Annotated in this window: 47 protein-coding genes, 4 tRNA genes and 7 pseudogenes (1 of these 58 running past the window's edge); 30 read left to right on the top strand and 28 right to left on the bottom strand. The window is 50.7% G+C overall.

Annotation, left to right across the window (positions count from 1 at the left end):
* The 8 genes and pseudogenes from fecD to BZK41_RS09070 form a co-directional block, all read right to left on the bottom strand.
* Positions 1 to 93, bottom strand: the beginning of a protein-coding gene (fecD, locus tag BZK41_RS09105; protein ID WP_079937951.1) for a Fe(3+) dicitrate ABC transporter permease subunit FecD. The gene continues 864 nt to the left of window position 1, outside the view; only the first 93 of its 957 coding nucleotides appear in the window; the start codon lies at positions 91 to 93; its stop codon lies beyond the left edge, outside the window.
* Positions 90 to 1,087 (bottom strand): annotated as a pseudogene (fecC, locus tag BZK41_RS09100) (iron-dicitrate ABC transporter permease FecC). The gene fecD and the pseudogene fecC overlap by 4 nt, the downstream one beginning before the upstream one ends.
* Entirely contained in the window at positions 1,084 to 1,983 is a 900-nt protein-coding gene (locus BZK41_RS09095) for a Fe(3+) dicitrate ABC transporter substrate-binding protein FecB (RefSeq protein ID WP_079937950.1), read from the bottom strand. Before BZK41_RS09095 ends, fecC begins: the two are co-directional and overlap by 4 nt.
* A 74-nt stretch (positions 1,984 to 2,057) precedes the next feature.
* Positions 2,058 to 4,382 (bottom strand): TonB-dependent Fe(3+) dicitrate receptor FecA, encoded by a 2,325-nt coding sequence (gene fecA, locus BZK41_RS09090; protein ID WP_079937949.1) that lies wholly within the window; start codon positions 4,380 to 4,382, stop codon positions 2,058 to 2,060.
* Between the two features lie 86 nt (positions 4,383 to 4,468).
* Complete coding sequence (gene fecR / locus BZK41_RS09085; RefSeq protein WP_079937948.1) at positions 4,469 to 5,422, bottom strand: ferric citrate uptake sigma factor regulator FecR; 954 nt, start codon at positions 5,420 to 5,422, stop codon at positions 4,469 to 4,471.
* On the bottom strand, positions 5,419 to 5,940 hold the full coding sequence (gene fecI / locus BZK41_RS09080; protein WP_079937947.1) for a ferric citrate uptake sigma factor FecI: 522 nt from the start codon (positions 5,938 to 5,940) through the stop codon (positions 5,419 to 5,421). The genes fecR and fecI overlap by 4 nt, the downstream gene beginning before the upstream one ends.
* A 220-nt stretch (positions 5,941 to 6,160) precedes the next feature.
* Positions 6,161 to 7,144 (bottom strand): alpha/beta fold hydrolase, encoded by a 984-nt coding sequence (locus BZK41_RS09075; RefSeq protein WP_079937946.1) that lies wholly within the window; start codon positions 7,142 to 7,144, stop codon positions 6,161 to 6,163.
* Between the two features lie 240 nt (positions 7,145 to 7,384).
* Positions 7,385 to 8,062 (bottom strand): hypothetical protein, encoded by a 678-nt coding sequence (locus tag BZK41_RS09070; protein WP_079937945.1) that lies wholly within the window; start codon positions 8,060 to 8,062, stop codon positions 7,385 to 7,387.
* Between the two features lie 657 nt (positions 8,063 to 8,719).
* On the opposite strand from BZK41_RS09070, the gene BZK41_RS09060 reads away from it, so the two are divergent.
* Positions 8,720 to 9,949 carry a M23 family metallopeptidase gene (locus tag BZK41_RS09060; protein ID WP_079937943.1) on the top strand — a complete coding sequence of 410 codons (1,230 nt, stop codon included), beginning with the start codon at positions 8,720 to 8,722 and terminating at the stop codon, positions 9,947 to 9,949.
* 11 nt (positions 9,950 to 9,960) lie between these two features.
* Positions 9,961 to 10,758 (top strand): SUMF1/EgtB/PvdO family nonheme iron enzyme, encoded by a 798-nt coding sequence (locus tag BZK41_RS09055; protein ID WP_079937942.1) that lies wholly within the window; start codon positions 9,961 to 9,963, stop codon positions 10,756 to 10,758.
* Between the two features lie 189 nt (positions 10,759 to 10,947).
* Here the strand turns inward: BZK41_RS09055 and BZK41_RS09050 are convergent, their stop codons facing one another.
* The gene (locus tag BZK41_RS09050; protein WP_139762594.1) at positions 10,948 to 11,940 is read right to left on the bottom strand and encodes a hypothetical protein; all 993 of its coding nucleotides are present in this window, start codon (positions 11,938 to 11,940) and stop codon (positions 10,948 to 10,950) included.
* A gap of 99 nt (positions 11,941 to 12,039) precedes the next feature.
* Between BZK41_RS09050 and BZK41_RS27745 the strand changes: the two are divergent.
* Positions 12,040 to 12,916: pseudogene (locus tag BZK41_RS27745) on the top strand (LysR family transcriptional regulator).
* A 122-nt stretch (positions 12,917 to 13,038) separates the two neighbouring features.
* Positions 13,039 to 13,274, top strand: a pseudogene (locus tag BZK41_RS27510) (type II toxin-antitoxin system PemK/MazF family toxin); the annotation flags it as partial.
* Between the two features lie 72 nt (positions 13,275 to 13,346).
* Here the strand turns inward: BZK41_RS27510 and BZK41_RS09035 are convergent.
* Positions 13,347 to 13,422: transfer RNA gene (locus tag BZK41_RS09035), tRNA-Asn, on the bottom strand.
* A gap of 326 nt (positions 13,423 to 13,748) precedes the next feature.
* Between BZK41_RS09035 and nac the strand changes: the two genes are divergently transcribed.
* Together nac and cbl are read left to right on the top strand one after the other, a co-directional pair.
* The gene (gene nac / locus BZK41_RS09030; protein ID WP_079937940.1) at positions 13,749 to 14,666 is read left to right on the top strand and encodes a nitrogen assimilation transcriptional regulator NAC; all 918 of its coding nucleotides are present in this window, start codon (positions 13,749 to 13,751) and stop codon (positions 14,664 to 14,666) included.
* A 101-nt stretch (positions 14,667 to 14,767) separates the two neighbouring features.
* Entirely contained in the window at positions 14,768 to 15,718 is a 951-nt protein-coding gene (gene cbl / locus BZK41_RS09025; protein WP_079937939.1) for an HTH-type transcriptional regulator Cbl, read from the top strand.
* A gap of 618 nt (positions 15,719 to 16,336) precedes the next feature.
* On the opposite strand, the gene BZK41_RS09020 is transcribed toward cbl, so the two are convergent.
* The 3 genes from BZK41_RS09020 to BZK41_RS27740 all read right to left on the bottom strand — a co-directional run bounded on the left by BZK41_RS09020 (position 16,337) and on the right by BZK41_RS27740 (position 18,153).
* Positions 16,337 to 16,412: transfer RNA gene (locus BZK41_RS09020), tRNA-Asn, on the bottom strand.
* A 99-nt stretch (positions 16,413 to 16,511) separates the two neighbouring features.
* The gene (locus BZK41_RS09015; protein WP_123266936.1) at positions 16,512 to 17,999 is read right to left on the bottom strand and encodes an EmmdR/YeeO family multidrug/toxin efflux MATE transporter; all 1,488 of its coding nucleotides are present in this window, start codon (positions 17,997 to 17,999) and stop codon (positions 16,512 to 16,514) included.
* 46 nt (positions 18,000 to 18,045) lie between these two features.
* Positions 18,046 to 18,153, bottom strand: coding sequence for a DUF5951 family protein (locus BZK41_RS27740; RefSeq protein WP_223116619.1), 108 nt, complete (start codon positions 18,151 to 18,153; stop codon positions 18,046 to 18,048).
* A gap of 6 nt (positions 18,154 to 18,159) precedes the next feature.
* Between BZK41_RS27740 and BZK41_RS09010 the strand changes: the two genes are divergently transcribed.
* A tRNA-Asn gene (locus BZK41_RS09010) sits at positions 18,160 to 18,235 on the top strand.
* 96 nt (positions 18,236 to 18,331) lie between these two features.
* On the opposite strand, the gene fhuE is transcribed toward BZK41_RS09010, so the two are convergent.
* Entirely contained in the window at positions 18,332 to 20,518 is a 2,187-nt protein-coding gene (gene fhuE / locus BZK41_RS09005) for a ferric-rhodotorulic acid/ferric-coprogen receptor FhuE (protein ID WP_079937937.1), read from the bottom strand.
* 349 nt (positions 20,519 to 20,867) lie between these two features.
* Between fhuE and hinT the strand changes: the two genes are divergently transcribed.
* The 8 genes from hinT (at position 20,868) to BZK41_RS08960 (ending at position 27,407) form a co-directional block, all read left to right on the top strand.
* On the top strand, positions 20,868 to 21,227 hold the full coding sequence (gene hinT / locus BZK41_RS09000; protein WP_139762593.1) for a purine nucleoside phosphoramidase: 360 nt from the start codon (positions 20,868 to 20,870) through the stop codon (positions 21,225 to 21,227).
* A gap of 2 nt (positions 21,228 to 21,229) precedes the next feature.
* Entirely contained in the window at positions 21,230 to 21,604 is a 375-nt protein-coding gene (locus tag BZK41_RS08995; protein ID WP_079937935.1) for a YcfL family protein, read from the top strand.
* 13 nt (positions 21,605 to 21,617) lie between these two features.
* A complete protein-coding gene (gene lpoB, locus BZK41_RS08990) occupies positions 21,618 to 22,259 on the top strand; it encodes a penicillin-binding protein activator LpoB (RefSeq protein WP_003832255.1) in 642 nt (213 codons plus the stop codon).
* A complete protein-coding gene (gene thiK, locus BZK41_RS08985) occupies positions 22,240 to 23,064 on the top strand; it encodes a thiamine kinase (RefSeq protein WP_079937934.1) in 825 nt (274 codons plus the stop codon). Before lpoB ends, thiK begins: the two co-directional genes overlap by 20 nt.
* Positions 23,065 to 23,074: 10 nt before the next feature.
* Positions 23,075 to 24,100: a beta-N-acetylhexosaminidase gene (nagZ, locus tag BZK41_RS08980; protein WP_079937933.1), complete on the top strand. Its 1,026-nt coding sequence runs from the start codon at positions 23,075 to 23,077 to the stop codon at positions 24,098 to 24,100.
* A gap of 21 nt (positions 24,101 to 24,121) precedes the next feature.
* On the top strand, positions 24,122 to 24,664 hold the full coding sequence (gene ycfP, locus BZK41_RS08975) for an alpha/beta hydrolase YcfP (protein WP_003030817.1): 543 nt from the start codon (positions 24,122 to 24,124) through the stop codon (positions 24,662 to 24,664).
* Between the two features lie 730 nt (positions 24,665 to 25,394).
* Positions 25,395 to 26,699 (top strand): NADH-quinone dehydrogenase, encoded by a 1,305-nt coding sequence (gene ndh / locus BZK41_RS08965; protein ID WP_003832263.1) that lies wholly within the window; start codon positions 25,395 to 25,397, stop codon positions 26,697 to 26,699.
* A gap of 168 nt (positions 26,700 to 26,867) precedes the next feature.
* On the top strand, positions 26,868 to 27,407 hold the full coding sequence (locus BZK41_RS08960; protein WP_003030814.1) for a glycine zipper 2TM domain-containing protein: 540 nt from the start codon (positions 26,868 to 26,870) through the stop codon (positions 27,405 to 27,407).
* Between the two features lie 57 nt (positions 27,408 to 27,464).
* Here BZK41_RS08960 and BZK41_RS08955 read toward each other — a convergent pair whose 3' ends face one another.
* Both BZK41_RS08955 and comR read right to left on the bottom strand, forming a co-directional pair.
* Complete coding sequence (locus BZK41_RS08955) at positions 27,465 to 29,645, bottom strand: TonB-dependent siderophore receptor (protein WP_079937931.1); 2,181 nt, start codon at positions 29,643 to 29,645, stop codon at positions 27,465 to 27,467.
* Between the two features lie 255 nt (positions 29,646 to 29,900).
* Complete coding sequence (gene comR, locus BZK41_RS08950) at positions 29,901 to 30,536, bottom strand: TetR family copper-responsive transcriptional repressor ComR (protein ID WP_008784432.1); 636 nt, start codon at positions 30,534 to 30,536, stop codon at positions 29,901 to 29,903.
* A gap of 243 nt (positions 30,537 to 30,779) precedes the next feature.
* Here comR and bhsA point away from each other — a divergent pair, with 243 nt between their 5' ends.
* Positions 30,780 to 31,037: a multiple stress resistance protein BhsA gene (gene bhsA / locus BZK41_RS08945; RefSeq protein WP_003030810.1), complete on the top strand. Its 258-nt coding sequence runs from the start codon at positions 30,780 to 30,782 to the stop codon at positions 31,035 to 31,037.
* An 86-nt stretch (positions 31,038 to 31,123) separates the two neighbouring features.
* On the opposite strand, the gene BZK41_RS08940 is transcribed toward bhsA, so the two are convergent.
* The 3 genes from BZK41_RS08940 to BZK41_RS08930 all read right to left on the bottom strand — a co-directional run bounded on the left by BZK41_RS08940 (position 31,124) and on the right by BZK41_RS08930 (position 36,868).
* Positions 31,124 to 32,089: a L,D-transpeptidase family protein gene (locus BZK41_RS08940; protein ID WP_079937930.1), complete on the bottom strand. Its 966-nt coding sequence runs from the start codon at positions 32,087 to 32,089 to the stop codon at positions 31,124 to 31,126.
* Positions 32,090 to 32,238: 149 nt separating this feature from the next.
* Positions 32,239 to 35,685: a transcription-repair coupling factor gene (mfd, locus tag BZK41_RS08935; RefSeq protein ID WP_079937929.1), complete on the bottom strand. Its 3,447-nt coding sequence runs from the start codon at positions 35,683 to 35,685 to the stop codon at positions 32,239 to 32,241.
* 118 nt (positions 35,686 to 35,803) lie between these two features.
* On the bottom strand, positions 35,804 to 36,868 hold the full coding sequence (locus tag BZK41_RS08930) for an acyltransferase family protein (protein WP_079937928.1): 1,065 nt from the start codon (positions 36,866 to 36,868) through the stop codon (positions 35,804 to 35,806).
* Between the two features lie 261 nt (positions 36,869 to 37,129).
* Between BZK41_RS08930 and lolC the strand changes: the two genes are divergently transcribed.
* The 5 genes from lolC to cobB all read left to right on the top strand — a co-directional run bounded on the left by lolC (position 37,130) and on the right by cobB (position 42,105).
* Positions 37,130 to 38,329 (top strand): lipoprotein-releasing ABC transporter permease subunit LolC, encoded by a 1,200-nt coding sequence (gene lolC, locus BZK41_RS08920; RefSeq protein WP_032934420.1) that lies wholly within the window; start codon positions 37,130 to 37,132, stop codon positions 38,327 to 38,329.
* Positions 38,322 to 39,023, top strand: a complete 702-nt coding sequence (gene lolD, locus BZK41_RS08915; RefSeq protein ID WP_003832278.1) for a lipoprotein-releasing ABC transporter ATP-binding protein LolD — start codon at positions 38,322 to 38,324, stop codon at positions 39,021 to 39,023. The genes lolC and lolD overlap by 8 nt, the downstream gene beginning before the upstream one ends.
* The gene (gene lolE / locus BZK41_RS08910) at positions 39,023 to 40,267 is read left to right on the top strand and encodes a lipoprotein-releasing ABC transporter permease subunit LolE (RefSeq protein ID WP_079937927.1); all 1,245 of its coding nucleotides are present in this window, start codon (positions 39,023 to 39,025) and stop codon (positions 40,265 to 40,267) included. Before lolD ends, lolE begins: the two co-directional genes overlap by 1 nt.
* An 89-nt stretch (positions 40,268 to 40,356) precedes the next feature.
* Positions 40,357 to 41,268, top strand: coding sequence for an N-acetylglucosamine kinase (nagK, locus tag BZK41_RS08905; RefSeq protein WP_079937926.1), 912 nt, complete (start codon positions 40,357 to 40,359; stop codon positions 41,266 to 41,268).
* A 15-nt stretch (positions 41,269 to 41,283) separates the two neighbouring features.
* On the top strand, positions 41,284 to 42,105 hold the full coding sequence (gene cobB / locus BZK41_RS08900) for a Sir2 family NAD+-dependent deacetylase (protein WP_079937925.1): 822 nt from the start codon (positions 41,284 to 41,286) through the stop codon (positions 42,103 to 42,105).
* 21 nt (positions 42,106 to 42,126) lie between these two features.
* Here cobB and BZK41_RS08895 read toward each other — a convergent pair whose 3' ends face one another.
* The 5 genes from BZK41_RS08895 to potA form a co-directional block, all read right to left on the bottom strand.
* On the bottom strand, positions 42,127 to 42,633 hold the full coding sequence (locus BZK41_RS08895) for a methyltransferase (protein ID WP_079937924.1): 507 nt from the start codon (positions 42,631 to 42,633) through the stop codon (positions 42,127 to 42,129).
* Between the two features lie 137 nt (positions 42,634 to 42,770).
* The gene (gene potD, locus BZK41_RS08890; RefSeq protein ID WP_003030797.1) at positions 42,771 to 43,817 is read right to left on the bottom strand and encodes a spermidine/putrescine ABC transporter substrate-binding protein PotD; all 1,047 of its coding nucleotides are present in this window, start codon (positions 43,815 to 43,817) and stop codon (positions 42,771 to 42,773) included.
* A 27-nt stretch (positions 43,818 to 43,844) separates the two neighbouring features.
* A complete protein-coding gene (gene potC, locus BZK41_RS08885; RefSeq protein WP_003030794.1) occupies positions 43,845 to 44,624 on the bottom strand; it encodes a spermidine/putrescine ABC transporter permease PotC in 780 nt (259 codons plus the stop codon).
* A complete protein-coding gene (gene potB, locus BZK41_RS08880) occupies positions 44,621 to 45,478 on the bottom strand; it encodes a spermidine/putrescine ABC transporter permease PotB (RefSeq protein WP_079937923.1) in 858 nt (285 codons plus the stop codon). Before potB ends, potC begins: the two co-directional genes overlap by 4 nt.
* Complete coding sequence (gene potA / locus BZK41_RS08875) at positions 45,462 to 46,598, bottom strand: spermidine/putrescine ABC transporter ATP-binding protein PotA (RefSeq protein WP_003030791.1); 1,137 nt, start codon at positions 46,596 to 46,598, stop codon at positions 45,462 to 45,464. Before potA ends, potB begins: the two co-directional genes overlap by 17 nt.
* Positions 46,599 to 46,848: 250 nt before the next feature.
* Here potA and pepT point away from each other — a divergent pair, with 250 nt between their 5' ends.
* Positions 46,849 to 48,075, top strand: a complete 1,227-nt coding sequence (gene pepT, locus BZK41_RS08865; protein ID WP_020996480.1) for a peptidase T — start codon at positions 46,849 to 46,851, stop codon at positions 48,073 to 48,075.
* A gap of 102 nt (positions 48,076 to 48,177) precedes the next feature.
* On the opposite strand, the gene roxA is transcribed toward pepT, so the two are convergent.
* From roxA to BZK41_RS27505, 4 genes are all read right to left on the bottom strand, one after another.
* A complete protein-coding gene (gene roxA / locus BZK41_RS08860) occupies positions 48,178 to 49,299 on the bottom strand; it encodes a [50S ribosomal protein L16]-arginine 3-hydroxylase (protein WP_079937922.1) in 1,122 nt (373 codons plus the stop codon).
* Between the two features lie 92 nt (positions 49,300 to 49,391).
* On the bottom strand, positions 49,392 to 50,855 hold the full coding sequence (phoQ, locus tag BZK41_RS08855) for a two-component system sensor histidine kinase PhoQ (RefSeq protein WP_079937921.1): 1,464 nt from the start codon (positions 50,853 to 50,855) through the stop codon (positions 49,392 to 49,394).
* A complete protein-coding gene (gene phoP / locus BZK41_RS08850; protein WP_079938074.1) occupies positions 50,855 to 51,526 on the bottom strand; it encodes a two-component system response regulator PhoP in 672 nt (223 codons plus the stop codon). Before phoP ends, phoQ begins: the two co-directional genes overlap by 1 nt.
* Positions 51,527 to 51,612: 86 nt before the next feature.
* A complete protein-coding gene (locus tag BZK41_RS27505) occupies positions 51,613 to 51,888 on the bottom strand; it encodes a tyrosine-type recombinase/integrase (RefSeq protein ID WP_253193752.1) in 276 nt (91 codons plus the stop codon).
* A 144-nt stretch (positions 51,889 to 52,032) separates the two neighbouring features.
* On the opposite strand from BZK41_RS27505, the pseudogene BZK41_RS27500 reads away from it, so the two are divergent.
* The 8 genes and pseudogenes from BZK41_RS27500 to BZK41_RS08800 all read left to right on the top strand — a co-directional run.
* Positions 52,033 to 52,429 (top strand): annotated as a pseudogene (locus tag BZK41_RS27500) (hypothetical protein); the annotation flags it as partial.
* 954 nt (positions 52,430 to 53,383) lie between these two features.
* A tRNA-Thr gene (locus tag BZK41_RS08825) sits at positions 53,384 to 53,459 on the top strand.
* Between the two features lie 235 nt (positions 53,460 to 53,694).
* A complete protein-coding gene (locus BZK41_RS08820; RefSeq protein ID WP_139762591.1) occupies positions 53,695 to 54,180 on the top strand; it encodes a hypothetical protein in 486 nt (161 codons plus the stop codon).
* Between the two features lie 59 nt (positions 54,181 to 54,239).
* Positions 54,240 to 54,476, top strand: a complete 237-nt coding sequence (locus BZK41_RS27685) for a colicin Z C-terminal domain-related protein (protein WP_139762590.1) — start codon at positions 54,240 to 54,242, stop codon at positions 54,474 to 54,476.
* A 1,197-nt stretch (positions 54,477 to 55,673) separates the two neighbouring features.
* On the top strand, positions 55,674 to 56,483 hold the full coding sequence (locus BZK41_RS08815; RefSeq protein WP_079937919.1) for a class I SAM-dependent methyltransferase: 810 nt from the start codon (positions 55,674 to 55,676) through the stop codon (positions 56,481 to 56,483).
* Between the two features lie 173 nt (positions 56,484 to 56,656).
* Positions 56,657 to 56,935 (top strand): annotated as a pseudogene (locus BZK41_RS27735) (HP1 family phage holin).
* A pseudogene (locus BZK41_RS08805) lies at positions 56,913 to 57,311 on the top strand (lysozyme); the annotation flags it as partial. The pseudogenes BZK41_RS27735 and BZK41_RS08805, both read left to right, overlap by 23 nt.
* A gap of 84 nt (positions 57,312 to 57,395) precedes the next feature.
* Positions 57,396 to 57,560, top strand: a pseudogene (locus BZK41_RS08800) (phage tail protein); the annotation flags it as partial.
* Positions 57,561 to 57,671: the final 111 nt, after the last annotated feature.

The following is a 57,671-nucleotide window of genomic DNA, read 5'->3' as shown; positions in this document are numbered from 1 at the left end:
ACGCCAGGGAACGGCGATCACCCCCATTTGCAATGACAGAGTCGAAAATCCTGCCAGCGCGAGGGCGATGAAAATGACTATCGCAATTTTCATCCACGCCTCCTGACCAGCCAGACAAAACAGGGGGCACCAATCAGCGCCACTACTGCTCCTGCGGGCAATTCGCCAGGGAAGGCCAGCGCTCGGGCCAGAACATCAGCCAGCAGCAGCAGTGTGGCGCCCATAAGCATGCTCATTGGCAGGACCTTGCGCTGATCGAATCCCACCCAGAAGCGAGCCAGATGCGGCATCAGCAGACCGATAAACGCTACCGGGCCTGCCACGCTGACGCAGGTACCGACCAGAAGCAGCACCAGAATATTGATGATCAAACGTAGCTTCGGCAGATTCACCCCCAGCGTGCGGGCGGTGCTGTCACTGACGTTAAGCAGGTTCAGTTGATTAGCCAGCAGCAACACCACCGGTACAGCAACCGCCACCATCGGGAAAATCTGCCAGAACTCCTGCCAACGTGCGTGGGAAACGCCTCCCGCGAGCCAGTAAAAAATGCCGTAAGCGTGATCTTCCGTCAGCAGCAGAGTGATGCGGGTTAGGGCCATACAGAAAGCCGAGAACGCGATGCCCGCCAGGATCAGTTTGTTTCTGTCCTGGGTGTGGCGAAATCCACCGCCTGCGGTCATCACCAGCAGCCAGCTTACGCCGCCACCGCAGGCGGCGATAAAAGCGATAGAGTAACCCGCAACGGGCACAGGGCTGATGGCGCTGGTAAGCGCCATTGCCAGCGCCGCACCGCTGTTAATACCGAGCAGTGAAGGGGAGCCATTGAATTATGCGTCAGGGTCTGCAGCAGCGTTCCCGCGAGAGCCAGGCTTGCGCCGATCAAGATGGCGACCAGGCTTCGCGGCAGACGAAGGTTTTGCACCAGTGCTTTCGCAAGCGTTGGCGCATGGCCCGGTAGCAGGGCGTGAATAGCATCAACGCCAGAAACAGGAATGGCCGAGTAGCAAAACAGACTCAGCCAGAAGATAGCGATAAGCGCGACAAGGGGAAGCCCCCACTGTATCGCTGGATGTTTGAAAACTGTCATTTCACATCGGATAAAGGCTGGTGGTGAAAGATTTTTACCGTGTCTCTGGCAATGCGTTCGGCCGCGAAAATGCCGCGCATTCGCGCCCAGGCGTTACTGTTGACCGATGCCGCCTGCTGTTTTTGCGCCGCAGTTAACATCTGCCACAGCGGGTCTTGCTGCCAGCGTTTCACGATGCTCTCTTCGCGATAGTGCGCGACCAACAGCCATGCAGGATCGAGCGCCAGCAGCTGTTCCAGACCGATGGACGGCATAGACGCACCCGCCATCGCCGCAGGCACCGTCAGACCCAGAGCGGTCAGGACGCCCCCGGTCCATGTCTCCTGCGTATGCAGGTTGAACTGCTGCTCCCGGGAGGTACCAAACACCACCATCGCTCCTTTTGGCAGTTGGCTGGCCCACGCTGACATCTGTTGTTTATGTTGCGCCAGGCGTGACTGCATCTGTGTCTTTTTGCCAACAACTTCGCCAATGATGGCCGCAGACTGCAGATTTTCAGTGTAGGTTTCATTGCGGGACTTAAGCAGCAGCACCGGTGCGATTTGCTGTAAGGCGCTGTAAATACCCGCATGGCGGCTGCTGTCGGCAATGATCAGATCCGGTTTCAGCGCGCTGATGGCTTCTAAACTCGGCTGCGCGCGCGTGCCAACGGACTGCCACGGCTTCAGATGCGCACGAACCTCTGGAAGAATGCGCGTGGCATCGTTATCGTCGGCAATGCCGACCGGACTGACATCGACGGCGGCCAGTGCGTCCGCGAACGACAGTTCCAGCACCACTATCCGTTGTGGCGTTTTATCAAGCGTAAAGGTGCCATGTTCGTCCTGAACCGTGGCGGCAAAAGCATGGCCGGTAAGCAGCAGAGCGGCGAATAGCGTGCGTAGTTGTATGAACATATGAATTGCCTGTGTCGGGTGGCGCTTCGCTTATCCGACCTACAAAAACAGCATGCAGGCCGGGTAAACGGGGTTTAGAACTTCAACGAACCCTGCATATACAGCGTGCGCGGCTGGCCTGCGTAGATGCCTTTGTTGTTGTCGTCGTAAGAGCGGGTGAAATACTCTTGGTCGAAGATATTTTTCACGCCGAACGCCAGGTTCAGATCTGCCATCTGCGGGCCAAAGTCATAAGCTACGCGTGCCCCCCAGAGCATAAAGCCAGGAATTCGACCGGTACTGCCGTCAGTGCTCTCTTTAACGGTGTTGGCGTTATCCGCAAACTGGCTGGACTGGAAATCGCTGTTCAGGTTGAAGGTCCAGCTACCCGGCTTATAGTCCACGCCCAACGTGCCTTTGTGTTTCGGTGAGAACGGCACCTGATTGCCATAGGTATCGCCTTTCTCGCGAATCTCAGCGTTCACATACGCATAGCTTGCGTAGACTGAAACGTTGTCGAGCGTTGGCGTCAATGTGCCGAGATCATAGCGAGCCTGAGTTTCCAGTCCGGTATGGCGCGTTTTACCGCGTGCGGTAACGGTGTCGTTGGTTTGGTTAGAATCGTACTGATTATTAAAGTTAATCAGGAACAGCCCCATTTCCGCCGTCAGCGCGCCATCGTCGTATCGGGTTCCGAGCTCCCAGGTTCGCGCTTTTTCCGGTTCCACATTGCCGCTTTGCACAGCCTTGCCAATTTGGCTGTACTGTACGGTGCCGAATGAGCCTTCAGTGTTTGCATAAAGATTCCAGCTGTCAGTCAGGTGATAGAGCACGTTTATCGCCGGAAGTGGGGCGTTGTAGCTCACTTCCTCATGTGTGCCTTTGATGGCGTTGTTCTGGTATGACTCGATATGTTCAAAGCGCATACCCGGTGTGATAGTCCAGTTGCCAATGTCGATTTTGTCATCCAGATACCAGGCGTGCGCTTCGGTGCCGGAACGAGTGTCGCGATCGTAAGGGCTGGCGCTGGACGGCAGTTGTCCGCTGCTGGTGGCGGTGTAGTAACGCATTTCATGCGTCGACTCGCTCACATAGCGGTATCCCACGCCCACTTCGTGCGCGGAAGGACCCACCATAAAGCTCTGGCTGTAGCGTGGTTCAATGCCGCGTACCCAGTAGTTGCGCGGTGAAAGGGTGAGGCGTTTGCCCTGTTCCAGGTAGCCGCTGCGCAGGGTTTCAGTGTAGAAGCCCTGAATATTGAATTTATGCTGGCTGTCCGGCTGGAACTGATAGCCGAGGCTTGCCAGCTTGCGGCGCCCCCAGAAGCGATCGTAAGGGCGCGTGGATTGCCAGCGGTCGGCGTTGTAATCCGCGCGAGACAGGCCGCCGGGCATGTCGGCTTCACCGTCGTAGTATTGCAACAGGCTGTTGAAGGTATGCACTTCGTTTGGCGCATATTTGCTTTTCAGCATCAGGTCGTCGATGCGGGTCGCGCTGTGTTCGCGCCAGTCGCTTCCACGAGTGCCGGAGTAAAGCAGGGCGGTACCAAAACCGTTATCCGCCGTGCCGCCCACCATCAGGTTGTGTGTTTCTTTTGGGTTATTTTGTGAAGATGTTGGGCTAAGCTGGCCTTCCACGCCGGCTTCGATGCCGAAGTCTTGCGGAATAGCGCGGGTAACAAAGTTCACCACGCCGCCCACGCTCTGTGGCCCGTAACGCACCGCGCCACCGCCGCGAACCACATCGATGGCGTCCATATTTCCGAGTGAGACGGGCGCCAGCGAAAGCTGCGGCTGGCCGTAAGGGGCAAACGGCACGGGAATACCGTCCATCAGCACCGTTGAACGACTGGCCAGGCGCGGGTTCAGGCCGCGAATACCAAAGTTCATCGCCAGATCGTGGCTACCGGTGCCGTTGTTTTCTGGGGCGGTAACGCCAGGAATGCGGTTCAGTACCTCGCGCATGGATGTTGCGCCTGTTTTGGCGAAATCCTCGCGGCGGATAACGTCACGTGCGCCAGCATGTTCGAATACGTCGTTTTCGCGCGCATCCCCCAGCCAGTCACCCACCACGGTCAGGGCATCTTCTTGCGGTGTTGGTGCGGACTCCAGTGTCCAGCTGTTATTACCCAGCGGTTTCACCTGCAGGCCGCTGCCGTTCAGCAGGTGTTGCAGACCGGTTTCGACGTCGTAGTCACCGTGAAGACCGTTACTCTGTTTGCCGCGCGTCAGGCTAGCGTCAACCGACAGGGTAATTCCGCTGAGCGCGGCATACTGATTAAGGGCTTTGTCGAGCGAACCCGGTGCGATATCAACCTGTGCTGCGAAGGCGGATAACGACAACCCGGCCAGCGGCAGCAGGCTCAGGCGAACGGCGTTAACCAAAGGTGTTGTTTTGCGAAAAACGCGTAAAGGCGTCATACCTTCTCCATCATCATTTTTGTTGTGTTCATCTATGAGTCGAATGAGAAGGGGAAAAAGGACAATCGAAATGAGAATTATTTTTCTTACAATGCAGAAATATTTACCCAGTATCGCGTAACTGACTGAATTTTCACTGGAAGAGTCTTGGCGATAATATCCAGGATTGCATCGGTATTCTTCAGCGGGAAAGTGCCACTCAGGCGTAACCCGGCCACCGCCGGATCGCAGCGCAGCACGCCGTTGCGATAACGGCTCAGCGTGGCAATCACGTCACCCAAAGGTTTATCGCTGAAGCTCAGAATCCCCTGCGTCCAGGCGGCGCTTTCATCATCCGCTGAGGCTATTGCACCAAATTCAGACGCGCTAAACTGCAGGCTCTCGCCAGCGCTGACGATGCGTTTTTCCTGCGGACGGTTTGCGAGTAAAACTTCAACAGCGTGTTGTTGAACGACAACGCGTGTGACGTTGTCCTGCTGATAGACGGTAAATTCTGTGCCTAATGCGGTGAGCTGGCCCTGGCGGGTCACAACGCGGAAAGGTCTCTGCTGCGCGTCTTTTGCAGTAGTAATAGCAATTTCGCCGTACCAGAGATGGACAGCGCGTTGACGCGTATCAAAACGAACGTCCGCGGCGCTTTGTGTGTTGAGCGTCAGCAGCGAGCCATCTTCCAGCCGCTGATGGCTGACCGCGCCTTTGGCGGTGCGGTAATCCGCGCGCAGACCTTCACCGGCTTCAGATTGCCAGAGCTGCCAGCCGCCGCCCACGCCGAGCAGCAGCAGTAGCCCTTTCATGACATGACGACGGGTAAGGCGCGTATCGTGCAGCGCCCGGCTGGCGACATCACCCGGTACGCGGCTGAGCTGGCTGCGCAGATTTTCAACCTGTTGCCAGGCCCACTGATGATCTTTGTCCTCTTCGTACCATTGTTGCCAGCGCGCCTCCTGCTGTGGGCTGACACGTTCGCCGCTCAATACAGCATACCAGTGTGATGCCGAGCGCAATGCATGGCGGCGAGAATCGGTGATAGAGGCATTCACAGGCCGTGCTCCAGACGAAACAGCAGACAATGTTCGATAGCCTTTGCCATATATTTTTTCACCAAGCTGACGGAGATACCGAGCTTCAGCGCGATCTCGCTGTATGTCAGACCATCCAGTTGCGAAAGCAGAAACGCTTCGCGTGTTTTTCCGTTCAGCCCGTCAAGCATGCTGTCGATGAGTTGCAGGGTTTCGAGCTGGCTCTCGCGTTCCTCGGGCGAAGGCGCGAGCGCCTCTGGCATAAGCGCCAGCATCTCCAGATAGGCTTTTTCCAGCGCGTTTCGACGAAACAGGTCGACCATCACCCGTTTAGCGAGAGTGCACAGAAAGGAGCGCGGATCGCGGATCGTCGAGAGCGAGTCGCTGCCCATTACCCGTAGAAAAGTGTCCTGGGCAATGTCATCTGCATCAAAGGCGGACTGGAGTTTGCGCGTCAGCCAGCTTTTCAGCCAGCCGTGATGTGCGCCATAAAGCGACTCGAGCGTAAAGGAAGCAGTGGTAGTGGCGTGGTCAGACATGCGGAATGTATCAAAAGTTAATTATCACGCGATCATAGTAATATGAGAATGGTTATCATTACAATTGGAAATATAATTGTATTACGTTGAACTTCTTAATGCGTTGTTATTTATAAAAATGTTCTGAGGTGGATATAGGAATGGGAAGAGGGAGTCTGCTTCTGGCATGTGACGGTTGGAATGACATCTGACCATGCCTGCTGTGAGCGTGGAGCAGCTGTTACTTTTCGGGAAAAGGTGAGTTGCGGATCAGGAAATGCTCAATCGAGTCGATTAAACCGGGAGCTAAGGGGAGCGCGGGTTCAGCGTATGATGCGATATTCGCTTTGCGATCGTCCGAAGTCACCTCTTTCATAACATGGTTCATATTGGGCAGTATAACCAGGGACACTTGAGGATTCGCGGCCTTAAGCAGTCTTGCATCAGTTTCTTCCACCTGGAGGTCGCGTTGCCCTTGTAGCACTAACACGGGGTTGGAGATACTCGAAATGAGATGACCCGGATTATATGAAAATGCATTGATCAAAAACCCCTGAACCGCAGGATTAAAGATACTTTGCAGTGCTGGGTGAATATTCGTAATATCGACTCGCCGCCGATGCTCCAGAGCATCAATTATCGGCAGCGCCTGCTTTAATAGAATTTCATTTTCCGGATTAGCGTTAAGTTGCCCCCTCAACACCTCGCCCATCGGCCTCCCAGGCGTTGCGATAAGAACCACACCGCACACATTCTCTTCTTGAGCCGAGGCAAGTGCGACTACACCCCCTTCGCTGTGTCCTAAAACCCAAACACAGGGAGTGTGCATGTGACGTCTAAGCACGTCTACCCAGGATCGAATGTCGTCAACATAGTCAGCAATCGTCACCGCGTTGGCATCCTCTACGGCCATTGCGCTAGCGAACATTCCACGTTTGTCGATACGAAGCGTCGCAAAGCCTTTAGCCGCCAGGCCTTCAGCAAGAAGTCGGTAAGGCGATGCATTCACTCCAAGCGGGTTGTTTCCATCCCGATCGGTCGGCCCTGAGCCAGGAACGATAAGAACAACGGCTGTTGGTTTTGAATTCGGGGTGAGTAACGTGCCTTTTAAAGGCCCTTTTGGTCCAGCGGCATCCAGGACAGTTTCGGAAAAGGTCACTGGTACTGCCGCCAGACTCACAAATGGGCAGGCGCCCAAAAGGGCAATTGAGGCGGCAATATTCATCGGAGATGTTCCTGTAAAATTCAGCGTAGCCGTCAATTTATATTATAAATATGGCCTGCTCTCCATTGATTAATACATCAGCGGCGATAGAAAAGTCCGCTGTGAGCGAGGAGCGGACGTTCTCATAGGCCCTTTTCCGACCGCTCTGTACGGCACCCACTTTCCCCCCTGCCCGCCAGTGCTTATCTACTCCCGCGGAAAGGGGATTAATGATGACCCCTTGTTATTAAGGAATTTATGCTATGGCTGCGATGCTTTTGCACCAAAGCTGAATGTAACTTTTTCGGCATTTTTATCATTTTTTCTCTCATGCTCAAGTATTTGTGCAGCTTCCATTTCTCCAATTGTGCCTTTTACTGGTTCACCATCAATAAGATATTTTACTAAGCTTTTATCCGCATCGTCACACGCTTCGCTTAATTTAAAGAAACGATAAGGGATAATATTTATGGCAACACTCTGTTCAGTGGATAACGTTTCCACTGACGCATTTGCATATCCTTCCAGATTAGACTTGAGGGACAAGTAAAGCCTCCAGCATTTTTCGATTTTATTCGCAGCATCGACATCGCTTCTTGATATTAACATTATAGAATCCTGAGAGATTGACAGCTTTGGTGTGTCATCGTCCATCAAAGTAGTGAGCCTTACCCGCTGGGCCTCACGGTTGTCTTCCGGATTGCTTTTAATGTATTCATTCAGTCCATTCAGGAGCAAGTAAGACATTCTGGAGTGTATTACAAGCGCCCTGATACTACCTCCAATTGACTGAATGGCAACTGCCGCGGCATCGTTATCCAGCTTTTCAGCGCGTTTATTTGCCGTGTAAGAAAAAAAGGTGGCAACGAGTGAAATAATTATTGCAAAAATTGCAATGATATCGGATGGCTTAATGCGGTTTCTTCTCGCACGACTCATACTGTCCTCTGCTTGGCTGAAATCTAAAGAGCCTATTAAATTAACGCGTTTGCCCCTTGATCTGAAGGGAAAGGCTTAGCAACAGAGATGAATAACTGCAATGCGGGTGACATGTTCCCCGTAAATCAACACAAGCTGATGATAGCAATGTCCGCTCCAGGCACGGAGCGGATGGTAAGCATGATCTTTAGAACCGCTGTGAGCGAGGAGCGGAAGTTAGCCTCGCAAGCACAAAAGCAGTCTGTCGGAAGCTCTATAAAAGTGAATGGTTCGTTTTGCAGGGATACTTACATGAGGAGCTCAATTTAATGTTTTCAATTGAATTGCAGAACTAACGTTTTCTATAGTGTCTGCTAAGTATTCATTGGGCTAGTGACTATTCAGAGAATGGAATAGTGTTAATCAGTCAATAATTAAAAGTTATGAGTTGTTTTTTTAAAATACGACAAAAGTTAATGTACCCAACAATATTTCATTTATAAAGTATAAATTAAGGCTGGTTTCTTTAATGTTTTATGTGAGTTTGATTGTTATCATGAGTGTTAAAATACTTTGAAATACAATTGCATAAATTACTATTTTGGTTTGGGAAATAACGTACAAAGTTTAGATGCTGCTTATTGATTAACACATTACTAAAAAAGAACTGGGGGTAATATGAGTTCACAAGTTCCCGGTACATTCAAAGCCCTGTTGGAGGAAGTTACCCGTCTGAGAGTGTATGGTGCAAGCGCATTATATCGTCGCATACGCTCATTGGTGGCAGAGTTCGCGCGAGCTGAAGCTGAAAACTCCTTAGAAAGCGTTGATCTGGACCCTAGACGGCGACCTTGTAACGAAATACCTCCTGGTCCACTTGATAAGCCTTGGAAATCTTTAACATTTGATGAAGTTGCCTTAGAAGTTCAGTTAGAAGATGCTCGGCGTACAGTTTTTTTAGATCCAAAAGAGGCAGCTATAGCAGCATTGGCAACTTTTTTGTCTGGCCAACTCCAGAACCTTGAGTTCCGCGACCCCGAAGGTGGTGTTCCATTGAATGAATTAGAGGAGATTGCACGAAAAACTCTTGTTGGTAAAGTGCCAATTATAAGTATCAATCCTCATATGGCTTCATCTATGCAGGAAGTTGTACACTCGTTACGTTATTTGGCCGATTCACTTGAGTCATCAACAGGAGCGGATATTCTTGCAAGAACCTATCAGTTTTCCGGCAATGCTGTAAGTTTGGAGGGTACTTGTTCATTTGAACGGAAAGAGCAAATTGGTAGTCGGTGGACAAAGAATGGAACTGTGCTTGAATATCATTTCAGAGATATTTATAAATGCCTGACACGCGATCCATGCTGTGGTAACCCTAGCTATCATTATGAATATCAGAATGATAGATGGGAGGTTGTTTGGCAAGGGTCAGAAAATCCAGGCAACGTTCCTCCTGTGAATCCACCAAACTATGAGTCTTCTCCTTGGAGAAATCGCCTGCCATTATTCACTGATTCTTCTCTTGGAACACAAACTTCAGATTACGGCTGGAGGACAATAGATGGTACGCCTAAATTTCATGCTGGTATTGACATTGCCGCCCCAGCGTCATCAAACGTCCAATCAAATATTGAAGGTACTGTTGCTTGGATAAATCAAAGTGGTAGTGCAGAAGAACCTCAGAGTCGTGGAGTCATCATTCGCGATAATAATAATATTACATATACATTTTGGCATGTTACTCCGAGCGCAACTCTTAAAGTCGGTGACTCAATCTCTAAAGGAGATCGCATTGGTGGTCTATATGACTGGGGTACACGGACACATCTACACTATGCAGAACATGCCCCCCCGGAGGGTAAATGGGAACAACGCAATAATTCAAACTCACGTGACCCACTTCCGTAGAGATTATTAGCATGAAACGAAAATACATGTACTATATGATTCTTTTTTTTGCTGCACATATTATTTCTGGATGCAATTGGGTTAGAGAGCAACTAGTACCTACAAGCTATATAAAAAGTAAAATCGATCCAGATTTTGTACGTACATCATATTTTATTGGAAAAACATGCTTGGGTACTAACCCTGCAGATCAGATGGTATTAGTCGGCAATATCTGTGTTGATCGCTATGAGGCATCACTTTGGACAGCTTTAAAAGATGGGAAGCAAATTATGAACCCCAAAACAGCGTGTAATATTAATGGTTCAGATTGCATAGGAAAAATTTTTGCTCTTAGCATTAATCATGTTAGCCCATCTTCAAATATAACATGGTTTCAGGCTTCTGCTGCATGTGCATCATCAGGAAAACGGCTGCTGACAAATTCAGAATGGCAGGCAGCTGCTTTAGGGACGAATGATAACTCAACTAACTGTAATATTTCTGGAAGTGCTGCAAGCATTACTGGAAAAAATCAATGCGTTTCTTCAACAGGTATAGAAAACATGATCGGAAGCTTATCAGAATGGGTTGCTGACTGGAGTCAAAGTAACAGCCGAAACGACGGAGGAGAATTCAGCCGAGCTGAGTTTGGGGAGGATAAAGTTGCTGGCATTGACGAAGCATCTCCGGAATCATTTCGATTACCTGCCGCATTTTTACGTGGCGGAAGCTTTGAGGATAAAAAAGGAGCTGGGATGTTTACAATTGACGTTCAGAACGCCCCAGTTAGAGCTAGAGAGACAATTGGGTTTCGTTGTGCTCGTTAGTTAACTGGCCGCTCTACACCTATAGTTCAACGCGACACCTTGTCACAATGACCGCTGCTGGCACGCAACGGACAGGCTACGTGGTCATTGGGTCTGCTTTAAGCGAGGAGCGGACATCGCAGAGACATTAGAATACTGAGCGGCTATGTATTTCTCTTCAATTACAAATCAACCGCTAATGCAATACGACTATGGTATCTGGTTCGCTGTAATCAATTCGATACCAGCATCATGCATTGCTGTGAAAGCCGCCTCTTGATCGATTATTTGTTCAGGTAACATAAAACCAGTCAATGGGCTTTTAAGTAGGGCTTCAATAACGATGATAACGCCCAGGGCTGTGAAATGTGCCTGCCCTTGTGGGTCAGAGGCGATAATTCGTTTGGACTCTGAAGCACCTGAAACGTTAACACCCTGTATATCAACATACAACTCAACCGAGGCTTGGGTAGCCTTTCTCTTACCCTCGGAAGTCCCCATGGCAACATCCAACCTTATATTGTCGGCACATGTCATTGCCGCAATAGCACTGATATCTAAAATACCAAACGGAGTGGTCTCGACAAATTCACCACTGATAAGGCAAATTTGACTCTGCTCAGCAGTATAACCCCAGACACCATCTTTCCGGATAAATGCAGGAGCTATTCCCTGATTAAGTTCAATTTCAGTAACTTTGCCAATAGGGTCTTCCGGATCATGCAATGCAGTTAGCTGTACGCTTTTCACCGAATTAAACTGGCTGGCAAGTTTATCAACCAGCGGTAAAAATATTCCCGCCTCATAGTACCCTAATGGTACGATCGGCGAAGTTGTATGATGAAACATCGCCATGTTCAGTAGTGGTGCATAACCGTCAGCGGTCCCTAGAGTGATATCAATAAAAGCAATATTGTTGCGAATAGCATATTCACCCAATATATGTTTTGGATCGGGTACGGCGCTGATAATCAGTTGTGAAGTAGATACTAGCAGGGGAAGATCCCTGCCCTTCAAATCAAGACATACAGTCATGCTGTTTCCTAACTGAGCAGCAAGTTTTTCGCCATTTTGCGGCGAGCGGCCAGCCAGGATTAATTTTGCGTCCGGAAAACGTGCCCGTAGTTGAACGGCCAGGTTACTGCCTATCATCCCATAACCACCGGCGATAAAAATCTGCTGGATCATTTTATAATTCATCATGGTTTCTCACTTAAGCGTTGCTGATGAGGTGACTTTAGAACATAAATCAGCTTTAATTAAGCTCATTAATTTTCATGGGTTAGTGAGATTAAATCATCAATGAGTGTAAAAATTTCCGATTTTGAACCCTTTATCGCAGTAGCAACTTTTCGCAGTTTCCGATTGGCGGCAGAAGCTGCAGGCGTGACACCTTCAGCAATGAGCCACTCTATCCGTCAGCTTGAGGAGCGATTAAAGATACGATTATTTAATCGTACGACTCGCAGCGTATCTCTTACGGATGCAGGGCATAAATTATTTGAATCGCTTTCCCCGCTCTTTAATCATGCAATTGATGCCATTGAAGCAATAAATGATTATCGTGGCACCCCCATAGGTACGCTACGTATTAACGCCGTCAGACTGGGGGGGCGTTACCGACTCGCACCTATAGTCGCTGGATTTAACAAAGCCTATCCCGACGTTAGGGTGGAAATTATTCAGGATGATAATTTGGTTGATATTGTGAGTAATGAATACGACGCGGGGGTGAGGCTGAGTGATATTATTGAAATCTATCCCGCTTGGCCAACCTATTCGTTACGCCGTTGTGGCAAGCCCAGAATATTTTCACTCGCATGTCAGACCAAAGCAGCCCCAGGATCTTTTGGAACACTCCTGCATCCAGTTTCGTTATCCTGGTGGGCGCAGCTACCAGTGGCAATTTGGTCGCAATAACGAGCGAATTGAAATTAATGTGAAGGGTATGATTGAGGTAAATGACCTTGACGTTGCGCTAAGTCTGGCACTAGAGGGAGTAGGTATCAGCTATGTATTGTATGAAATGGCAGAGCCTCATATCCACAGCGGCAAACTCATTTCTATACTTGAGGAATGGCTGACAGAACTTCCCGGTTTCTATCTTTATTACTCTAATAGAAAATACGCATCCACGGCATTTAAAGTTTTTGTTGAGTATATTAAAACTCATCGTTAATACTTGTTCATTTATTGGGATGTCTGTAATAGGCATTCCCCAATTAATAGAACATATAAACGTCACTACCGTCCGCTCCTGGCACAGAACGGACGTTCTGGGTGAGTTTAAAGTCTGCTGTGAGCGAGAATCGGATATCTCAACCCATTGTGGTTCCTGTCACCAGTGACGGAAACTTTGCTCGTGCTGCTGGTTTTAGCGTTTAACTGGATGATGCGGGCACTAAAACGACGTGTGTTATTCGCCGTGACCAGCCCAGAACTATTGATATGGAGCCCGGAACGGCAAGCGCCAGGAACAAATACCTGCGGCTATTAAGAATGAAGTGTTGGCCAGACTGGAGGCCATTCTGAGCTGACGCTTTAGATGTGGAAGGCAAACTCAGAAAAGCAAAAAGCCTGCTTAGTTTCCTAAGCAGGCTTCTTAAATATGGCTCCTCTGACTGGACTCGAACCAGTGACATACGGATTAACAGTCCGCCGTTCTACCGACTGAACTACAGAGGAATCGTTTGAACGAGGCGCATATTAGCGAGGGTGGTGAGGCTTGTCAAAGGGGTAAATACATTTGTGTGTTCGTTTGCTGACAAAATCAGCAAAGCGGCGATCTTTCCGTCTTTTTATGCTTTTGCCCCATTCTGGTGCGTGTCTACCTCTTCCAGGGCAGCCTGAATGAGATACTTAGGTGTGCAGAATGATCTTCCTTCGCTTTTACTCCTGACTTTACGCGGTTTTAACCGTAAAACACCATTTTAGACGAAAGTGGCAAGCATCTTGCAATCCTGAATTCAATGACTGCCAGCACGGGTTCTGGTATTCCGACAGGAGGCAAAATGAACTTCAGACGACTGAAATATTTCGTGAAAATCGTCGATATTGGTAGCCTGACCCAGGCAGCGGAAGTGTTGCACATTGCGCAACCCGCGCTGAGCCAGCAGGTCGCTACGCTGGAAGGTGAGTTGGATCAGCAATTGCTGATTCGTACCAAGCGTGGCGTCACGCCGACGGAAGCAGGAAAAGTGTTATATACCCACGCCCGGACGATTTTACGTCAGTGCGAACAGGCGCAACTTGCGGTTAATAACGTGGGCCAGACCTTGAGTGGTCAGGTCTCTATCGGCCTTGCGCCGGGGACAGCTGCGTCATCCATTACCATGCCGTTATTACAGACGCTACGTGCTGAACTGCCTGATGTGCTGGTCTATTTGCATGAAAACAGTGGGGCAGTACTGAATGACAAGCTGCTCAGCGGGCAATTAGATATGGCAGTGCTCTATGAGCGTTCACCCGTGGCGGGCATCAGCAGTCTACCGTTGCTTAAAGAGGATCTGTACCTGGTCGGCACGCGTGAGTGCCCTGGGCAAAGCGTCGATTTAGCCGCGGTGGCGCAGATGAATTTGTTCCTGCCACGGGATTACAGCGCGGTTCGCCTGCGCGTGGATGAAGCTTTTTCGCTACGTCGCTTAACGGCTAAAGTGATTGGCGAAATTGAGTCTATCTCCACCCTAACTGCCGCCATTGCCAGTGGTATGGGCGTCACAGTGTTACCTGAGTCGGCCGCCCGTTCATTATGCAATGCGGCGAACGGCTGGATGGCGCGCATCACAACACCATCGATGAATCTGCCATTATCGTTGAACGTATCAGCCAGAGGGAGCTTATCGCCCCAGGCGCAGGCCGTGAAGGAGATCCTGTTGTCGCTGGTTAGCCGTCCGGCGCTGGAAAATCGTGAACTGCAGCTGGTCAGCTAAACCTTATTCCCACAAGGAATAAGATGCAGGTTTTTATTATTTGTTATGCCGGGCATCAGACTTTAACAATAGCGTAATGTCTGATGTGCCCGGAGCGAAACGTGAATTTCCAGCAACTTAAAATAATCCGCGAGGCGGCCCGTCAGGATTACAACCTGACAGAGGTCGCGAATATACTGTACACCTCGCAGTCTGGCGTCAGCCGACACATTCGTGAACTTGAAGATGAACTTGGTATCGAGATTTTTATCCGTCGCGGTAAACGCCTGTTGGGCATGACTGAACCGGGTAAAGCCTTGTTGGTTATCGCCGAGCGTATTCTGAATGAGGCCAGCAATGTTCGTCGACTGGCGGATCTGTTTACCAATGACACGTCCGGCGTTCTGACGATTGCCACCACGCATACCCAGGCACGCTATAGCCTGCCAGCGGTGATAAAAGCCTTTCGTGAGCTGTTCCCTGAGGTGCGTCTGGAACTTATTCAGGGCACGCCACAGGAGATTGATGTCCTGCTACAAAATGGCGGCGCAGATATCGGAATTGCCAGTGAGCGACTGAGCAGTGATCCATTGTTGGTGGCTTTTCCCTGGTTTCGTTGGCACCACAGCCTGCTTGTTCCTCACGACCATCCATTAGTGAAGGCTTCTCCGCTCACGCTGGAGTCCATCGCTCACTGGCCGTTAATTACCTATCGTCAGGGGATTACAGGGCGTTCCCGCATCGATGAGGCGTTTGCTCGCAAAGGGCTGATACCGGATATTATTCTCAGCGCCCAGGACTCGGATGTGATTAAAACCTATGTGTCGCTGGGGTTGGGGATTGGGCTGGTGGCAGAGCAATCCAGCGGCGAGCAGGAAGAGGGGACCTTAATCCGTCTGGATACCCGGCATTTATTTGATGCAAATACCGTTTGGCTGGGGCTTAAACGCGGACAGCTGCAGCGCAATTACGTCTGGCGATTCATCGAGCTATGCAATGCAGGGTTATCCGTCGATGAAATTAAGCGCCAGGCGATGGAGCCAGATGAGGCGGTGATTGATTATCAGATTTAACTACAAAAGCCCGTGAGCATACGGGCTTCTCTGACGTCGTGAATGGCGAATAGAACGCTGCGTTACCTCAATGTCTCCAGCTTCAGATCCTGCGTCGGCACCCGCGACAATATCGAACAAGACACCGCTCGTCCCGAATCCGCATAAATAAACTGAAATCCATTTCTCACTGAAAGAACATCTCGATTGGTAAACGTATAGAATTTATTACTCTGACTACGCCGGGCATCGGAAATATAAAAACTATTGTTTTCCCACAGCACGCTAACGTGCTGGAACAGATGAAATGTCACCTCCGCCCAGCCTCTGTCAGGGCAACGTAGCGTGACTCTCTCGCCGGCTATAGTACTTAGTGGAATTACTAATAAAGCGGTTAGCGCAGTTTTCAGCAGTATCGGCATGGGCAATTATGGGTCTCATTCTGATGTCATTGCACGATAAGGTACTTAACTCTGACGTTAACGAATTGGATCATAGAGACATTTTGCATAAGCAGACGGACATTCTCCCCTCGCCAGTATGGAAAAGCCTGGGTGTGGAGTGAAGCGCTCTACCCGGCAAATGGGATCGCAGAAAAGCAAAAAGCCCGCTTAGTTTCCTAAGCAGGCTTCTTAAATATGGCTCCTCTGACTGGACTCGAACCAGTGACATACGGATTAACAGTCCGCCGTTCTACCGACTGAACTACAGAGGAATCGTGTGAACGAGGCGAATATTAGCGATGCCGCTCAGCGTTGTCAAAGCCTGAATGGATAAATGCGATCGTTTGCTGAAATATTCCCCATTTCGCCGATTATTCAGACGCAACCGGCTGTTTTATACACTTTTCGCGTTCGGGGCGCGGGTATTTCCACAACCAGCGGCCGGTGACCATACGCCAGTAAAATAACGCGGCGCGTACGGCCCAGTCGAAAAACATACCTAACCAAACGCCGACAACGCCCCATCCTAATACGATACCCAGGGTGTAACCCGCGACTACGCGGCAGCCCCACATGCCCAGCATCGATACCCACATAGCAAAACGTGCATCTCGCGCACCTTTAAAGCCCGCTGGTAACACCCAGGATGCAGCCCATATCGGCATAAATGCTGCGTTGAGCCAAATCAAGATGACTATGACCTCTTTTACATCCTGATCGTGGGTATAAAATGAGGCCATCACTCCGGCGAAAGGAGCGGTTAGCCAGGCAATTGCCGTCAGGCCGATCGTCGACAGCCAGAATACATGCCGTAGCTGGATTTCAGCCTGGGCAATCTGACCATTTCCCAGACGTCTGCCGGTAATGATTGTCGACGCGGAACCTAAAGCATTCCCTGGTAGGTTGATAAGCGCGGCGATAGAAAATGCAATAAAGTTCCCGGCGATAACGCTGGTTCCCATGCCTGAAACAAACATCTGCGTCAAAAGTTTGCCGCCATTGAACAGCACTGACTCGATACTTGCCGGAATGCCGATCCCCATCACCTCCCAGATAATGGCGAGATTGAGCGGCTTAAAATAGCTTTTGAAGGGAATTCGCAGCGCGGGGTTAAAACCAATCATCAGTACCCAGATGATGGCAATCGCCCCGATGTAGCGCGAAATGGTCAGTCCCAGGCCAGCACCCACAAATCCCAGACCTTGCCAGGAAAAGATCCCGTAAATGAGGATGCTACTGATGATGATATTCAGAATGTTCATGCCGCCGTTAATCAACAACGGTATTTTTGTATTTCCGGCTCCACGTAGTGCGCCGCTACCGATCAGCGCAATGGCTGCTGCCGGGTAGCTGAGCACCGTCAGCTCCAGATAGGTAAGTGCCAAAGCTTTAACGTCTGGCGTTGCTTCACCTGCGACAACGTCAATAATCTGTTGACCAAAATAGTGAATGACCGCTGCCAGCACGATAGCAAAAATTGTCATGATCACCAGCGATTGTCTGGCCGCGGCTCTGGCCCGTCGACGATCTCGTTTCCCGAGGCTAAATGCTACAACCACGGTGGTACCCAGATCGATGGCGGCGAAAAATGCCATGATGACCATATTAAAACTGTCGGCGAGTCCGACACCGGCCATCGCTTCTTTTCCCAACCAGCTTACCAGGAAGGTACTCAGAACACCCATCAATAGCACACAGGTGTTTTCCAGAAAAATGGGGACAGCCAGCGGAGTGATTTCGCGCCAAAAGAGAACCTTATAACTCTTGCGTTTGGCATACCAGGGCGTGCGGGAAGCGACCTGGCGTAAGGCAGCGGAGACGTTCAAAGTGGACCTTAACGAAGAAAGTTGAAACCTCATTTCAAATGATGAGGGAGAATCAAAAAAGCTGCAAAGTTTTTTCTATTTAAAATGTCTGTAAATGCAACAAAGTGTCGAGAGAAGCATCAATTGATTCGCATTCGAGGAAATGGGGTTTGACAAAAATTTTTTCGCCGCTAAGATAAGCCTCCACAACGATTCCTCTGTAGTTCAGTCGGTAGAACGGCGGACTGTTAATCCGTATGTCACTGGTTCGAGTCCAGTCAGAGGAGCCATATTTAAGAAGCCTGCTTAGGAAACTAAGCAGGTTTTTTGCTTTTTCAGTCCAGTGCATCCACCTGACGGGCAGGTGGAGCGCGATGTGTTTCGAATCAGAACTGATAGCTGGCAGTAATGCTGACGTTGCGCGGCTCACCATAAACGATAGAACCGTCGATATTCGTGTCGTAGGTTTTATCGAACAGGTTATTAAGGTTACCCTGCACTGAGAATTTTTTTGTTACCTGGTAGCGGGTGAACAAATCTATCAGGGCGTAGCTTCCCTGTTCCGCGCGGAATGTGCCATAAGGCGTGACCGTATCACTGTAAACACGATTCTGCCAATTAACTCCACCGCCTACGGTCAGTTCCGGCATGGCTGGCAGGCGATAACGGGTAAACAGTTTTACCGTGGTCCGCGGCAGGTTCGGGTTTACCGCATTGCCTTCGTTGTCTTCAGCAACGTAGCGTGTCGCGCCAAACGTCATCTGCCAGTTATCGGTGATCGCACCGTTAATCTCGAATTCGACCCCTTTACTGACCGTACCATCCATCGCTTTAAAGGCCGTGTCGCCATTGCTACCAGCGATTGGCACGCCGGTTGATTGCGCTACGTTATCCTGTTCAATGCGAAACACCGCGAGCGTGGTGGTTAAACGGCTGTTCATCCAGTCGGACTTCAGGCCAAGCTCATAGTTGTTGCCGGTGATCGGAGAGAGGTATTTACCGGAACTGTCGTGCTTGTTCTGCGGCTGGAAGATTGAGGTATAACTGGCGTAGGTAGACCAGTTATCGTCAATGTCATATACCAGCCCCGCATACGGCGTGGTGTGGTTTTGCTCCATGCTGTAGGTCAGGGTGTCGATACGCCAGTTGGTATAACGCGCGCCGACAATCAAATGCAGTGGGTCGGCCAGCGAAATACGCGTTGCGGCGTACAGCGATTTCATGTGCGTGGTATCGTCCTGAGCCAATGACTGTGGGTTCCAGTTGGTTTCCGGGAAGTTACCATCGTAGGTATAGAAGCTGCCGATTTCGTTGGGGAAAACGTTCGCCCACGAGCTTTCATAACGGTTATTCTGTTTACTGTAGCTACCGCCCAACATCAGATTATGCTGACGACCAAACAGATCATAACCGCCGTCGGCGAATAGATCGACAGCATCCACTTTACGTTTGCCGCTGTTCCAGCCGGTTCCTCCGACGTAGTCATATCCCGGACCATAGTTGCCATATGGGCCAATCAGCGTGCCGTCGGCCTTATTAACATAGGCGTCGACGTACATCATTTTACTGTCGAACTTGACCTCGGAGTGGGTGGCGTTCATGGTCGCCTGCCAGGTATCGGCAAAACGTTGTTTGATGGTGACAAACACTTTGTTGAAGTCTTTATCGTTGTAAGTCCAGTCCGGCGCAGTACTACGCGAGCGGTCATAGCTATTTTTACTGCCATCGGTATTCCAGCGCGGCAATCCACCCCAGGTTGGGCTGTTGATATCAATGCGCTGGTATTCATAACCCGCAGACAGGCTGGTGGTGTCGCCCAGATCGGCATCGACAATCCCGGAGAAGAACATTTTTTCGCTATTGTAGCGATCAAGCCAGGAGTCGTTATTCTGGTAACCCGCCACGATGCGACCGCGCACATTGCCGTCTGCCGTGAGCGGGCTTTGTAGATCGGTCACATAGCGTTGTTTATTCCAACTGCCATATTCCGCAGAAACATTACCGGTGAACTCGCGGCTGGTGGCATGCTTACGGATCATGTTAATGGTGGCTGAAGGGTTACCCGTCCCGGTCATTAGCCCGTTAGCGCCACGGACCACTTCGACACGCTCAAAAAGGGCGGTGTCGGAAAGGGCGTCACCGAGATTCCAGCGGGATTCAAAATAGGTTGGGATCCCATCAACCATATAGTTATCAATCTGAAATCCGCGCGAGTAATAGCTGCTGCGATCGGAATCCGCCTGGCTTTTGCTTATCCCCAACGTGTTGTCCATCACATCGCCCAGCGTTTGCAACTGCTGATCTTCCATGCGCTGCTGGCTGACAATGCTGACCGATTGCGGAATATCGCGCTGTGTCATCTGCATTTTTGTGCCAGCAGTCGTCGATTTAACGCTGTAATCCTGCTCCTCACTGGATGCGGCTGGAGCAGAACCCTCCACGATCACTGTCTCTTCAGCAGGGGCTGCGAGGCTGGTGGAAGGTAAAAGCGCTAGCGTGATACATGCTGCCAGCAAAGAAGGTGCTAGGCCCGATTGGCGTTGAACATTCCCGTTGAGTGTTGTGAAAGACATCGAAAAGTCCTTGATAATTATTAATATTAAGTTCAAATCACCGGTAGTTGTGATGAACCCTTTGGTTGTAAATTATTAAATGCGCATGTAAATACAAATGCGAAATATACGCATTAGCACTCAATGTGTAAACAGATGCTACGGCATAAATGAAATATTGTTTCAGTACTATGCTTGAGCAATAGCGCAGGGAAATGGTTATAAGAGCAGCACTGACTGGGGTTTTCGCTTAAAAAATCGAGGGTTAAAGTTGAAAGAGCGTGAGTAACTCGCTCATACTCTATACTCGCAGAGTTACCCGGCGTAGCATGGCAAAACGCTTGGGCTGTTAATGAAAAAGGAAAACGTCGTGGCAGAAGAAACTATATTCAGCAAAATTATTCGTCGTGAGATTCCGTCGGATATCGTATACCAGGATGAACTGGTCACTGCGTTTCGTGATATTTCCCCTCAGGCACCAACGCATATCCTGATCATTCCTAACATCCTGATCCCAACTGTCAACGATGTGACGGCGAAACATGAACAGGCATTGGGCCGCATGATCACCGTTGCGGCGAAAATTGCAGAGCAGGAAGGTATTGCTGCTGATGGATACCGCTTAATTATGAACACCAACCGCCACGGGGGGCAGGAGGTGTATCACATTCATATGCACCTGCTGGGTGGACGTGCGCTTGGCCCAATGCTCGCGCATAAAGGTCTGTAAGCATGACCAGAGGATGCATTGCGCTTTCACTGGGCTTGCTGTTGCTGGCGGGTTGTCGAACACATCCTGAAATCCCGGTAAGTGATGAACAGTCGCTGGTGATGGAATCAACGATTCTGGCGGCGGGTATAACAGCAGAACAGCCCACGTTAACCACGTCTGATATTCAGGCCTCGGCATCCTCGCGACTCTATAACGAAAGACAAGAACCCGTTACCGTTCATTATCGGTTTTACTGGTATGACGCCAGGGGGCTGGAAATGCACCCTCTGGAAGCGCCACGCAGTGTGACTGTTCCGGCTCATTCGTCGGTGACGCTGTACGGCAGCGCCAATTATCTGGGGGCGCACAAGGTTAGACTTTATCTTTATTTGTAAGGGGTGAATCTTGATGAACAAAATGAATCGCTACGCACTGATTGCCGCGCTGGCGATGTTTCTCTCTGGCTGTGTGGTGCAACGTGAGCCCGCGCCGGTAGAGGAAGTCAAGCCGGTGCCGGAACAGCCTGCGCAGCCGCAACAGCCGGTGCCGGTTGTGCCAACGGTGCCAACCATACCGCAACAGCCGGGTCCGATTGAGCACGAGGACCAAACGGCGCAGCCGACGCCACGTCAACGTCATTATGACTGGAACGGGGCGATGCAGCCGATGGTCGGCAAAATGCTGCAGGCCGACGGCGTCAAAGCGGGTGGCGTTCTGCTGGTTGATAGCGTGAATAACCGTACCAACGGCTCGTTGAACGCGGGGGAAGCCACCGAGACCTTGCGTAACGCGCTGGCGAATAACGGTAAGTTTACTCTGGTTTCCGCTCAGCAACTGGCCGTCGCCAAGCAGCAGTTAGGTCTGTCGCCAAACGATAGCCTGGGAACACGCAGTAAGGCGATTGGTATCGCCCGTAACGTTGGTGCGCAGTATGTGCTTTATTCCAGCGCATCTGGCAACGTCAATTCGCCTGCGCTGCAAATGCAATTAATGCTGGTACAAACTGGCGAGATAATCTGGTCAGGTAAAGGTGCCGTTCAGCAACAATAACAAACTCACGCGCGGCAAAGTGTTGTCGCGCTATTTCCCGCAGTATCATCCCGTCGCAGCCAGCCAACCCGGTCTGAGCGGCGGGAGCTGCATCATTGAGCATCATTCTCACCGTCTGGTACTGCGTTGTCATCACGACCCTGACGCGCCGGAATCGCATTTCTTACGCCAATATCATGCGTTAAAACGCCTGCCAGAAAGCCTTGCGCCACGTCCTCTTTTTTATACGCGTGGGTGGATGGCAGTCGAGTTTTTTCACGGTAAGGTAGAATCCAGATTACCGGACGCCGACGAACTTGCAGGCTTACTGTATCATCTGCATCAGCAACCCCGATTGGGCTGGCGAATCAGCCTGCTGCCGCTACTTGAACAGTACTGGCAGTGTGGCGATCCGGCGCGTCGTACGCCATGCTGGCTGCGCGCGCTGAAGCGGCTAAGGAAACGAGGTGAGCCTCGGCCTTTGCGTCTGGGGCCGCTGCATATGGATGTTCACGGTGACAACATCGTACGTACAGCCTCAGGGCTGCGGCTGATTGACTGGGAATACGCTGGAGACGGTGATATTGCCCTGGAGCTGGCGGCGGTATGGGTCAGCGATGAATCCCAGCACCAACAGCTGGTTAGCACCTACGCCCAACGAGCGCACATTGAGCCAGACGTTTTGTGGCGACAGGTCAGACAATGGCAACCCTGGATAATGATGCTGAAGGCGGGGTGGTTTGAGTATCGCTGGCGGCAAACCGGCGATCGAAAATTTATCAGGCTGGCCGATGAAACCTGGCGGCAGCTAACAATGAAAGGATAAGGAGAGCAGTGTGGGCCCAGTAATGTTGGATGTCGAAGGGTATGAGCTGGACGCTGAAGAGCGTGAGATTCTGGCACATCCGCTGGTAGGTGGGTTGATCCTCTTTACCCGAAATTATCATGACCCGGAACAGCTGCGTGAATTAGTGCGTCAGATCCGGGTTGCGTCACGTAACCATCTGGTGGTGGCGGTAGATCAAGAAGGCGGGCGCGTACAGCGTTTTCGTGAAGGCTTTACCCGTCTGCCTGCGGCTCAATCCTTTGCTGCGTTGCACGGTCTGGAAGAGGGCGGCAAACTGGCTCAGGACGCTGGATGGTTGATGGCCAGCGAAATGATCGCGATGGACATTGATATCAGCTTTGCACCGGTACTGGATGTGGGCCATATCAGCGCGGCAATCGGCGAGCGTTCTTACCATGCCGATCCGCTAAAAGCGCTGGCGATGGCGACCTGCTTCATTGACGGGATGCATGCTGCTGGCATGAAAACGACCGGTAAACATTTTCCTGGACATGGGGCGGTGACGGCGGATTCACACAAAGAAACCCCAACCGATCCTCGTTCAGAATCCGAGATTCGTGCGAAAGATATGTCCGTGTTCCAGACGTTGATTACGGAAAACAAACTGGATGCCATTATGCCTGCGCACGTCATCTACAGTGATGTAGATCCGCGTCCGGCGAGTGGTTCGCCTCACTGGCTGAAAACGGTGCTGCGCCAGGAGCTTGGCTTCGATGGTGTCATTTTCTCCGACGATTTGTCGATGGAAGGGGCGGCGATTATGGGAAGCTATGCGGAGCGTGGACAGGCATCGCTGGATGCAGGTTGCGATATGATCCTGGTCTGCAATAATCGTAAGGGAGCGGTCAGTGTGTTAGATAATCTGTCGCCGATCAATGCAGAACGTGTTACACGTTTGTATCATAAAGGTTCATTTTCACGTCAGGAACTGATGGACTCGGCACGCTGGAAGACGGTAAGCGCTCAGCTAAACCAGCTTCATGAGCGCTGGCAGGAAGAGAAAGCAGGTCATTAACGCAAGTTTGGCGAGGATGCGATGATTATCTATTTACACGGTTTTGACTCTAACAGCCCGGGCAACCATGAGAAGGTGTTGCAGCTGCAATTCATCGACCCGGATGTCAGGCTGATTAGCTACAGTACGCGGCATCCTAAACATGATATGCAGCATCTGCTGAAAGAAGTGGACAAAATGCTGCAGCTGAATGTGGATGACCGTCCGCTGATTTGTGGTGTGGGGCTCGGGGGATATTGGGCTGAACGGATTGGTTTCCTGTGTGATATTCGTCAGGTAGTGTTTAATCCCAACCTGTTCCCGTATGAGAACATGGAAGGCAAAATCGACAGACCTGAGGAGTATGCAGACATCGCAACAAAATGCGTGACCAATTTCCGTGAAAAGAATCGCGATCGCTGCCTGGTGATCCTGTCACGTCATGATGAAGCGCTGAACAGTCAGCGTTCGTCAGAAGAGCTGCATCATTTTTACGAGATAGTCTGGGACGAAGAGCAGACGCATAAGTTTAAGAATATCTCTCCGCATTTGCAGCGCATTAAAGCGTTCAAGACGTTAGGTTAATCCTTATTGAGTGCGTAAAGAAACAGCCGCCGGGCTAATACCAGTCAGTTAGCGCCTCAGTTTCAGTAAGCTGGCGGAGGAAAAGAACATGCTATCTCGGAGATAGAGTTCCGTTCACCTCATGCTCATTGTTTCTCTGAAACACGGATTCCCGTGAACGTGTAAAGGGCGTTCTCCGCCACGCCCTTTACAATCCCGGCTCCCGGCGGGAAAATTGCCACTTCGTGGTTCCCTCCGCTTATTCCTCCAGGCTACCGGGCCGGGCGCGAGGAAGCGTCCTTGCAAAGCGCGCCCTGAGCCAGCATCCATGCTGGCTCTCCCGGCCTTACGGAAACACGTCGGCAATTTTCAGCCGGACCAGCCCACACCTGACCAACTGCGTTTTTTTGTTTAAACAGCAAAACAGCTTTTACTGGAAGTCAGGGCATCAGCGCTTCAGAGAAATGACCCGCTGAGGTGAACGGAACCCTGAGCAAGAATCACATGTTCACCATACATGCTTAACTGACGAGCATTACAGCCATCGGGCTGGTTTTTTTGTCCTTAAAGTTCAGGTTGTCTATCTTTTCAGCATCAAAACTTGATACACATCAATTTTGGTATGACCAATGCACCGTTCGTGTTATTCTCACTCTCGAAGAACATTTTCATTACCGTAACTTGTTGTTAATTAAAGGCTATATTAATAACTTTTAATTAACAATTGGTTAATAAATTTGAGGGGGTCACGTTGACTACACCATTGAAAAGGATCGTGATTGTCGGCGGCGGTGCTGGCGGACTGGAAATGGCGACGCAGCTGGGTAAAAAACTCGGGCGTAAGAAAAAGGCCAAAATCACACTGGTAGACAGAAACCACAGTCACTTGTGGAAACCGTTACTGCATGAAGTGGCGACGGGTTCTCTGGACGAAGGTGTGGATGCGCTGAGTTATCTGGCACATGCCCGTAACCATGGCTTCCAGTTCCAGTTAGGCTCGGTGGTGGATATCGATCGTGAAGCGAAGACCATTACTCTCGCTGAGCTGCGCGATGAGAAGGGTGAGCTGCTGGTTCCTGAGCGTAAAGTGCCGTATGACACGTTGGTGATGGCGTTGGGCAGTACTTCCAACGATTTCAACACCCCTGGCGTGAAAGAAAACTGCATTTTCCTCGATAACCCGCATCAGGCGCGTCGTTTCCACCAGGAGATGCTGAATCTGTTCCTGAAGTATTCCGCAAATCTGGGCGCAAACGGAAAAGTGAATATCGCCATTGTGGGCGGCGGTGCGACGGGGGTTGAGCTCTCCGCTGAGCTGCACAATGCGGTAAAACAACTGCACAGCTATGGTTACAAAGGGCTGACCAACGACGCGCTGAACGTTACGCTGGTCGAAGCCGGTGAGCGTATTCTGCCTGCGTTGCCGCCGCGTATTTCTGGTGCTGCGCATAATGAGTTAACCAAACTGGGCGTACGTGTACTGACCCAGACGATGGTAACCAGCGCTGATGAAGGCGGACTGCACACCAAAGATGGCGAATACATTAAAGCCGATCTGATGGTGTGGGCGGCGGGTATCAAAGCGCCAGACTTTATGAAAGACATTGGCGGTCTGGAAACGAACCGTATTAACCAACTGGTGGTTGAGCCAACTCTGCAGAGCACGCGCGATCCTGACGTGTACGCGATTGGCGACTGCGCTTCCTGCGCTCGCCCGGAAGGGGGTTTTGTGCCTCCACGCGCTCAGGCAGCACACCAGATGGCGACCTGCGCGATGAACAATATTCTGGCACAGATGAACGGCAAGCCACTGAAAGCGTATCAGTACAAAGATCACGGCTCTCTGGTCTCGCTCTCTAACTTCTCTACCGTGGGTAGCCTGATGGGTAACCTGACCCGTGGTTCGATGATGGTGGAAGGGCGTATTGCGCGCTTTGTGTACATCTCTCTGTACCGCATGCACCAGATTGCTTTGCACGGCTACTTCAAAACCGGCCTGATGATGCTGGTCGGCAGTATCAACCGGGTGATTCGCCCGCGTCTGAAACTGCATTAATATCGACGTGTGGCGCCGGATGATTTTACGCATCCGGCGCCTTCCTTCAGAGTTCTCCGAATCATCCTGCGCTCGTGCCTCATCCTGCTATTTTCATCCGTAATCTGATTGGCATTCCTTACCTTCTGTTGCAAAGTTGTTGCTAATAGCAAAAAAGGAGGAAGTCCCGTGAATAAATCAATGTTGGCGGGTATAGGGATTGGCGTAGCTGCTGCGCTGGGTGTTGCAGCGGTGGCCAGTCTGAACGTTTTCGAGCGTGGCCCACAGTATGCGCAAGTTGTCTCTGCAACACCGATTAAAGAGTCGGTAAAAACACCGCGTCAGGAGTGCCGGAACGTAACGGTCACGCACCGTAAGCCAGTACAAGATGAAAACCGTATCGCGGGTTCAGTATTGGGTGCGGTTGCGGGTGGTGTTATTGGGCATCAGTTTGGCGGTGGACGTGGTAAAGATATTGCCACCGTGGCCGGTGCTTTAGGTGGCGGCTATGCAGGTAACCAGATTCAGGGTTCGATGCAGGAAAACGATACTTACACCACCACGCAGCAGCGTTGTAAAACGGTGTATGACAAATCTGAAAAGATGCTGGGCTATGACGTAACGTACAAAATTGGCGATCAGCAGGGGAAAATTCGTATGGATAAGGACCCCGGCGCGCAAATTCCGTTGGATAACAACGGACAGTTGGTACTGAATAACAAAGCGTAAAATAGCATTATCCTGAACATTAGCCCCCCATTCGCTCAGGCTGGGGGGCTTTTTTTATCAGAAGGTTAAGGCGTAATTCAGACCAAAAGTACGACCCCGGCCCTTGTATTCATACAGTGACGGGCTGCCGTAGGTTGGGCTGTACAGCAGTGGCGCACGTTGTCCCCACAGTGTGGTGTACTCTTCATTCAGCAGGTTTTCTACGCTAAAGGTCAGCTTACCTAACGGGAGCTGATAGCTGCCGATAAAGTCCATAGTGTTATAGCCATCCAGCTTATTGCCGCTGGCGTCGGTCAGATCAAATGTTTGCTGGCTCTGTACGCGCAAAGTCCACGGTTCTGGTGCCCAGCCGACCCACGCGGTTGCTTTGGACGGTGAGGCCAGAGTGACATCCCATTTTTGCCATTTACCGTTCTGTTTCACTTCCGATTTAATGACGTTGAAGTTGCCGCCCAGGCTCCAGTCCGTATCCGCAATGAAATAATCCACTGCACCTTCAAGGCCATAAATGCGGCGATCGTCGGGCTGAACGTTAATGGTCATATCGCTGCGGTTGATAACGATCGATTTATCTGAAGTCGAGTAGTACGCGGCCAGTTGCGTGCGCAGGCTATCACCGGTGTAGCGCCATCCCAGCTCGTATGAGTTAACTTTAATCCCTTCCAGGCGAGAATCCGCCACGTTGACGCTGCGCTGGAGCTGGTAATGATCGCCAACCAGCGAATAGGTGCCGTTACCGTAGTATTTCCCTGGGTCCGGAAGCTCCACGCCCTGAGAGAAATTAAACCACGTTTGCTGACGGTCGGTCAGGTGGGCGAGGATACCGGCGTTGAACAGGAAATTATCGTAATCGGTTTTACCGCCCGGAATGGTATCGGCAGAATTCGCAAGCCCGGTCGCGATTCCCTGCTGTTGAGCATAGCCAACGAAATCATCAACCCTGTTTTCGGTCCACTGATAGCGCACACCGCCGCTGAGGGTAAAGATGTCGTTAATGTCATAGCTGTTTTGCAGGAAAGGCGCGAAGTTGGTGATGCTGTAACCGGGGTAACGTCCGGTAGTATAAGCGGTACGGTTATCCATACCGCCGGAGGGCAGGGACCAGGCCAGATCGAAGAATTTCTGATTGGAGTCGAAGGTTTCGTGATCGGCATCGACACCCCACGTCAGCTCCCAGTTATCCATCAACTGGCTGTTAAGGGTAATTTTGGCACCAAACTGGTCTGTGTCCTGCTGTGATGCGGAGAAACTCGTGACCTTACCTTTGCTGAGCGTAGGGAAGGGGTAGAATTTCAGCGATTCGTCACGGTAATAGATTTGGCTGACCAGGTTCTGGCCAAAAAAATCCGCATCTGAATATTGCAGGCTGATCAGATGACGTTCGGTGCCGGGAATTCGATCGGAATTCAGTCCGCTGCTGGTATATGCTTTGCCGTTTCCGGTCACGGCGGACATGTTCTCGCCGAGATCCAGCCCGTAATCGTCATCCCCCTGACTCTTATAATACTGAGTAACCAGTTGCAACTGACGGTTGTCGTCAAGTTCAATCGTCCCTGTGCCCATCACGTCCAGACGATCGGAGTGCTGTAGCCCGGTTTGGGTGTTATCCAGCAGTAGGGCATCGTGGTTGCCGTCATACCAGCCGCCAAAACGTTGATACGCGACGGACATTCGTCCAGAAGCGCGATCGGTTCCACCACTCACCGCCGCGGCAACGCGTTCATCATGATCGTTACTATTGTTAAAGCCGCTTTTGCTCCCCAGTTCGAGTTCTACTTCACGCTCCGGCTGGCCTTTTTTGGTGACGATGTTAATTAATCCGCCGGTACTGCCGCCGCCATAAAGTGAGGTTGCGCCTGAAATGACTTCAATGTGCGCAATGTTAAACGGGTCAATGGAGTCAAGTTGACGGCTGTCGGTTCGCGAGGAGTTCAGACGGACGCCGTCAATGAGCACGACAATGGCGCGACCGCGCATGTTCATGCCGTAGTTTGTGCGCCCCTGGCTACTGACATCGATTCCTGGGATTAACTGAGCAAGAACATCCTTGAACTCTTTTCCCCCCTGAACCTGTTGTTCAATCTCGCTTCCTTCAATAACCCAGGTCGTTTGCGCCATTTCTGCCACGGTGCGCTGGCTACGGTTGGCGCTAACGATGAGATTCTCTTCCTCAGCCGCAATGGCCGGAAGGGTTAAAGACAACAGGAGAGGATTGAGCACCCAGAGACGCTTATGCATTTGTATTCCTTTTAAAAAAGAGTCGAACTGTTTTTGTTATGGCGGTAGAGAAACCGATAGTTACATTGTGAAACAGGCGTTAAAACAAATGCGAATATTGCTGATAATAATTGTTGTTATCAATACTTTTTACAAAAAATGATCGGGTAAGATGATGAAAACAATGGAAAATGTAGGGGTAATGCGTGAAATTCTAACCGGGGGCTTTATCAGCTCCCGGTGGTGTGAGTACTGCGGGGGAATTGTGGGAAAGGGTTAAGCTTTGACGAGTTCGGGCCACAGCCGCAGGGTTGTGTGTGCGATCTGCATCAGTTTTTCAAACGTTGCACCTTCCCGGGCGCTGATCGACATACCCTGTAAAATACAGTTCAGGTATTCAGCCAGTTTTTGCACGTCGCAATGGGCTGGAATTTCGCCTCGTTGCTGGCGTTGGTGAAGGAACTGGGTAAGCGTCTGCTCCTGCATTGCATGGCGGGATTTCACCGTGTGCGCAATATCGCGGGAAGAGGCTGCCAGCGTCGCAGAAGTGTTAATCATGAAACATCCCGCCGGGGTGTCCTTGCTGGTAAAGCAGGTCGCTATGGCGGTGAAATAGTCTTCCAGTGCGGACTCAAGGCTTTTTTCTTCACAAAACAGCTGGGCTTCGTGTTTCGCCGCAAAGCGGGTGATGTAGCGGTCCAGTACGGCACGGAACAACCCTTCTTTATTGGTGAACTCCGCATACAGCGTGGGCGCTTTTGCGCCGGTGGCTTCCACGAGATCGGCGAGCGAGGTCGCTTCATATCCGTGCTGCCAGAAGAGTGTCATGGCCTTATCAAGCGCGGCTTCCCTGTCGAACACTTTTGGTCGGCCACGGCTTTTTTTAGCACAACCTGTCGTTTCAGTTGTCATGGCGCCGATGTACCTTTGTTGGGTTTATTGAATAACCATTATAAAAATATTCGACTGCACACTCCAGCGGATTCACGATAAAAATAATTTATAGCTATTAGCATGAAAAATAAGACCTTTATATTTTATATAACGATCATTATAAAAAAGTGTTGACGTGTGACCTGGATCACATTTATGATTTACCTATCGATCGTTAAGTTAATCTTTTCGACACCCATTCATCTGCTAAAGGTCACTATCATGAAAAACGTAAAAACACTGTTTGTTGCTGCTGTTCTTAGCTCACTGTCATTTGCAAGCTTTGCCGCTGTTGAAGTTCAGTCCACACCTGCGGGTCAAGAGAAAGTCGGTACTATTTCTGCGAATGCGGGGACTAACTTAGGTTCACTGGAAGATCAGCTGGCGCAGAAAGCCGATGAGATGGGTGCGAAGTCTTTCCGTATTACTTCCGTTACCGGTCCTAACACCCTTCACGGAACTGCTGTTATCTACAAATAAGATTTAACCCATCGCAATGCCACTGCGAGTTAAATAAAAAACCCCCGCGGAATATAATCCAGCGGGGGTTTTTTTATGTGCGGAGTTTACATCGGCTGTTGAGCAACGTCGTGATGACGGGTCACATCGACCGGCATGCCTGAGCGAATCTCCATCGCATGTTCCATGACGGCAGGATCAGTTTGCGCCGCATTTTTAAATGTCTGCATGGACGCGTTCAGCACGATTGGCAGCAGCTGCGGGTCGTCATTGATTTTTTCGGACAGCGGCTGATGCACTTCTACCAGCCGCACGCCGTTAGGCTCAACGGATGCTTTGATCGGCGTATTGATAATGTTGACCTTAGTTCCGGGCGTTACCTGACGGAACAGGGTTTCGATATCTCCGTCGCGCAGACGAATACAGCCGGAACTGACGCGCATTCCGATGCCAAAATCAGCATTGGTTCCGTGCAACAGGTACACGCCGCCGTATGCCGCTAAGCGAATCGCATGATGGCCCATCGGGTTATCCGGACCGGCAGGCACAACGGCAGGCAGGTCAATCCCATTTGCTTTGTATCGCGCGCGGATATTTGCCGTCGGCGTCCAGGTGGGGTTGGCGCGTTTATCAGAGATGGAGGTTACCATCGTAGGCGTTAACGTGTCACCGCCTAACTGGCCAATACCAATAGGATAAACGGTCACCGAATTTGTTCCCGGCTGGTAATAATAAAGACGCAGTTCGGCGAGGTTGATAACAATGCCTTCGCGCGGGGCGTCAGGTAGCAGGGTTTGTAACGGGATCGTCAAAACGCTTCCCGGACGTGGTACGTAAGGGTCAACGCCAGGGTTGGCCTGCAGCAGCGCTAAAAAGCCGACATTATATTTTTTCGCAATCGCCTCCAGAGAACCGCCATTGTCTTCAACTACGTGAACGGCATTCTGGCCCACCAGACGGCTTCCCGGTGGCGGTAGCGGCCAGGTGTTTGCCTGTGCCGGAAGTGCTAACGCGAATGTCGCTGCAAGCGTAAAAAACGCGAACCAGCGAGAGAGTCGTTTATTGTTTAACATCACCATAAATCCATTGTTTTTACGTGGTTTTTATTATGTAAAAGTAAACGAGAATTATGGCGGTTTGCTGTGTCGGGAAGTGCAGGGAAGTGCAAAGAGTTTGTAAATTCATCAGGCCGGGTGAGTGGTGTGCTCACCCGGCCTGTTCACTATGCTACGGCGTTTTCTTCAAGCTGGCGCATAAACTGGCGGACCCAGTCGATCCGCGTTTTACGCTCGCCCAGATCCTGCATGAATTTCAGTCGGGTTGGACCGTCCAGGCGGAAGTGCTGCGGCTGTTTTTGCAGTAAACCAATCAGCCAGACCGGGTTGACGTGGTTTTTCTCGGCAAATTCAATGGTACCGCCTTTTTCATTGCCTTCGAGCTTTCTGATCCCCAGTTTCTGCGCCTGCTGGCGTAAACGGGCGATATCCAGCAGCGTACGAGCCGGATCGGGCAGCAGGCCAAAACGGTCTATCAGCTCGACCTTAATTTCTTCCAGCTCGTTTTCGCCTTTCGCACTGGCAATGCGCTTGTAGAACGACAGGCGTGTGTTGACATCCGGGATATAGTCGTCCGGCAGCAGAGACGGCATGCGCAGTTCAACTTCGGTTTGCTGGCTGGTGAGATCTTCCAGTGACGGCTCACGCCCTTCTTTGAGCGCATCGACGGCGTTTTCCAGTAGTTCCATATACAGCGAGAAGCCGATGCTTTCCATGGAACCACTCTGATCTTCACCCAGCAATTCCCCGGCGCCGCGAATTTCGAGGTCGTGGGTCGCCAGCGCAAAACCTGCGCCCAAATCTTCCAGTGAGGCGATGGCTTCCAGGCGTTTTTGCGCGTCAGTGGTCATCGCTTTCGGATGCGGCGTCAGCAGCCAGGCGTACGCCTGGTGGTGAGAACGTCCCACGCGACCGCGCAGCTGGTGTAATTGCGCTAAACCGAAGTGATCCGCTCGTTCGATGATGATGGTGTTAGCGGTGGGAATGTCGATCCCGGTTTCGATAATGGTGGTACACACCAGCACGTTAAAACGCTGATGGTGAAAATCGTTCATCACGCGTTCCAGTTCGCGCTCGCGCATTTGCCCGTGACCGATACCAATACGCGCTTCCGGCACCAGTTCTGCTAATTTGTCAGCGGTTTTCTGAATGTTTTCGACGTCGTTAAACAGATAATAAACTTGTCCCCCGCGCAGAACTTCACGCAGGATCGCCTCACGTACCACCAGGCTGTCGTACTCGCGCACGAAGGTTTTGACCGCCAGACGACGAGCGGGCGGCGTGGCGATGATCGACAGATCGCGCATGCCGCTCATTGCCATATTGAGCGTACGCGGAATCGGCGTTGCCGTCAGGGTCAGAATATCGACATCTGCGCGCATCGCCTTGATGCGTTCTTTGTGGCGAACGCCGAAACGATGCTCTTCATCGACAATCAGCAGACCCAGATCTTTTAACTTCACATCTGCTTGCAGCAGTTTGTGCGTGCCGATGAGAATATCAATTTTACCCTCGGCAACCTGCTCCAGAATCTGCGCTTGCTCTTTGGCGCTACGGAAACGGGACAGCATCTCAATGCGTACCGGCCAGTTGGCAAAACGATCGCGGAAGTTGTCGAAGTGTTGCTGTGCGAGCAGGGTGGTTGGCACCAGCACGGCAACCTGCTTGTGGTTCTCTACGGCGAGGAAGGCCGCGCGCATCGCGACTTCGGTTTTACCAAAGCCGACGTCGCCGCACACCAGGCGGTCCATAGCCAGCGGTTGACACATATCACTGAGTACCGCGTTAATCGCCCGCGCCTGATCAGGCGTGGTTTCAAACGGGAAGCTGTCGCAAAACAGCTGGTACTGTTCACGGTCATGCTTAAAGGCAAAGCCTTCTTTCGCCGCGCGCTGGGCATAAATATCCAGCAGCTCTGCCGCGACATCGCGCACCTTCTCAGCGGCTTTCTGTCGGGCGCGTGACCAGGCATCGCCGCCAAGTTTATGCAGCGGCGCATTCTCTTCTGCACCGCCTGCATAGCGGCTGATCAGATGCAGTGACGACACCGGCACGTACAGTTTGGCGTCGTTGGCATAGGTGAGCATCAGATATTCACCAGTGATGCCGCCCGCTTCCAGTGTGGTCATCCCGGCATAACGACCCACGCCGTGCTCCAGATGCACCACCGGCTGACCGGGATGCAGCTCCGCGAGGTTACGAATTAACGTATCCGGGTTGATGGTGCGACGAGAATCCTGGCGGCGACGCGCCACGCGTTCCCCAAGCAGATCGCTTTCACAAATCAGCGCCAGATTACGTTTGCTATCGATGAAGCCGTGCTCAGCTGCGCCAATCATCAGATAACGACCATTATCAATGGCTTCATCGAGTCGCAATATCCGCTTCGGTGCCACTTTGATACGAGCGAGCAGCTCGCCAAGCGCTTCACGGCGACCTTCACTTTCCACCGAGAAAATTACCGGACCGGTGAAGCCCTCAAGGAATTTACGTAACGCATCTAACGGTGCTTTTTGCTGCGCCTGGACGGCGATATCCGGCAGCTTCTGGAACCCGAGGTTAGTATTCGCAGCTTTGTTCGCCAGACTCTCGGTTTTCAGTTGAACGCGCGGCCAGCGTTTAAGTTCAGAAAACAGCTCATCAACCCGCAGCCACAGCGATTCCGGCGGCAGAAGTGGGCGCATCGGATCAACACCGCGATTTTCAAAGCGTGACAGGGTATCGGCCTGGAAGCGTTCTGCGCTGGTCTCGATATCACCGGTATTGACCAATAACGTATTGGCGGGGAAATAGCTGAACAGCGGCGGCAGCGGTTCGCTGAAAAACAGCGGTTGCCAGTATTCAATACCCGCAGGTAATGTGCCTTTGCTGACCTGCTGGTAAATATGTTCGGCGTCGCGTTTCACCTCAAAGGTATCGCGCCACTGGCTGCGGAATAGCTCGATGGCCGTTTTGTCAGTCGGGAATTCGTGCGCGGGAAGTAAATTAATGGCATCGACTTCTTCCAGCGTGCGCTGGGTGTCGGTATCAAACAGACGCAGGCTGTCGATTTCGTCATCAAAGAAATCCAGACGATAAGGCAACTCGCTGCCCATCGGGAACAGATCCAACAACGCGCCGCGCGTGGCGTATTCGCCGTGTTCCATGACCTGATCAACATGGCGATAGCCCGCGCTATCCAGTTGTTCACGCAGGGCATCGCGCGAAAGCCGCTGGCCCTTTTTCATGACCAGCGCATGACCGTGCAGATAGCTGTGCGGACAAACACGCTGCATCAGCGTATTTACCGGAACGATCAGCACGCCGCGCTGCATGGCAGGCAGCTGATACAGCGTGGAGAGCCGCGAGGAGATAATCTCCTGATGGGGAGAAAAACTGTCGTAGGGTAGCGTTTCCCAGTCGGCCAGGTTCATCACCATTTGGTCGGTAAACTGACGAATTTCATCATGCAGACGCAGCGCATTTTGCATGTCCGGCGCGATCAGCACCACTGGACCCGCGTGATGTTCGGCGATTTCGGCGACCAGCGTTGCGCAGGCGGCACCGGTAAGCTCACCCAACTGGCGCAGATCGGAAGCTTTCGCCGGTAGCGTGTAACGATGTTGTTCAGGCATTCGGTTGTCAGGATCTCGTTTAGATATACATCTGATAAGCAATGTTCTTTATTATCCGTGATCGTTTCTCATAAGCAAATTGATTCGCCCCCTGATGGGGGCAAAAAGCGCGTAGGGGTTAGCGTGAGGCGGTTGATAAAGAAGGCGGGGAGAAGAGCAGGTCGGCCACTGTTTTTTGCGAAATTTTACGTACCAACAGACCAAACAAGGTGCACAGCAGCAGGCAGGCGAACGGATACACCAGCAGCAGGGCCAGCTCTGCATAGGCAGGCCAGGCGGCATGATTGATTTTGGGGATTAGCGTTAAGCTGAACAGCTCAACCAGAATTCGATGGGTAGTGTAGATGGCGATGGTATTGGCACCAATGACGCTTAACGGGCCGGACTCACGCATACCAAAGCGCAGCTCAAATTGATAAAACAGCTTCATGATCAGCACAATGGAAAGCAGAGAAAGTAATAGTGAGATATTTGCCAGCCACGCGACGACGGCGGCGATTGCGCTAACCAGAACAATGACCGCATGGCGGCGCAGGGGCGCCTCCTTGATCCATACCATCAGCGTTGCGCCGAACCATGCACCGAGGCTGTACCAGGGCAGATTGCGAATCACGCTGTTCATTCCCCACCACGGCGTCGGGATAAAATTGATCGCCACGCTCAGCACCACAAATAACGCCAACAGCGGCACCGCCCAGCGGCTGAAAATTTTACACAGAACAAAATAGACAATCAGCGCGTACAGATACCACAAGCTGGTACTGGCGGTCAGCATTCCGTGGGTAAAACCTGTGATCGAATCGGCATAAGCGGCGTTGGCAGCATGGCTCAGATCGCGCTGTGGAGCCAGCCAGTTATTGAGTGCTACTAACGCCAGCCATTGCACCACTCCCCAAAGCACCAGCACCCAGGCAATGCTCCAGATTCGTTTATCCACGCAGGTTGTCCACGGGACGCTATCAATGTAGCGACGGATCAGATATCCCGAGATAAAGAAAAACACCGGCATGCGAAATGGCGCCAGGTACAAATTGAGGTAAATCCAGCATTTGCTCAGCAGCTCTGAAAGCGGATACTGAAAAGTAGTGAGGTGTGGGTAAAACGTGATTACCGAGTGGTAAATCACCACCAGGCAAATACATAACCCTTTGATTTGATTAATCCATAGTTCTTTTTTGTTCATCGAGACGGCGTATCCATATTGTTGGCTATAGCCTGCCATCCTGCGCAACCCGCTGTGCGCTGTAATGCGTAACTGTCTGCATTTTGTTTTTTTAAGATAAAGATCAGGGACCCGGACTGAAGGGAAGAGGGACAACTTTAGCGAATTGATTTATTTATACTTTTAGGAATAGTGCTGACGAACACTTACGGTTCAGTCATTTACCCATTCCGCTTTCGCTTATATACTCGTGACTTTGCTAACAGCAACCAGACGGATTTCATGTACCAACCTGTCGCTCTATTCATCGGCCTGCGTTATATGCGTGGGCGTGCAGCAGATCGCTTCGGTCGCTTCGTTTCCTGGCTCTCCACCATAGGCATTACTCTCGGGGTAATGGCGCTGGTCACGGTGTTGTCGGTGATGAACGGTTTCGAGCGCGAGCTGCAAAACAATATTCTTGGCCTGATGCCTCAGGCCGTTCTCTCGTCTGAACAGGGTTCCCTCAACCCGCAACAACTGCCGGAAAAAGCGGTGGTGTTGAACGGCGTCAACCGCGTTGCCCCCATCACTACGGGAGATGTGGTGCTGCAAAGCGCGCGTAGCGTGGCGGTTGGCGTGATGCTCGGTATCGATCCGGCGCAAAAAGATCCGTTAACGCCGTATCTGGTCAATGTGAAGCAAACAGATCTGCAACCGGGTAAGTATAATGTCATCCTCGGCGAGCAGCTTGCCGGGCAGCTGGGCGTTAATCGTGGCGATCAAATTCGCGTGATGGTGCCCTCAGCCAGCCAGTTTACGCCGATGGGGCGTTTGCCGAGCCAGCGTCTGTTTACGGTGATTGGCACCTTCGCCGCCAACAGCGAAGTCGATGGCTACCAGATGCTGACCAACATTCAGGATGCCTCGCGCCTGATGCGCTATCCGGTGGGCAATATCACTGGCTGGCGTCTGTGGCTGAACGAACCGTTGAAAGTTGACACGCTGAGCCAGCAAACGCTGCCGCAAGGCACCAAATGGCAGGACTGGCGCGAGCGCAAAGGGGAACTGTTCCAGGCCGTGCGCATGGAAAAGAACATGATGGGGCTACTGCTTAGTCTGATCGTGGCGGTGGCGGCTTTTAATATTATTACCTCGCTGGGTTTGATGGTAATGGAGAAGCAAGGGGAAGTGGCGATTTTACAAACGCAGGGGCTGACGCCGCGGCAGATAATGATGGTGTTTATGGTTCAGGGGGCCAGTGCCGGGGTGATTGGCGCGCTGCTGGGCGCTGTGTTGGGTGCATTGCTTGCCAGCCAACTGAACAATTTAATGCCAATTATTGGTGTGCTGCTGGATGGTGCTGCGTTGCCGGTCGCCATTGAACCGCTGCAGGTTATCGTCATTGCGCTGGTGGCGATGGCCATCGCGCTGCTGTCTACGCTTTATCCTTCCTGGCGCGCTGCCGCCACTCAACCCGCTGAGGCTTTACGTTATGAATAAGATCCTGTTGCAATGCGACAACCTGTGCAAACGCTATCAGGAAGGCACTGTGCAGACCGATGTACTGCATGATGTCAGTTTTTGCGTCGGCGAAGGTGAGATGATGGCGATTGTCGGCAGCTCCGGCTCCGGCAAGAGTACGCTGCTCCATCTGTTAGGCGGGCTGGATACCCCGACTTCCGGCGACGTCATTTTTAGCGGTCAGCCAATGAGCAAGCTCTCGTCGGCGGCGAAAGCGGAACTGCGTAATCAGAAGCTGGGCTTTATTTACCAGTTCCACCATCTACTGCCGGATTTTACCGCGCTGGAAAACGTAGCGATGCCGCTGCTGATCGGCAAGAAAAAACCGGCTGAAATAACCGAGCGCGCACGGGATATGCTGAAAGCGGTAGGGCTGGATCATCGTGCCAGTCATCGCCCGTCTGAACTGTCTGGCGGCGAACGCCAGCGTGTGGCCATCGCTCGTGCGCTGGTGAATAACCCGCGTCTGGTCCTGGCGGATGAGCCAACGGGTAACCTGGATGCGCGTAACGCGGACAGCATTTTCGAGCTTTTGGGCGAGCTGAACCGCTCTCAGGGTACGGCATTCCTGGTGGTGACGCACGATTTGCAACTGGCGAAGCGGATGAGCCGCCAGCTTGAAATGCGCGATGGCCGCCTGACGGCTGAACTGAGCCTGATGGGAGCTGAGTAATGGCTTCGCCTTTATCATTATTGATTGGTCTGCGCTTTAGCCGTGGTCGGCGGCGCGGCGGTATGGTTTCGCTGATATCTGTGATTTCCACCGTTGGCATCGCGTTGGGTGTGGCTGTGTTGATCGTTGGTTTAAGTGCCATGAACGGATTTGAGCGTGAGCTGAACAACCGTATTCTGGCCGTAGTCCCACACGGAGAGATTGAAGCCGTAAATCAGCCGTGGAATAACTGGCAGGAAGCGCTCGACAAAGTACAAAAAGTGCCGGGTATTGTCGCCGCGGCGCCTTATATCAACTTTACCGGACTGGTGGAGAGCGGGGCGAACTTACGCGCGGTGCAGGTGAAGGGCGTTGACCCGAAACAGGAACAGCGTTTAAGCGCGCTGCCATCCTTCGTGCAAAACCACGCCTGGGATAATTTCAAAGCTGGTGAACAACAAATCATCATTGGTAAGGGTATTGCCGATGCGCTGAAGGTGAAGCAGGGCGACTGGGTGTCGATTATGATCCCTAACGCCAGCGCGGATCATAAGTTACAGCAGCCTAAACGTGTGCGTTTGCACGTTACGGGAATTCTGCAGTTGAGCGGTCAGCTCGATCACAGCTTTGCCATGATCCCAATGGAAGATGCGCAGCAATATCTGGATATGGGAACCAGCATTTCCGGGATCGCGCTGAAGGTTAACGACGTGTTTAACGCCAATAAGCTGGTGCGAGACGCGGGGGAAGTCACCAATAACTATGTTTACATTAAGAGCTGGATCGGCACCTACGGCTATATGTACCGCGATATTCAGATGATCCGCGCCATTATGTATCTGGCGATGGTGCTGGTGATTGGCGTGGCCTGTTTTAATATCGTTTCCACGTTAGTGATGGCGGTAAAAGACAAAAGCGGCGATATTGCGGTATTAAGAACCCTCGGGGCGAAAGATGGGTTGATCCGTGCCATTTTTGTCTGGTACGGCCTGCTGGCGGGTCTGTTCGGTAGCCTGATAGGCGTTGTCATCGGAGTGGTTGTCTCGTTGCAACTGACGCCGATCATAAACGGGATTGAGGCGATTATCGGCCATCAGTTCCTGTCCGGCGATATCTATTTCATTGACTTCCTGCCATCGGAATTACACTGGCTGGATGTGATTTACGTGCTGGTGACAGCACTCGTGCTGAGTCTTTTAGCGAGTTGGTATCCGGCGCGTCGCGCCAGCAATATTGATCCTGCGAGAGTACTTAGCGGCCAATAACAACAATAATACACTAAAGCATTCATGCTGCATCAAGGCGTAGCAAACGCAGAGGCATCTTGAAGGATGACGTGTATCAAGGAGCGGTGATGTATTACGGATTTGACATCGGCGGGACCAAAATTGCGCTGGGCGTGTTTGATAAGCAACGTCGTCTGCAATGGGAAACTCGCGTTCCTACGCCTCGCGACAGCTACGACGCTTTCCTTGATGCGGTCTGCAATCTGGTGACGGAAGCGGACCAGCGGTTCGGCATCAAAGGTTCGGTAGGCATCGGCATTCCGGGTATGCCGGAAACGGAAGACGGCACGCTGTACGCGGCCAACGTTCCTGCCGCCAGTGGCAAACCGCTCCGCGCCGATCTCAGCGCTAGCCTTGACCGCGATGTGCGTCTGGATAACGATGCGAACTGTTTTGCTCTCTCCGAAGCCTGGGATGACGAGTTTACCCAATATCCGCTGGTGATGGGGTTGATCCTCGGTACGGGCGTCGGCGGCGGCCTGGTGCTTAACGGGAAATCCATCACCGGACGCAGCTATATCACCGGCGAGTTTGGTCATATTCGTTTGCCTGTCGATGCGCTGACGCTGATGGGCTTTGATTTCCCGCTGCGCCGCTGCGGATGCGGTCAACTGGGATGCATCGAAAGTTATCTTTCCGGCGGTGGATTTGCGTGGTTGTATCAGCATTACTACCATCAACCGCTGGATGCCCGCGAAATTATCGCGCTGTGGGAGCAGGGCGATGAACACGCGCGTGCCCACGTTGAACGCTATCTGGATTTGCTGGCGGTGTGTCTTGGGAATATCCTGACTATCGTCGATCCTGATTTGGTGGTGATTGGCGGAGGCTTGTCGAATTTTACCGCGATTACGACGCAACTGACGGACCGACTGCCACGTCATCTGCTGCCGGTTGCCCGGGTACCGCGTATTGAGCAGGCACGGCACGGTGATGCTGGCGGGATGCGCGGGGCTGCTTTCCTACATCTTACCGATTAATACAAAGAGGTTGTTATGCTGTCGCGTCGGGGTCATCGGTTAAGCCGCTTTCGTAAAAATAAACGCCATTTGCGCGATCGCCTGCGTCAACGAATCTTTTTCAGAGACAGAGTGGTGCCTGAATTGATGGAAAAACCAAGAGTGCTGGTACTGACTGGAGCGGGAATCTCCGCTGAGTCAGGAATTCGAACATTCCGCGCGGCGGATGGTCTCTGGGAAGAACATCGGGTTGAGGACGTTGCGACTCCGGAAGGATTTAGTCGAAACCCGGAGCTGGTTCAGTCGTTTTATAACGCCCGTCGCCATCAGTTGCAACAGCCAGAAATCCAGCCCAACGCGGCGCATATCGCACTGGCAAAACTCGAAGCTGAGCTGGGCGACCGTTTTTTACTGGTGACGCAGAACATTGATAATCTGCATGAGCGTGCGGGCAGCCAGAACGTTATCCATATGCATGGCGAACTGCTTAAAGTTCGCTGTTCGCAAAGCGGGCAGATTCTGGAGTGGACGGGCGATGTGACCCCGGAAGATAAATGCCATTGCTGCCAGTTTCCGGCACCGCTGCGACCACACGTAGTGTGGTTTGGTGAAATGCCGCTGGGCATGGATGAGATTTATATGGCGCTGGCAATGGCAGATGTGTTCATTGCGATTGGCACATCGGGACATGTTTATCCGGCAGCCGGTTTTGTGCATGAGGCGCGGCTGCATGGGGCGCATACGGTAGAACTAAATCTCGAGCCGAGCCAGGTAGGCAGCGAGTTTGAAGAGAAGTATTACGGTCCGGCAAGCCAGGTGGTGCCTAAGTTCGTTGAGAAGTTATTGAAAGGGCTGTAACGGCTATCCGGATAATACTGTTTAAGCCTGTACAAGCTGGCGGTCCTCACGCAGGGCCGCCACAATCAAAAATCCTACGATGTAAAAACAACAGATCAGACCCAGTGCGCTCAGCCACATGGGTAGTCGGGTAATGTAAACCAGGCTGCACGAGATAATGACCAGAATAATTCCGGTATACATGGGGTGCGCAATCCAGGCAAAAATGCCGCTCGTAACCCTTTTTGCGCGGGGTAAATAGTAGCCAGTCCACGTGTGGCTCTCCCCCAAATCCCATTTTCCTTTGATGACCAGCGCGTTACCGACGATCGCCAGAATCAGACATCCCCACTCCACCGGGCCAATCTGATGACTGAAAAACAGGCTATAACCAAAAACCAGGATCGGTATTAAAAAGGTGAGCCGTAGCAGGTGGGTTGCGGTGACAGGTAGCAAAGGACGAGCGTTTACCGGCTGCTTACGCGGGAGAATCACCAGCGTAAATACGGTCAGATTAGCCAACTCAAGTAGCAGCCAGAGCGTTGCCATTGGAAGCCTCAGAAGCCAGCCTGGAATACTGTAAGCATAGCCAGAAACTGGGGCGCGGGAATCAGTCGAAAGGCGTAAAAAGTAGGGATTGGCAGGTAGCAACCCGGCGCAGCGACGCCTGCCGGGTTGCACGAGTATTAGCGTCCTGCTTTTAGCTTCTGATAATACTCTTCATAGATAGCGCTGGCGGAACCAACATCGTTCTGCCATTCCCCTTTGTTGATAGTTTCAGCGTCAGGGTAGAGCGTTTTGTCGTTCGCGACCTCAGGACTTAACAGCTTGCGTGCTGCCAGGTTTGGCGTCGGGTAACCGATAGTTTCTGCGACTTCTTTCGCCACGTCCGGGCGCAGCAGGAAGTTAATCAGCTTCAGCGCACCTTCTTTGTTTTTCGCGTTAGCCGGAATAGACAGGCTGTCCATCCAGAAAATGCCACCTTCTTTTGGCCAAACCACTTCCAGCGGTGTGCCCGCCTGACGCGCAACATATGCGGAGCCGTTCCACACCATCCCCAGATTAACTTCGCCTTCCATATACGGGTTGGCCGGGTTGTCAGAGTTAAATGCCGCGACGTTAGGCATCAGCTTCTTCAACTCGTTATAGGCGGCTTCAATCTCTTTAGGATCGGTGGTATTGCCGGAATATCCCAGCTTGCGCAGCGCCATCTGGAACACTTCTCGTGCATCATCCGTTAACAGCAGACTGCCTTTGTACTCCGGCTTCCACAGATCGGCCCAACTGGTCACGGTTTTCGGATCGATAGCATCGCTGTTGACGCCAATGGCCGTTGCGCCCCAGATATACGGGATGGAGTAGTCATTGTTCGGGTCAAACGGCTTGTTGAGCATTTCCGGATCGAGATTATGGAAGTTGGTCAACGTCGACTTATCGATCTTCTGGATCATGCCTTCTTTACGCATTTTATCGACGTAATAGGTGGACGGAACCACCAGATCGTATGCGCCGTCTTTATAGGTTTTGAGCTTGGCGTACATGGTTTCATTCGACTCGTAGGTCGAATAGATAACCTTAATGCCGGTTTCTTTGGTGAACTGTTCCAGCAGACCCGGTGGGACGTATTCAGTCCAGTTATAGAAATAGAGCGTGTTGTTGTCATTCGCGTGAGCGGCGCTCATGCCCAGTGCCAGAGCACCCGCCGCGAGCAGGTGGCGTGACCATTTTTTCATCATTTAACGTCCCCTGAATTAAGGGCCTTAACGGCCCTTGGTTTTATCACGTGCAATAAGCTGGCTGGCAATCACCATAACCAGCGACAGAACCAACAAAATGGTCGCCAGCGCGTTTACCTCTGGTGATACGCCGACTTTAACCATTGAGTAGATTTTTAATGGCAAAATTTCATAACCCGGTCCGGTGACGAAAGATGAAACAACGACATCATCCATCGACAGCGTAAAGCTCAGCAACCAACCCGCAGCCACCGCAGGCATAGCCAGTGGCAGTATTATTTTGCGCAGAATAGTTACTTCGCTGGCACCCAAATCTTTAGCCGCCTCAAGCATGCGGACATCAAAACCTTTCAGGCGTGAGTAAACCGTCACCACCACAAAAGGCAGACAAAAAGTGATATGCGAGAACAGCAGCGACCAGAAGCCCAGTTGAATGCCGATCAGCATAAACAGCACCAGCAGAGATATTGCCATCACAATATCCGGCGACATCATCACCACGAACAGCATGCCACTGACGAACGGTTTACCGCGAAAACGGTAGCGGTACAGAGCAACCGCAGTGAGTGAACCGATCAAGGTGGCAAACGTGGCGGATAGCACCGCCATCGTCAGCGAGTGCTGCGCCGCCTGCAACAGGCTGTCGTTATTCATCAGCAGGCCGTACCATTTGGTAGTAAAACCCTGCCAGTTGATGCCAAAGCGCGAACTGTTAAAGGAGTTCACAATCAGAATGATGATTGGAATATACAGGTACGCGTAGATAGCGGTCATAAAACCGCCGCGAAGCAGTCGACCGATCATTCGAGTTCTACCTTCTTATTCAGCAAACGGGAGGCGCGCCAGTAGATCAGCAGCATCAGCCCCATCACGATGGTCAGCGTAATGCTGGTGGCGGCACCGAACGGCCAGTCGCGGATGTTCAGGAACTGAACTTTAATTACGTTACCAATCAGCAGGTTTTTCGCGCCGCCCATTAAGTCGGAAACGTAAAACAGCCCCATTGCGGGCAGCATGACCAGCAGGCATCCGGCGATAATCCCCGGCATCGTCAACGGAATAATGATGCGGGTGAAAGTCTGAAGCTTACTGGCGCCTAAATCACGTGCGGCTTCCAGCAGCGGTTTATCGAGCTTTTCAATGCTGGAGTAGAGCGGCATCACCATAAACGGCAGCAGAATGTATACCAGCCCAATAATCACCGCGCTGGGGGTAAACATAATGCGAATGGGTGTATCGATAACGCCGAGCCATAACAGAAACTCGTTGAGATAGCCTTTGGTACTGAGGAAAATTTTGAGTCCGTAGATGCGAATAAGGGAATTGGTCCAGAACGGAACAATCAGCAGGAACAGCAGCAGCGGACGCACTTTTTCCGGCAGTTTCACCAAAAACCAGGCAAACGGATAGCCGAGTACCAGACAGGCGAACGTGGCAATCAGCGCCATATTGAGGGAGTGAACCAGCACCTCAAAATAGAGCGGATCGAGCAGGCGCGTATAGTTCTCCAGCGTAAAGACCATTTTGACGAAATTAGCGTCGTCGCGGGTCAAAAAGCTGGTGCCGATGATCATCAGGTTGGGCAGAAAGACAAATAACACAAGCCAACCGACAATGGTGAAGATCACCACACTCTGGAATTTACTTGTGCTCTTCATCAGCCAGTACGACCTCCCAGCTTTCTACCCAGTTAATTGCCATTTTCTGGTCGAGCGAGTGGTCAAAGTCAGGATCATCTTCGTTGAAGAATTCGCTGACCATCACCATCTTGCCATTTTCCAGTTCCACAACCGACTCCAGCGTCATGCCTTTGTAGTTGCGTTCGCGCACGTAGCCGATCAGGCCTTCGATATGATTATCATCATTGATTTCATCAACGCGCAAATCTTCAGGGCGTAACAGGACGTGCAGTTTTTGTCCTGGAACCACCGCGAAGTTGACATAAATATTGCACTCGCGGCCTTCGACGTTAGCACGAACACGCTGTTCATCCAGGCGTTCAATCACCGTGGCGTTAAACATATTGATCTCGCCGATAAACCCGGCGACGAACAGATTCTTTGGCTCTTCGTAGATTTCGCGCGGCGTACCGTCCTGCTCAATCTTACCATCGCGCATCACCACGATGCGGTCGGACATGGTCAGAGCTTCTTCCTGATCGTGTGTGACAAAGACAAAAGTGATTCCAAGCTTACGCTGCAGTGCTTTCAGTTCGTTCTGCATCTGCTTACGCAGTTTGTAGTCCAGCGCAGAGAGGGATTCATCTAACAGAAGTAAGCGGGGTTTATTGACCACAGCTCGGGCAATCGCTACGCGCTGCTGCTGTCCGCCGGAAAGTTGATGCGGTTTTCGCTGGGCGAACTCTTCCAGTTGCACCATGCGCAGGGCTTCGGTAACGCGGGGAGAAATGTCGGCTGCGGGCGTTTTTTGCATGCGCAAACCAAAGGCCACATTCTCAAATACGGTCATGTGGGGGAATAACGCATAGCTTTGGAAGACGGTATTCACGTAGCGGTTTTCCGCAGGAACGTGAGTAATGTCCTCGTTGTCCAACATAATATGACCGGAATCAACCGTTTCCAGACCGGCAATCAGGCGAAGAACGGTTGTTTTACCGCAGCCAGAGGGGCCAAGCAGCGTAAGAAACTCGCCATTATTGATGGTCAAATCCAGGCTGGAAATCACCTCTTTACCATCGAAACTTTTGCGAATTCCCGCTAATTGCACCAGTGGAGAAAGCGAACGCGGTTGTTTATTCAATTTTTTACTCTGTCCCATGTAAACGCAACGGATGGCTGACCGATGCGGGGTTTGTGGTTAACCACCTTGATGACTCTTAATGAGGGCCGTTATTCTACGGCAAACCATTGTAATCGCCAATCCTTGTTGCGAATTACTGACTTAGCCCTATAGTCAGAGGGGATGTCAGGGCGAAATATTCTCACTTGCGGGGATAAAAGTGACCTGACGCAATATTTGTCTTTTGTTGCTTATTGATAATGTTGTCACAAAAAGTGAGGGTGACTGCATGGATAAACTACTTGAGCGTTTTTTACACTACGTGTCGCTGGACACCCAATCAAAATCGGGCGTGCGGCAGGTACCCAGCACAGAGGGACAGTGGAAGTTATTACAACTGCTAAAACAACAGCTTGAAGAGATGGGGCTGGTTAATATTTCACTGAGCGAAAAAGGGACGCTGATGGCAACGTTACCCGCTAACGTTGCTGGCAATATTCCCGCGATTGGTTTTATTTCCCATGTGGATACCTCACCGGATTTCAGCGGTAAAAATGTCAATCCGCAAATCGTTGAAAACTATCGCGGTGGCGATATTGCGTTAGGCATTGGTGATGAAGTTTTATCGCCAGTGATGTTCCCGGTGCTGCATCAACTTTTGGGTCAAACGCTGATCACCACTGACGGTAAAACGTTGCTGGGAGCGGATGATAAAGCAGGCGTGGCGGAAATCATGACCGCGCTGGCTGTGCTTATCCAAAAAGATATTCCGCACGGTGATATCCGCGTGGCCTTTACGCCGGACGAAGAGGTGGGGAAAGGGGCGAAGCATTTTGACGTTGCGGCATTCGATGCGCAGTGGGCTTATACCGTTGACGGTGGTGGCGTGGGAGAGCTGGAGTTTGAAAACTTCAACGCCGCGTCGGTTAATATCAAAATTGTTGGCAACAATGTGCATCCCGGCACCGCAAAAGGGGTGATGGTGAATGCGCTGTCGCTGGCGGCGCGAATTCATGCAGAGGTTCCGGCAGATGAAAGCCCGGAAAAGACGGAAGGCTACGAAGGATTTTATCATCTGGCGAGCATGAAAGGGACGGTCGATCGGGCGGATATGCACTACATTATTCGTGATTTTGACCGTAAACAGTTTGAAGCGCGTAAACGCAAGATCATGGATATCGCCAAGAAGGTCGGCAAAGGGTTACACCCGGACTGCTATATCGAACTGGTGATTGAAGACAGTTACTACAATATGCGCGAAAAAGTGATTGAGCATCCGCACGTGCTGGATATCGCTCAGCAGGCGATGCGCGATTGCGATATTGAGCCGGTGCTGAAACCGATCCGTGGCGGCACTGATGGCGCGCAGCTGTCGTTTATGGGATTACCGTGTCCGAATCTGTTCACCGGCGGCTACAACTATCATGGTAAACATGAGTTTGTAACTCTGGAAGGAATGGAAAAAGCGGTGCAGGTGATTGTGCGTATTGCTGAACTGGCCGCGAAACAAAAATAAAGCATGTGTAGTTGCCGGATGGCGCTTTGCTTATCCGGCCTACAATAATTCACTCCAGTAGGCCTGATAAGACGCATCGCGTCGCATCAGGCACAGTCCGTATTACCCTTCGAAGAACCAGTACCCGCTGTTGACCAGCGCGGCAAGCATAGCAAGGAAAGACGGATCTTCCAGCGCATCCTCAAAGTTCTCAGCCGTCAGCACAATATGACTGGCCAGCGCTTCCAGGGCAGGACGATGCGGCGAATCAATTTTCTCACCGTTAGCGTAGACGTCGTCGCCAATGCGCAATACGCGCAATCCGCCCAGACGCACTAACACATCACCCTGCTTCAGGGCATCGTAAATTTCGTCTGGCTGATACGGTGGCTCAGGCGGGGCAATATCCAGCTCATGACGAGACTGAGAAATAAACTCACCGAACCACTGCTGGAAATGTTCTGGCTGATTAATCAGACCCAGCATCATTTCGCGCAGCTTATCCATCTCCTGGGGCAGAACATCTGCCGGATGATCGCGCGGCGGCAGGTCAGGATCGCTGTAATAGGTGCTGCCCAGTTCGCGTTGCAAAACGTAATCGGCGAACCCGCTGATCAGCTCGCGAGTGTTTGGCGCGCGGAAACCAACCGAATAGTTCATCGCGTTTTCTAACGCATAACCTTCGTGCGGGAATCCCGGTGGAATGTACAGAATATCGCCGGGTTCCAGTTCTTCATCAATGATGGCTTCAAACGGGTCGACCTGAAGAAGATCCGGGTGAGGGCAGTGCTGCTTCAACTGCAGTTTTTCGCCTACGCGCCAGCGACGACGACCGGTTCCCTGAATGATAAATACATCGTACTGATCCAGGTGTGGGCCAACGCCGCCGCCGGGAACAGAGAAAGAAATCATCAGATCGTCGATACGCCAGTCCGGTAATTCACGGAACGGGCGCATCAGCGCTGCGGTAGGTTCGTGCCAGTGGTTGACCGCCTGCACCAGCAAAGACCAGTTGTTCTCGCCAAGATGGTCATAACTTTCGAAGGGACCGTGGCTAACCTGCCATTTACCGTCCTGGTGGCTGACGAGTCGGCTGTCGACTTCGCTTTCCATTGCCAGTCCAGCCAGTTCGTCAGGAGAGATTGGATCAATAAAGTTGTTAAACCCGCGTTTTAAGACCACCGGGCGTTTCTGCCAGTGGCGTTCAAGAAAATCGGGCCAGTTAAGTGTGAGTTGGTATTCCATAGTGAGCATCCCGCAGGCTGGTATCTGCAACCGATTATAACGGATACTTAACCTCAAGCGTGAAGTCAGTACATATTTATTACATGCGACGATTACTCGTCTTTCTGGCCCGGCTGCTGGCGGCCAAAAATAACTTCCATGCGCGCGCCACCCAGCAGGCTATCACCTGCAATAATCTGCCCGTCATACTGTTCGGTGATTTCTCTCGCTACAGCCAATCCGACGCCTTGTCCTGGACGTAGCGTATCTACGCGCTGTCCACGGTCAAACACCACTTCCCGTTTGCTTTGCGGAATACCAGGACCATCATCTTCAACCAGAATATGCAGTTGATCCTCGGACAGTTGCGCCGAAATCTCGACAAACTCCAGACAATATTTACAGGCGTTATCCAGTACGTTACCCATCACTTCGACAAAATCATTTTGTTCGCCCACAAAGCTGATTTCGGGCGAGATATCGAGATTAATGTTGACGCCTTTACGCTGATACACCTTATTCAGCGCCGAGGTGAGCTTATCCAGTAACGGCGCGACCGGGTGCAGTTCGCGGCTGAGTAGGGCACTGCTGCCACGCATACTGGCTCGATGCAGGTAATAGCCTATCTGTTGGGAAATACGGCTGATTTGTTCCAGCATGATAGGCTCTGCGTCGCTGACGTTCATCTTTTCATTACGCATTGAGCGCAGCGTACTTTGCAGTACCGCCAGTGGCGTTTTCAGGCTATGGGTGAGATCGGTTAACGTGGTGCGGTATTTATCGTAGCGCTCACGTTCGCTTTTTAAAAGCCGATTGAGATTGCGAACCAGGCTGGTCAATTCGCGTGTGGTGGCGGGGTTTAGCATCTCACGATGATGTTCCTCAAGCTCACGGACTTCACGCGCCAGCGATTCAATCGGCCGCAGGCTCCACCAGGCGGCTACCCATAACAACGGAATGACCAGCAACAGATTGGCGACCAGCACATAAATAAACCAGCTCCAGACCATATACGAGCGCTTTAGCTCTATAGGAATGGTGTCGACAACTACAATGGTCAGTTGCGGCATTCTGGCAGTGGCGGGGTAGACGTTCACCGCCACGGAGTGGGTCATTTCGGCGTCGTCGTCATCTTCTCTGACTTCTTTTAACTGCTGCTGAGCGGAGTGATCTTCGCCCAGTAAAGTGCTGGTGGCGTCTACATTGGCTTCAATTTCATGAAAACCGTTCGTTTTTAGCCAGTCCGGTTGGATACTTTTCGTCAGCCAGGGAACATTGCGCTGCGCCCACAACAATTCACCGCTTTCGTTATAGATCAGCGACATTGTTGGGCTTTGCATATCGAGATGTTCAGGCAGCTCGATGTTTATCTTGCCGTTCTCCCACTTTGCCAGGGTATAAAACAGATTACTTTCACCCCGCAGCAGGCGGAAGGTTGTCTTATCAAAACTGACGCTGTAGCCCACCAGAGCAACCATGCCGTAGGCCAGTGAGAGCACCAACACTACGCCCGCAGTTGCCAGTAAAAAGCGCAATCGCAGCGATAATGGGAAAAAGTGACGCAATAATTTATTCATTAGCGCAGTTCAAAAAGATATCCCTGGCCACGCACGGTGGTAATGACGTCGTCCGGGTATTGCGCCTGTATTTTTTTACGCAAACGCCCCATCAAAACATCAATGGTGTGACTTTCGCGCAGTTCGGCATCCGGGTAAAGCTGCAGCATGAGCGAATCTTTACTGACCACTTTGCCATTATTACGGATGAGTGTTTCCATAATGGTGTATTCAAACGCCGTGAGCTTGATGACTTCATCATTGACGGATAACTCGCGGCGAGAGAGGTCCACCTGAAAAGGCGGAAGGGAGATAATTTGCGATGCCAGACCGCTGTTGCGGCGCATCAGTGCCTGCATGCGCGCAGCCACTTCTTCGATGTGAAACGGTTTGGTGACGTAATCGTCGGCACCGGCGCTGAGGACTTCCACTTTATCCTGCCAGCCTTCGCGCGCGGTTAATACCAGAATCGGCAGCGAAACCTCATTACTGCGCCAGCGGCGGATCAGCGATAAACCATCTTCATTGGGGAGTCCTAAATCAACGATCGCGATATCCGGCAGATGTTCATTCAGATAATAGTCCGCTTCCTTCGCATCTTCTGCATCATCCACCTGATGCCCTAAATCTTGTAACTGAACCTTGAGGTGGTGGCGTAATAATGCATTATCCTCGACAACCAGTACGCGCATCATCGTTTCTCCCTAAAATAATGGTATGAATAGTTTAACGCTGATTATGTGGATTGAAAGCAGCGCTATGAAATTAAATAACTTCTTTATACTCCCTCGGCCATGGGGGCTCTGGATATGTGGATATCACCTTTTACAAAATCAATATCTTCCCATGTCAGGGCGCATATCTCGCCCGGCCTCATCCCCGTATTTACGGCAACAATGATGATTAATGCCTGGTTACGGGGAAGGGCGGCTATCAGTGCCTGGTACTCATGAACTAAAAATGGCACGGGATCATTTTTAGATAACTTGAGTCGCGGCACTCTTTCATAAGGAGCATGCAATATAAACTGGCTTCGGTTTGCGAGCTTAAGCATTTCTGATAAAACCGCCATCTGTTTATTGAATGTTGAGGGGGGCTGGCCCTACCAGGCCAGATTAGGCATTGTCGGGGTAATAATTGTCCCGGTTAATAACTCCTTTCGGTAATGCAAAATGTCGGCATGCTCAATATCTACCAGACGGGTAAGGCACTGGAGCGATGCACTGTTGCGTTAAATCAGGCGAGAGAAGAAGGGTTTCGTGGACAGCAAGCAATAAAGAGGGCACACAGTATTTTCTGGCCGCAGCCACACTGCGAGTGTAATTGATGAAGCCCTGCATAATGATTATGTCGACTTTGTTGAGCGCTGCGTGCTGCAGGCACTGGATATAAATGATCCGGTTTATATCGTTGGTCTTCAGTATTACACCACCCGAAAAAAAATCTCAGACATAACCCGTGAACTGTAGGCGATTGCGCCATGGTTAACCGACGGGGAGGCGAGAAAGCGCGTGCGATGGTGCCTGGAAATATTCAGAGCAAAAACAATCCTTGCAGTTCGTAACCAGATGAGAACTGGGTTAGAGGATGGTTGATCATGCTAAAAGAGGAACTGAGCGGGAGACTGATGAGTCAGTAATCTGAAACAATAACCCCGGTTAGTAACCGGGGTAGCTGGTTATTAGCAACGATTCTGTTTAAACCGCTTATCAATCTGAATACAGATAATAGCAACAGAGTAGAAGGGCCACAGAAAGGGGGTATCAACGTATCAGCCAGGTCAAACTCGAGGCCGTGTACTCGATCCCCACGAACTAACAAAGCAAACATTGCGATGAAGCCCGCGATATATATGGCCAAGTAGTGATAAAGACTCATGATAATTCCATTTATTAGGCTTGGCCCTGAGTCTGCGTGTGATAACCACACAATTAAAATTGGTATTGCAGAACGATTTTCATTTATCGATCGTTCAAAGCGATCGTTATGTAACGAATAGCTCATTTGTTGAGTGTTATTTGTACAGGGCGTGGGTAAGAATTGGCTATAAGTGCTTTATGATGTTAAAAACGTTTGAAAACGGGCCAGCAAAGTGAATAATTAATTCATAATTGGCAGAGCTGCGTCACGATGGCAGCGACGAAAAGCGAACAATTTGATTATAACGAGAACTCCGCCAGCGCGGGGTTTTTGCTTTCCGGCGATACGACAGGGGTATTCGCGAGGTGCAAAGCACCAGTACACCTGTCATATCGTCGATCCACAATCGTCCACAAGAAAATAAGGCCTCACAACTAAGCGGAGCTTTTTCATTTCAGTGATTTGAATATTCTGTAGTGCTGGCGTTATTTGAATGGGCTTTGTGAACTATGTATTATCCTTCTCCCGGCCCTTTAGCTCAGTTGGCAAGAGAGTGCGACTCATAATCGGCCGGTCGCTGGTTCAAGCCCAGCAAGGACCATCAAACCGCCATTAACTCAGTTGGAAGAGTATATGACGTAGTGTTGTAGGAGCGGGGGGGGGGGGCGAGGCCTCAATGGCGGTCCAATGCCGACTTAGCTCAGTAGGTAGAGCAACTGACTTGTAAACAGTAGGTCACCAGTTCGATTCCGGTAGTCGGCACCATTTGTTATATATGATAACCCCTTTTGCACCTGTTCGTCCGGACAGATGTTTCATGTTCCGTTCTGGTAAGGACTGGTTCAGTCTTTCAGTAAACAAAGTAATAATTTAATACCAATATAATCAAATTGTTTATTTTGGAGCATGTCTGATTTTATCAAAGTATAAAAAAGCATATTGACGATATAGCACCCTTTAAAGCATAGTCATATTGGTAATCATAATGCGGCTGAAAAGCATGAAATCATTTATATGGTTGAAAGTAAAATCTAAGGGGTTAGTGAGTTATCTGGCTGGCAAAAATCCGCTTATGATTTTTATAATTACTGGTGCGCTAATTAATATTTTCCCCTTTGTAATGCTGGTGTCGTATTTTTTAGAAGGCTATGATGAATCTTCTGGCTTATACGACTCATCTTTCTTAACTGGTCTTCTGTTGCAACAGTGTTTTTTCTTTTTAGTTATGGTTTTTACTTTGATCGAAGTATCAAAGGTGAATATCAAACCACTGCATCAGGCATTTATCTTTGTTGTTTTGTGGATTTTAATTAAGATATTACTAAGCATTTATTCTTATGTAATCATTGGTTTTAGTATAGGTAGTATCGATTATATCAGGCTGGTGACAAATTCTATGTTACTTTGGTTTTATTATTACATTCTGTCATGGTTCTGTTTTATTGTGATTGATAAGTCTTCTCAAGTGAAAAAGGAGCAGTTATGAGTGGTTTTCGCAATATAAAAATACCAGTCCAAATTGGACGATGGTCGAGTTGATATGATTTGCAGTCTTATGTAGGGAAAAATAAATATTCAATCAGTTTCGAATTTCTTGATTCATCTCAGGAGTCACCTTTTGAGGTCCAGGTTAGATATCTGACGCCAGATGGACCGAGGATAGCTTCAACTATTGGGCCTGGGCAATATACAATAGAAGGTGATGGTGCGGGTACCGATCAAATTAGGCTTAAATCACTTTCAGCAATATTTAGTCAGGTAACGGTTACTGTTCCAAACTAAAAATTAAACAATACATATTTTTAATGATAATTTTTTAGACGACCTGTGCTAAGTGATTGAATGTTGTCTGTTCTTTTGTTGTGTTGCTCAGGCTGTTTATTTAATGATGATGTTTTTGCGACTAATGTATATTATAAACCATATGGCTGGTATATTGCTTTCCTGAATTAGATTATGGGGTTTATTTTAGTTCTAACTTAGAAATTGTTCATTAAGTTTTTCATCATGATTAGATGGCGCTCTTTATTGGTAAGTATGTTCGACCAGGAAGATAAAAAATTCTGAAAATAGTTAATAACATATTGTACCGAAAGAATATAAAATCTATCTTCTTAATTGTGGTGAGTCCTTATATGTGGAGGGTGACCAGTCGAGGGCTCCTGAGGCCCGAAGTTGCTTCACGAAACTTGCCGGCTGGGGCGGTTTTACTGAAAGGAATCGGGCACCACATAATAATCTTTTACAAGTCGCATACAGACTTTTAGCCTGTTCGTCCGAGCAGGTTTTTTTTTGTTGTTTTAGCATAGTGCTCTTAGTCGGTAGATTTTTTGTATCTAATGGCAGAGAGAAAATAACTAATTCCTAAAACTAAAGGACAGTCGTTGTTTGTTGTTCAGATTAAATCTATCTTCTCTTTTGTGGCGAATCCCCCTATGCGGAGGGGCGTCTGGCAAAGCTCTGTAAGCGCTGTTTCACGCGGTTCTGTAAGCCGGGGCAGAATCACTGGGAGGCACCCGGCGCCACGAATATAATAAATATTATCAACATTGACCACCCCGTTAGCCTGTCCTGAAAGATGGGCTTTTTTTCAACATGGCAACAATAAGCCTATGAGCACAATCCATCTTATTTATTAAAGGCTGCCACATGGTGGACTTTTTCATTTCAGGTTCACGGGAATCATTCGCTACGTGTTTTGTTGATAAATCCAGCCCGTGAAGTCTGACCCTATTTCCCCTCATTCCTGAGAGGATTCACAGCAATTAAGAGGGTGCTAAATGTCCGATCCGATTTCCGGTACAGGGCTGGCTGGCGGCGTCCTGACGGGACAAGTGCTTATTGGATGCAATGAATCGCGAAGCCTGGGGTGCTTGTAGAAAGTGCTGTAGTGTGTTAGTAGTGGTTACTTAATAAACAATTTAATCAAAGAACCCAAACAGCAGATTAATATGGACTTTCCCTGGGAGACAGTTGGTTATGGAAAACAATGAAAGCGTCTGTGACTTCTATGAGAGTAACTTCGATGAGGCAAACCGCTTCAAGGTAAATCAGCTGGAATTTATCCGCTCTCAGGAGATTATTAAGCGATTTTTAACACCTTCCCCTATGCTTATCGCTGATATTGCCGGCGCAAATGGTTTTTATTCATTCTGGCTGGCAGAGATGGGGCATCATGTACACCTGTTGGACCTTTCCAGCAAACATATTGAGCAGGCCAGACAGCGCGGACAACAAAGTGCTTTCAAGTTGCAATCGTACACCTGCGGCGATGCGCGAAAACTGCCATGGGATGGTAACACTTTTGACATGGTGATGCTGATGGGGGCTCTGTATCACCTGCAGGAAAGCGTTGACAGGATGCAATGCATTGAGGAGTGTCTTCGTGTTCTGAAACCCGGCGGCGTAGCTATTTTTACATATATATCGAGCTCAGCATCGCTGGTGGATGGATATAAATACCAGTTTATAAATGACCCGGTGTTTCAACGTATAGTGGAAACCGATCTGCTGACGGGAAACCATGAAAACCCTTGTAACACCCCAAATTATTTCACTACTGCTTTTTTCCATACCCCGTCATTAATTATGCAGGAGCTTCAGCAAACCGGGTTTCAGGATATCAGAATGTTCGCTGTAGAGGGGTTTGCCAGCATCATTGACACGGATGAGATAATGCAGGTAGAGGACAAAAAGGCCCTGTTGCTGAAGCATCTGCGCTTAACTGAGGAATTTCCTGAATTGCTGGGTATTTCGTCGCATCTTCTGGCTGTCGCAAGAAAAGCTTAAGTTCGTTAGAATTACCAATATTAATCACATTCACATCGAGGCTGCCGCATGGCGGCCTTTTTCATTTCAGACTCACGGGAATCATCCGCTACGTGCTTTGTTGATAAATCCAACCCGTGAAGCCTGACCCTTTAATCACATACAACGCCATCCGAAAAGTCGGAGGTAGAGCTATGACCAGAATGAGCACCATTTAAAACAGACTTTCATATGGAACAGGAACCACGCTAACTGGCTGCGGTGTATCAGCGAAGGCATATGCCGAAACAGCAAAAACAGCAAAAGAGGTGTCCTGGATGTTGGCCGACAGAATTGCAGGGTTAAGCCTGAGCGACTGGGCAATTATTGTCGGTATCGCATGCACTGTTATCACCTGTGCAGTGAACTGCTATTACAGGAAAAAGGAAAGGGAGGACCGGCTTAATGGCAATGTCACCAAAGCTGAAGAATAAACTGAGCGCAGCGGTTGTTGGTTTGATTCTTGCCGGGGCTTCCGCGCCCGTGATTCTCGATCAGTTTCTGGATGAGAAAGAGGGTAATAGTCTGATGGCGTATCGTGACGGTGGCGGACTCTGGACTATTTGCCGTGGCGCCACGATGGTTGATGGTAAGCCAATAGTTCAGGGCATGGAGCTGTCTGCTGAGAAATGCGCCCAGGTGAACGCCATAGAACGCGACAAGGCGCTGGCGTGGGTTGAGCGAAATATCAAAGCTCCGCTGACTGAGCCGCAGAAAACGGGTATTGCTTCTTTCTGACCATATAACATCGGCCCCGGAAATTGTTTTCCGTCTACGTTCTATAAGCGGATCAATACGGGCGACCGTAAGGAGCCTGTGAAGCTATCGGGAGATTCTCCGTCGTGAAAAAACCTGTGATCTGCCTGTTCCTGCTGACATTGCTGGTGGGCTGCTCAAATGGAAGCTTTTTTATCCCGCCACGGCGGGGTGAAGTTATTTCTGTGGACGCCGCCATATACCTGGACACAAATCCGCGTGGTCTGCCGGAAATGGTCTGTCAGTGTCGGGGCAATGTGGGTGACGTACACCACCACCATATTTGAACAGGTGGTTATGTGAAAATGACAACTGATGGATTGTCACGAATGGTGTATTAGAGTTAGAGTGAAATGGATCACATTATTGCGAATTGAAAATCACTTATTAAAAGATGATTCTATACCAATGGTG

Source organism: Citrobacter sp. A316, assembly GCF_002042945.1.
Taxonomy (GTDB): domain Bacteria; phylum Pseudomonadota; class Gammaproteobacteria; order Enterobacterales; family Enterobacteriaceae; genus Citrobacter; species Citrobacter portucalensis.
This window is presented reverse-complemented; position numbering and strand designations above follow the sequence as displayed.

Coding starts and splice junctions, on each gene's coding strand:
- BZK41_RS09055 (WP_079937942.1), top strand. CDS start 9,961: ATGAAACGAAAATACATGTACTATATGATTCTTTTTTTTGCTGCACAT.
- comR (WP_008784432.1), bottom strand. CDS start 30,536: ATGACAACTGAAACGACAGGTTGTGCTAAAAAAAGCCGTGGCCGACCA.
- bhsA (WP_003030810.1), top strand. CDS start 30,780: ATGAAAAACGTAAAAACACTGTTTGTTGCTGCTGTTCTTAGCTCACTG.
- cobB (WP_079937925.1), top strand. CDS start 41,284: ATGCTGTCGCGTCGGGGTCATCGGTTAAGCCGCTTTCGTAAAAATAAA.
- lolC (WP_032934420.1), top strand. CDS start 37,130: ATGTACCAACCTGTCGCTCTATTCATCGGCCTGCGTTATATGCGTGGG.
- BZK41_RS08955 (WP_079937931.1), bottom strand. CDS start 29,645: ATGCATAAGCGTCTCTGGGTGCTCAATCCTCTCCTGTTGTCTTTAACC.
- BZK41_RS09095 (WP_079937950.1), bottom strand. CDS start 1,983: ATGTTCATACAACTACGCACGCTATTCGCCGCTCTGCTGCTTACCGGC.
- BZK41_RS08940 (WP_079937930.1), bottom strand. CDS start 32,089: ATGTTAAACAATAAACGACTCTCTCGCTGGTTCGCGTTTTTTACGCTT.
- BZK41_RS09015 (WP_123266936.1), bottom strand. CDS start 17,999: ATGAGGTTTCAACTTTCTTCGTTAAGGTCCACTTTGAACGTCTCCGCT.
- potA (WP_003030791.1), bottom strand. CDS start 46,598: ATGGGACAGAGTAAAAAATTGAATAAACAACCGCGTTCGCTTTCTCCA.
- roxA (WP_079937922.1), bottom strand. CDS start 49,299: ATGGAATACCAACTCACACTTAACTGGCCCGATTTTCTTGAACGCCAC.
- fecA (WP_079937949.1), bottom strand. CDS start 4,382: ATGACGCCTTTACGCGTTTTTCGCAAAACAACACCTTTGGTTAACGCC.
- BZK41_RS08995 (WP_079937935.1), top strand. CDS start 21,230: ATGACCAGAGGATGCATTGCGCTTTCACTGGGCTTGCTGTTGCTGGCG.
- BZK41_RS08815 (WP_079937919.1), top strand. CDS start 55,674: ATGGAAAACAATGAAAGCGTCTGTGACTTCTATGAGAGTAACTTCGAT.
- phoQ (WP_079937921.1), bottom strand. CDS start 50,855: ATGAATAAATTATTGCGTCACTTTTTCCCATTATCGCTGCGATTGCGC.
- ycfP (WP_003030817.1), top strand. CDS start 24,122: ATGATTATCTATTTACACGGTTTTGACTCTAACAGCCCGGGCAACCAT.
- potC (WP_003030794.1), bottom strand. CDS start 44,624: ATGATCGGTCGACTGCTTCGCGGCGGTTTTATGACCGCTATCTACGCG.
- lolD (WP_003832278.1), top strand. CDS start 38,322: ATGAATAAGATCCTGTTGCAATGCGACAACCTGTGCAAACGCTATCAG.
- lpoB (WP_003832255.1), top strand. CDS start 21,618: ATGAACAAAATGAATCGCTACGCACTGATTGCCGCGCTGGCGATGTTT.
- BZK41_RS08895 (WP_079937924.1), bottom strand. CDS start 42,633: ATGGCAACGCTCTGGCTGCTACTTGAGTTGGCTAATCTGACCGTATTT.
- phoP (WP_079938074.1), bottom strand. CDS start 51,526: ATGCGCGTACTGGTTGTCGAGGATAATGCATTATTACGCCACCACCTC.
- BZK41_RS09060 (WP_079937943.1), top strand. CDS start 8,720: ATGAGTTCACAAGTTCCCGGTACATTCAAAGCCCTGTTGGAGGAAGTT.
- mfd (WP_079937929.1), bottom strand. CDS start 35,685: ATGCCTGAACAACATCGTTACACGCTACCGGCGAAAGCTTCCGATCTG.
- BZK41_RS08930 (WP_079937928.1), bottom strand. CDS start 36,868: ATGAACAAAAAAGAACTATGGATTAATCAAATCAAAGGGTTATGTATT.
- nac (WP_079937940.1), top strand. CDS start 13,749: ATGAACTTCAGACGACTGAAATATTTCGTGAAAATCGTCGATATTGGT.
- BZK41_RS08820 (WP_139762591.1), top strand. CDS start 53,695: ATGAAATCATTTATATGGTTGAAAGTAAAATCTAAGGGGTTAGTGAGT.
- BZK41_RS09050 (WP_139762594.1), bottom strand. CDS start 11,940: ATGATGAATTATAAAATGATCCAGCAGATTTTTATCGCCGGTGGTTAT.
- pepT (WP_020996480.1), top strand. CDS start 46,849: ATGGATAAACTACTTGAGCGTTTTTTACACTACGTGTCGCTGGACACC.
- nagK (WP_079937926.1), top strand. CDS start 40,357: ATGTATTACGGATTTGACATCGGCGGGACCAAAATTGCGCTGGGCGTG.
- fecI (WP_079937947.1), bottom strand. CDS start 5,940: ATGTCTGACCACGCCACTACCACTGCTTCCTTTACGCTCGAGTCGCTT.
- BZK41_RS09070 (WP_079937945.1), bottom strand. CDS start 8,062: ATGAGTCGTGCGAGAAGAAACCGCATTAAGCCATCCGATATCATTGCA.
- lolE (WP_079937927.1), top strand. CDS start 39,023: ATGGCTTCGCCTTTATCATTATTGATTGGTCTGCGCTTTAGCCGTGGT.
- BZK41_RS27505 (WP_253193752.1), bottom strand. CDS start 51,888: ATGCTTAAGCTCGCAAACCGAAGCCAGTTTATATTGCATGCTCCTTAT.
- BZK41_RS09075 (WP_079937946.1), bottom strand. CDS start 7,144: ATGAATATTGCCGCCTCAATTGCCCTTTTGGGCGCCTGCCCATTTGTG.
- potB (WP_079937923.1), bottom strand. CDS start 45,478: ATGAAGAGCACAAGTAAATTCCAGAGTGTGGTGATCTTCACCATTGTC.
- potD (WP_003030797.1), bottom strand. CDS start 43,817: ATGAAAAAATGGTCACGCCACCTGCTCGCGGCGGGTGCTCTGGCACTG.
- fhuE (WP_079937937.1), bottom strand. CDS start 20,518: ATGTCTTTCACAACACTCAACGGGAATGTTCAACGCCAATCGGGCCTA.